The sequence below is a fragment of the Nocardioides sp. genome, assembly GCF_041393715.1.
Taxonomy (GTDB): domain Bacteria; phylum Actinomycetota; class Actinomycetes; order Propionibacteriales; family Nocardioidaceae; genus Nocardioides.
This window is the reverse complement of sequence record NZ_JAWKJQ010000002.1, coordinates 165,675-222,634: the sequence shown is the minus strand read 5'-3', so window position 1 is coordinate 222,634 and position 56,960 is coordinate 165,675. Positions and strand designations below refer to the sequence as shown.

The window sequence follows — 56,960 nt, the reverse complement described above, 5'->3', positions numbered from 1 at the left end:
TACGCCGGCCCCGCCCGGGCCGCGGGCCTCCTCGACTGAGGGGGCCGCCGAGCCCGGCCCCGCACCATCCCTGGTCAGCCGGGGAACGCCTGGTCCTTGCCGATGATGGTGAGCCCGTCCTCGACCACGAAGCCGCGGGCGAGGTCCTCCTCCGGGTCGACGCCGACCCGGGCGCCCGCCGGGATCACGACGTTCTTGTCGACGATCGCCCGCCGGACGACCGCCCCCCGGCCGACGTGGACGTCGTTGAGGAGGACCGAGTCGCTGACCTCCGCCTTGGAGTCGACGTAGACCGACGGGGACAGCACCGAGCGATAGACCTGCCCACCGGTCACGACGACGCCCGGCGACATCACCGCGTCCTCCGCGATCGGCAGCACGCCGTGCTCGCCGCGCACCAGCTTGGCGGGCGGCTGCGGACCGTAGGAGGTGTAGATCGGCCAGGAGAAGTTGTAGAGGTTGAAGACCGGCAGCGGCGCGACGGTGTCCATGTGGGCGGCGTAGTAGGAGGACAGCGTCCCGACGTCGCGCCAGTAGCCCCGGTCGCGGTCGGTCGCGCCCGGGACCTCGTTGTCGCGGAAGTCGTAGACGCCCGCGTCGCTGCGGTTGACGAAGGCGGGCACGATGTCGCCGCCCATGTCGTGCTTGGAGCCGCTCATCACCGCGTCGTCGGTGACCGCCTCGATCAGCGCGTCGGCGTCGAAGACGTAGTTGCCCATCGACGCCAGCACCTCCTCGGGGTTGTCGGGCAGACCGACCGGGTCGGTGGGCTTCTCGAGGAACTCGCGGATCTTGGCCGGGTCGGCCGGGTCGACGTCGATCACCCCGAACTGGTCGGCGAGCGAGATCGGCTGCCGGATCGCGGCCACGGTGCACGCCGCGCCGGAGTCGATGTGCTGGGTGACCATCTGGGCGAAGTCCATGCGATAGACGTGGTCGGCGCCGACCACCACCACGATGTCCGGCTTGTCGTCCTTGAGCAGGTTGAGCGACTGGAAGATCGCATCGGCGCTGCCGAGGTACCAGTGCTTGCCGACCCGCTGCTGGGCCGGGACCGGGGCGACGTAGTTGCCCAGCAGGTTGGACATCCGCCAGGTCGTCGTCACGTGGCGGTCCAGGCTGTGTGACTTGTACTGCGTGAGCACGACGATCTTCAGGTAGCCGGCGTTGACGACGTTGGACAGTGCGAAGTCGATCAGCCGGTAGATGCCCGCGAACGGCACCGCCGGCTTGGCCCGGTCGGCCGTCAACGGCATCAGGCGTTTGCCCTCGCCGCCGGCCAGCACGATGGCCAGCACCTTCCTGCGTCCGTGCGACCGGGATCCGACGCCATAGGTGCTCATGCCGCCACGCTAGCCCTGTCCGGTCATACGGCGGGAGGGGTAGTTTCGCGACATGACACAGGCGAGCGCTGGTCCGGGCTTCCGAGTCGACGTTCTCACCAAGGAGTACCCACCGGAGATCTACGGCGGCGCCGGCGTCCACGTGGCCGAGCTGGTCAGGGCCCTGCGAGCCAGGGACGACGTGGAGACCCACGTCCAGGCGTTCGGCGCGCCGCGCGACGAGCCCCTGACGTCGTCGTACGCCGACCTGACCGAGCTCGCGGAGGCCAACGGTGCCGTCAAGACGCTCGGCGTCGACCTGGCGATGGTCGGCGGCTGCGAGGGGACCGACCTGGTGCACTCGCACACGTGGTACGCCAACTTCGCCGGCCACCTGGCCGGGCTGCTGCACGACGTGCCGCACGTGATCTCGGCCCACTCGCTCGAGCCGCTGCGCCCCTGGAAGGCCGAGCAGCTCGGCGGCGGCTACGCCGTGTCGTCGTGGGTGGAACGGACCGCCTACCTCGCGGCCGACACCGTGATCGCGGTGTCCTCGGCGATGCGCGACGACGTGCTCCGGTCCTACCCCGACATCGACCCGGCCAGGGTGACCGTCATCCACAACGGCATCGACACCGGGGCCTGGGCACCGGCCGTGGATCCCGACCGGGTGCGCCAGCTGGGCGTCGACCCGGACCGTCCCTCGGTGGTGTTCGTGGGCCGGATCACCCGGCAGAAGGGGCTGCCGCTGTTCCTGCGCGCCGTCGCCGAGCTGCCGCCGGAGGTGCAGATCGTGCTCTGCGCGGGCGCCCCCGACACCCCCGAGATCGAGGCCGAGGTCGTCGGGCTGGTCGAGGGCCTGGCCGCGAGCCGCACCGGCGTGGTGTGGATCCGCGAGATGCTGCCGCGCGCCGACGTGATCCGGCTGCTCACCGCCGCGACGGCGTTCGCCTGCCCCTCGATCTACGAGCCGCTGGGCATCGTCAACCTCGAGGCGATGGCCTGCGAGACCGCCGTGGTCGCGACCGCGACCGGCGGCATCCCCGAGGTCGTGGTGCCCGACGACACCGGGCTGCTGGTGCCGATCGACCAGGCCACCGACGGCACCGGCACCCCGCTCGACCCCGACCGCTACGTCGCCGACTTCGCGGCGGCGCTCAACGAGGTCGTGGGCGCCCCGGAGCGGGCGGCCGAGATGGGCCGGGCCGGGCGCCAGCGGGCCATCGACTCCTTCTCCTGGACGGCCATCGCCGAGCGGACCGTCGAGGTCTACCGCTCCGTGCTGCGCTGACCCGCCGTCGGGCAGACTGGCCGTCGTGGCGACCCCCGACTACCTCGCGGTCAACCGCGCCAACTGGGACGAGCGGGCGCCCGCCCACGCCAGCAGCCCCGACTACCGCGTCGAGGAGCTGGTCGCCGACCCCACGGCGCTGAGCCAGGTGGTGGAGTTCGACCGGCCGCGGCTCGGCGACCTGAGCGGGCTGACCGGCCTCCACCTCCAGTGCCACATCGGCACCGACACGCTGTCCCTGGCGCGCCTCGGCGCGACGATGACCGGCCTGGACCTCTCCCCCGCCTCCCTGGACCAGGCGCGCGCGCTCGCCGAGCGCGCCGGCGTCCCGATCGACTACGTCGAGGCCGACGTCTACTCCGCCCCACGGGCGCTCGCGGGCCGCCGGTTCGACCTGGTGTTCACCGGCATCGGCGCCCTGTGCTGGCTGCCTGACATCGACCGTTGGGCCGCCGTCGTGGACGACCTGCTCGCGCCCGGCGGTCGGCTGTTCCTGCGCGAGGGGCACCCGATGCTCTGGGCGTTCGACGAGACCTCCCAGGGCGTGCTCGCGCTGGGCTACCCCTACTTCGAAACCGCGGAACCGATCCACGACGACGACGGCGGGACCTATGTCGCCACCGACACCGAGTTCGAGACCACCGAGACCCAGTCGTGGAACCACGGTCTCGGCGAGGTGGTCACCGCACTGCTCGACCGGGGCCTGGTGATCACCGAGCTGGTCGAGCATCGCAGCGTGCCGTGGGACGCGCTCCCGGGACGGATGACCCGCGGTGACGACGGGGAGTTCCGGTTGGACGAGCACCCCGAGCGGCTGCCGCTGACCTACACACTCCAGGCGCGCAAGGCGAGCTGACCGGTGACGCTGTGGCTGACCGACGGCTGGCCCGTCGCGCTGGTGTGGGTGTTCTTCTTCGCGGGCGCGATAGCTCGTGGGGGCGCGATCTACTGGGTCGGCCGGGGCCTGCGCGGGGCCGGGGACCGGCGCCGGCGACTCGCCGAGCACCCCGGGGTGGTCCGCGCCGAGGCGGTGGTGACCCGCTGGGGAGCACCGGCCGTCTCGCTGTCCTTCCTCACCGTCGGGGTCCAGTCGGCCGTCAACGCCGCCGCCGGCCTGCTGCGGATGCCGGCCCGGCGCTACCTGCCCGCGCTCGTGGTCGGCGCGGCGCTGTGGGCCACCGTCTACACGACCGTCGGCTTCGCCGTCCTGTACGCCGTCCTCGGCGGGGCCGGCTGGTGGTGGCTGGTCGTGGCGGCCCTCGTGGCCCTGGTCACGGTCGGCACCTGGCGGGCCCGACGCCGCGCGGCCACCCCGGACGAGGACGCGGACGACACTCCGGGCGACGCTCCCTCGTCCCAACTGGTGGAACGGCGTTCCGAAACCTGAGACGAGCCACCGCGCGGCATCGCCGTCGGCCAGAGTGGCGAGACACCCCTGGACGGCCGCCACGCGCCGCCCGAGTCCCTGTGCTGCACCCCGAGAGGACCGCCATGACCGACGCGCTCCACCCCGAGACCCTGGCCGTGCACGCCGGCCAGGAGGAGGCCGACTCCGCCACCAACGCCCGCGCGGTGCCGATCTATCAGACGACGTCCTACGTCTTCGACAGCACCGAGCACGCCGCCGACCTGTTCGCGCTCAAGGTGCCGGGCAACATCTACACCCGGATCATGAACCCCACGCAGTCGGTCTTCGAGACCCGGATGGCCGCCCTGGAGGGGGGCGTCGGGGCGCTGGCGACCGCGTCCGGATCGTCCGCCGTCACCTACGCCGTGCTCAACCTGACCTACGCCGGCGACAACATCGTCGCCCTCTCCACGCTCTACGGCGGCACCTACGCGCTGTTCGCGCACACGCTCCCCCAGTTCGGGATCGAGGTGCGCTTCGTCGACCCCGACAAGCCGGAGGAGCTCGCGCAGCACGTCGACGAGAAGACGAAGCTGGTCTTCGCCGAGACCGTCGGCAACCCGAGGATCAACGTCGTCGACATCCGCGCGTGGGCCGACGCGGCCCACGACCAGGGCCTGCCGCTGCTCGTCGACAACACCGCCCCGACGCCGTACCTGTGCCGGGTCCTCGACCAGGGCGCCGACGTGGCGATCCACTCGGCGACGAAGTACATCGGCGGCCACGGCACCTCGATCGGCGGCGTGATCGTCGACGCGGGCAGCTTCGACTGGACCGCCCACGCCGAGCGGTTCCCGGGGCTCACCCAGCCCGACGGGGCCTACCACGGCGTGGTGTGGACCGAGGCGGTCGGCAACCTCGCCTACATCATCCGGGCTCGCACGGTGCTGCTGCGCAACACCGGTGCCGCGGTCACGCCGATGAACTCCTGGCTGTTCCTGCAGGGCCTCGAGACCCTCCATCTGCGGATGGAGCGGCACAGCCAGAACGCCCAGAAGGTCGCGGAGCACCTCGCCGGGCACGACGCCGTCGCCTGGGTCAACTACCCCGGCCTCGCCGACTCGCCCGACAAGGCGGCGGCCGACAAGAACTTCACCGGCCGTGGGTACGGCGGCCTGGTCAGCTTCGGCATCAAGTCCGGGCGCGACGGCGGGAAACGGTTCATCGAGGCGCTCACGTTGTTCAGCCACCTGGCCAACATCGGCGACGCCAAGTCGCTGGCGATCCACAACGCCACCACCACGCACAGCCAGCTCACCCCCGACGAGCTCGCCGCCGCGGGCGTCCCGGAGGACATGGTCCGGCTGTCGATCGGCATCGAGCACGTCGACGACCTGATCGCCGACCTCGACCAGGCGCTGGCCGCCGCGGGCTGAGACCTCCCCCTGTCCCTCCCCATGACCCCGACGCCCGACCTCCGGCATCGGGTCGTGCTCTTCACCGAGGACGACCCGATGCTGCTCGACAGCGGCGGGCGGCTCGACCACGTCGAGGTGGCCTACGAGACCTGGGGCACCCTCGACGCCGACGGCACCAACGCCGTCTTCGTCTGTCACGCGCTGACCGGCGACTCGCACGCGACCGGCACCCCCGACTCGCCGGGTTGGTGGGAGACGATGATCGGCCCCGGGCGACCCGTCGACACCGACCGGTTCTTCGTCGTCTGCCCCAACCTGCTGGGCGGCTGCCGCGGCACCACCGGTCCCGCGTCCGTCGACCCGGCGACCGGGACGCCGTACGGACTGGACTTCCCGCTGCTGACCGTCCGCGACTTCGTCACAGTGCACCGCCGGCTGGCCCGGCACCTGGGCATCGACCGGGTGCTGGCGGCGATCGGTGGGTCGCTCGGCGGCATGCAGGCCCTGCAGTGGGCGCTCGACGCACCGACGGAGGTCGGCCGCGCCGTCGTCATCGCCGCGAGCAGTCGGCTGTCGGCGCAGAACATCGCGTTCTCCGCGGTCGCCCGGTCCGCGATCATGCGTGACCCGGAGTTCGCCGACGGGCGCTACCCCGAGGGCGGAGGGCCGCGCACCGGACTCGCCATCGCCCGGATGATGGCGCACATCACCTACCTGTCGGAGCAGGCGATGGCCGAGAAGTTCGGCCGCCGGTTCCAGGACTCGGAGGAGCCGCGGCACCGGTTCGGCGTGGACTTCGCGGTCGAGTCCTACCTCGAGCACCAGGGGCAGACCTTCCTCGACCGCTTCGACGCGCTCAGCTACCTCTACCTGACCCGGTCGCTCGACTACTTCGACTGCTTCGCCGACCCGACCGCCACCCACGCGTTGGCGCGCTCCGCCGACCCGACCCGGTTCCTGGTCGTCTCCTTCGACTCCGACTGGCGGTTCGCGACCACCCACTCCCGACGGATCGTGCGGGAGCTCGAGCGGGCGCGGGTGCCGGTCTCCTTCCGCGAGGTCGCCTCCCCGCACGGTCACGACTCGTTCCTGCTCGACAACGCCGACTACCTCGACACGGTCGCCGCCTTCCTCGACCAGGCCGCCGAGGGCATCGGCACCGCCGGAGGCCACGATGCGACCTGACCTCGAGGTGGTGGCGGCGCTGGTGCCCCTGGCCCCGGGTCCTCGACCTCGGCTGCGGCGACGGGGCGCTGCTGGCCGAGCTCACTGCGAGCCGCGGCTGCACCGGGACCGGCGTCGACCGCGACCCGGCCTCGCTGCGCGCGGCGATCCGACGTGGCGTCCCGGTCATCGAGCTCGACCTCGACGCGGGGCTGGGCGAGTTCGCCGACGGGTCCTACGACCTGGTGGTGGTCTCGCAGACGCTCCAGGCCAGCCGACATCCGGACCGGGTGCTCGACGAGGTGGTCCGGATCGCCGGGCGAGGGATCGTGTCGGTGCCCAACTTCGGCCTCTGGAAGCACCGGGCCGAGCTCGCGCTGCGTGGCCGGATGCCGGTCTCGGCCGAGCTCCCCCACCCGTGGTACGACACGCCCAACATCCACCTGGCCACCCTGGCGGACCTCGAGGACCTGTTCGCGGCCCGCGGGCTGTCCGTCGCCGAGCGCCGGCTCCTGGACGCATCCGGCCGGGCCGCGACCGGCTGGCGCTCCCGCGGGCCCGCCAACCTGATGGCCTCGGGCGCGGCCTACTCCGTCGTGGCCCCCTGAGCAGATCCGCTACGGCGTGCCGCTGGGCGAGACGCTGCCGCCGCTGGCACCCGAGCGGCCTCACCCCGATCGGCCGAACCAGCACACCGACGCGTAGGGCGGCCCGCTGAGCCGGACGGATTCGCCGAACGCCGGAGACTCCCGGCCCTAGGATGCATCCCTGGCGACCCTGCGGGGCGTCGTACGGTGTGGGCGAGGTGCGCCCGACCGCAACGGGGAGGATGTGAAGGGCCGTGACCGCGTTCCTGGTCGTGGGCGTCATCGGGATCGTCCTGCTGGTGCTGTCGCTGTTCTTCGGCGACCACACCGACGCCCTGCACGGGATGTTCGAGTTCGGCGGCGACTGGTTCTCCGGCGCCGCGCTGGCGGGCTTCCTGGGCGCGCTCGGCTTCGTCGGCGCCCTGGCGTACGACGCCACCGGCAGCACCACGGTCGGCATCGCCGTCGGCGTCGTCGCCGGCGTGGTGATCGGCGCCCTGGTCGGCTGGGCGATGGCCAAGCTGCGCGACGGCGACGATGACTCCACCGTCCGCTCCGCCGAGCTGGTGTGGAAGGAGGGCACCGTGGTCAGCGCGATCCCCGCGGAGGGCTACGGCGAGATCTCCGTGGTCGTTGCCGGCCATCTCACCAAGCTCAACGCACGGGCGCCCGAGCCGTTGCCCGCCGGGACCCCGGTGATCGTCACCGGCGTCCTCTCGCCGACCTCCGTCTCGGTCGAGTCCCGCTGACCGACCCCATCCGCCACCCGTTCCGAACAGGAGCCCGTCATGTTCTCGTCCGTCTCACCCACCCTGATGGCCATCGTCGGCCTGGTCGTGCTGCTGGTGCTGCTGGTGCTGCTGATCACCAGCCGCTACAAGGTCGCCGGCCCCAACGAGGCGTTCATCGTCACCGGCCGCAAGGGCCGGTCGGTCCGCAACGTCGAGACCGGCGTGCTGTCCACCGACCTCTCCGGCCAGAAGGTCGTGATGGGCGGGGGCGTGTTCGTGATCCCGTTCGTGCAGCGGCTGCACATCCTCGACCTGTCCTCGCGACGGATCTCGGTGCAGATCCGGGGCGCCGTCTCGGGGCAGGGCGTCAAGCTCAACCTCGACGGCGTCGCGATCGTCAAGGTCGGCGGCAACGAGGACTCCATCCGCGCGGCCGCGCAGCGCTTCCTCACCCAGCAGGAGGAGGTGGAGACGTTCACCCAGGAGACGCTCGCCGGCTCACTCCGGTCGATCGTGGGCTCGCTCTCGGTGGAGCAGATCATCCGGGACCGCGCGGCGTTCGCCCAGCGCGTGGCCGACGAGTCGGAGACGTCGCTGACCGGTCAGGGCCTGGTGCTGGACACGTTCCAGATCCAGGACATCACCGACGACGGCACCTACCTCGCCGACCTCGGTCGCCCGGAGGCCGCCAAGGTCGCCCAGGTCGCCGCGATCGCCGAGGCCGAGGCCCGGCAGGCCGCCGAGCAGGCGCGCATCCTGGCCGAGCAGGAGATCGCCATCTCCCAGCGGCAGCTGGCGCTGAAGACGGCGGAGATCAAGGCCGAGACCGACGCCGCCTCCGCGCAGGCGGCCGCCGCCGGTCCGCTGGCCCAGGCCGACCGCGACCAGGCCATCCTCACCGAGCAGGAGAAGGTCGCGGTCCGGCAGGCGGCCCTGAAGGAGCGCCAGCTCGACACCGAGGTCCGCAAGCCGGCCGACGCCGAGCGCTACAAGGTCGAGACCGAGGCCCAGGCTCGCCGCAACTCCGAGATCCTCGAGGCCGAGGCCCGCAAGGCGGCGTCCATCGCGGCCGCCGAGGCCGAGGCCGAGAAGGCCCGGCTCACCGGTGAGGGCGAGAAGTCGCGCCGATCGGCGCTGGCCGAGGCCGAGGCGATCGAGGGTGCCAAGCGCGGTGAGGCCGAGAAGGCCCGCCGCGTCGCGGAGGCCGACGCGGTCCGCGCCGAGGGTGACGCGCAGGCGGCAGCCACGCTGGCCACCGGCGAGGCCGAGGCCACGGCGATGAGCAAGCGCGCCGACGCCTTCGCGCAGTACAACGAGGCTGCCGTGCTGCAGATGCTCGTCGAGATCCTGCCCAAGGTCGCCCACGAGGTGGCAGCGCCGATGAGCGCCATCGACAAGCTGACGGTCATCTCCACCGACGGCGCCGGCAAGATCCCCAAGCAGGTCACGGACAACGTCGTGCAGACGCTGGAGATGCTGCGCAACACCACCGGGGTCGACCTGGAGGGGCTGGTCAGCAAGTACGCCGCCGGCGCGGGCGAGCCGGAGCTCGAGGGCGGCACCGCCGGCTGAGGTCGGGCGGGGAGGGGCCCACGGCGTGCTGACCCTCCCCGCCCGGCCGGGCCGAGTGCCGGGGCGCCGTCAGGAGGCCGGGGTCTCCTCGGCCTCGCCGGCGACGACCTCACCCTGGTCGGCCCGCTCGGTGGTGCTGATGGCGATCTTCTGTCCGGTCAGCTCGGCGTAGACCTCGGCGACCCGCACGGTCAGCACACCGGCGTCGTAGCCCGCCGTCACGGCCTCGGGGCGCACCGGTCGGCCCAGGCTGAAGGAGCGCCGGAAGGACCCGTAGCGGAACTCGCGGAGCAGGCGTCCCTCCGACTCCTCGGCGCGCTCGTCGCGACGCTCCCCACTGATCACGATCTCGCGACCGAGCACCTCGACGGTGACGTCGCGGGCGATGTCGAGGCCGGGGAGCTCGAGGCGGATCAGGGCGTCGTCGCCCTCTCGGTGGACCTCGGCCGCCGGGCTGAACGCGGCGTCGACCTCGTCCACGCCGACCGGGGCGAACGCCTGGCGGATGATCGACTCGAAGTCACGGAAGGGGTCACGGCGGACATAGAGGCTGTTGCGCATGGTGGTTCTCCTCGCTCAGTGGCTCGGGCCCGACGTCCGGACCCTCACCGGTCCTAACTTGAGTCGAGTCTACTCAATTCCCTTGAGCGACCCAATGCCAGGTTGAGGTCCCTCACTCACCCCTCCCACCGCTGGCTAGCCTCGACGCATGCTCCCCGCACGCTGGCTCGACACCGCACTCGACCGCACGGTCGCGCCCGGCTTCTCCGCCGTCGGCCACGCCGTGCGCAGCCGACTGCCCGGATGGCCGGCGGACCCCGCGCCCGACGCCCTGCGCGGGCAGCAGGCGCTGGTCACCGGGGCCTCCTCCGGCCTGGGGATCGCCACCGCGGCCGGGTTGGCGGCCCTGGGCGCCGAGGTCCACCTGGTGGTGCGCGACCTGGCCAAGGGACGCCGCGTGCTGGCCGACCTGCGCCGCGAGATCCCCGGTTCCTCGCTCCACCTGTGGCGGTGCGACCTCGCCGACCTCGACGATGTCGGCGACCTCGGGGACGAGCTGCTCGCCGCGGGGCATTCCCTCGACGTGGTGGTCCACAACGCCGGCGCACTCCCCGCCACCCGCCAGGAGTCGCCACAGGGGCACGAGCTCACCATGGCGCTGCATGTCCTGGCGCCCGTGGCCCTGACCGAGCGGCTGCTGCCGATCCTGCGGGAGGGAGCCCGCGTGGTCCTGGTGACCTCGGGCGGGATGTACGGCCAGCGGCTACGCGACGACGACCCCGACTATCGCAGCGGCGACTACTCCGGCACCACGGCCTACGCCCGCTCGAAGCGGGCCCAGGTCGAGCTGCTGCCGGTCCTGGAGAGCCGCTGGTCCCCCTCGGGTGTGCACGTCCATGCCACCCACCCCGGCTGGGCCGACACTCCTGGCGTGGCGGAGTCGCTGCCCACGTTCCGCAGGATCGTGGGTCCGTTCCTGCGCGACGCCGTGGCGGGCGCCGACACCACCGTGTGGCTGGCGGCGCAGTCACCGTCCCCGGCCGGTGGCGGGCTCTGGCACGACCGTCGCCGCCGCCCGACGCATCTGCTGCCCCGCACCGAGTCGAGTCCCGACCAGGTCGCGCGGCTGTGGTCCTGGGTCGAGACGGAGACCGCTCCGGGCCGGCGTGCCTGATCCCCTCGCACCGGCCCGTCCACGGGACCGGGATAGCCGCTCGCATCCACGCCGACCTGGGTAGACTGCCCGCCGGTCCCCGGGGAAGAAAGCGCTGCCCATGAGCTCTCCACGGTTCTGCCACGACTGTGGGAACCGACTGACCGACGAGTCCCTGCGCTTCTGCATCCAGTGCGGCGCGCGGGTCCCCCAGGTCGAGGCGGCCCCCGGCGCCCGCACCCCAGGGCATCGACGAGGCCGCCACCGTGCTCGGTCCGCCCCGGCCCCCGCCTCCGGCCTCGCCACCGGCCGTGCCGCCTGCCCCCTCGGGCCCGCGCACTCCGCTGCCGCAGCCTCCGCCCGTCGGCTGGCCACCCGGCCAGCCACCGACCCGGCCCGGCACCTACCCGGATGGACCGGCGCCGCGCAGTCGGCGCGGCCTGTTCGCGGCGCTCGCCGCCGCGCCGCCGTCCTGGCGGTGGTCGTCGTCGGCGGCGCCTACTATCTCGGCACCCGAGGCACCGACGACGCGGCGGCGGCCAGACGCGAGCCCGCGAGCCGACAGCAGCCCGTCGGAGGCGGCCTCCACCACCGCCCCTCCCTCGTCCGAGCCTGCCAGCTCGACACCGACCCCGACGACCGAGCCGGAGGTTCGCGACCCGCTGCGGCTGGGGATCGGCCTGCAGAACCAGGCGTGCTCCGGGAAGTACCTCATCCTGCTCCAGATCTCGGGCGACGCGACCAACCGGGGCGTCCTGCGCAAGACGGCCACGGCCGTCTCCGGTGCTCACTACCTCGAGAACGCCGCCTCCTGCAGGAGCTTCCGGGCCTACGACACGCGGACCTCCGACTCGATCTACACCGTCTACCAGGGCCCCTACCCGACCCTGGCCGCGGCCTGTGAGCAGCTCCACCGCACCGGCGTCAACTGGGCGCGGATCAAGCTCCTCGAGGGAGACGCCGGCGAGCGCGAGCTCTGCATGTGCGACGCCTCGGCAGACGAGCTCCCTGCGATCGGCGCCGCCGGCGTCGATGTGGAGTCCGAGGTCGCCGTCCGGTGGATCCAGGAGGTCCAGTGGGTGCTGATGCTGAAGGGCTACCTCGACCGGCACAGCGTGCACGGCAACTACGGCTCGGAGTTCGTCGACGCGCTCGCGGCGTTCCAGTCGGACGTCGGCCAGAGTCCCAGCGGTGTCGTCGAGCCGCGCACCTGGTCGACCCTGCAACAGACGTTCTGCGCCCCATGACCCGGGCCGACCGACGCGGCCGCGCTCGATCGCTGGCCGTCGTCCTCGTCGCTCTGCTGGCCACGGCATGCAGCGTGCTGTCGCCGTCAACCGGGCGCCCCGGGGAGCAGCCCGGGAGCGGGACCGCGTCCCCGTCGCCGACCGCGGCGGTCTCCTCCGCCACCGAGTCTGCGCTGGCCGGGACCCGCCCCAACGTGCTGGTCATCGAGACCGACGACATGCGGGTCGACGACCTCCGGTTCATGCCGCACGTACGCCGGCTGATCCAGCGTCGCGGCCTCTCCTTCGAGAACTCCTTCGCGCCGAACCCCCTGTGCTGCCCCTCGCGAGCAAGCTTCCTCAGCGGGCAGTACTCCCACAACCACGCGGTGTTGTCGCACCAGCGGCCCTACGGCTTCAGCGCCTTCGACGACTCCGACACGCTGGCGACCCGCCTCGAGGCCGCCGGCTACCAGACCGCGTTGATCGGGAAGTACCTCAACTACTACGGCGAGCGGCCGGTCCACGGCACGGGCGAGCCGTCCCTGCACTACGTCCCGCCGGGATGGACGCAGTGGTACGGCTCCACCGACCACGTGTTCCCGCGGTCGTCGCCGCTGCGCGGTGGCACCTACAACTACTTCCACCTGACCAGCAACGTCAACGGCAAGCTCCGCACGTGGCCGGGCCAGTACACCACCGTCGTGACGGCTGGGCAGGCCACCAGGCTGGCCGAGCGGTTCGCCGAGGACCCCGAGCAGCGGCCGTGGTTCGTGTGGTGGAACCCGGTCGCGCCGCATCATGGGTTCCCCTTCGAGGCCGACGACGTCGTGCGGCTGCGACAGACCAACGGCGTCGTCCGTCGTTGGCTGTCCCCGGTGCGCCCCGACTGGATCAAGGGCGCCTACGACGACCAGGTGCCGCGCGGAGCCGGCGTCCCGCCGACCGGCGACCCCGAACCCGACCGCACCGACAAGCCCGACTACCTCAGCCGCCTGCCACCGCTGAGCGCGGCCGAGCTGACGGCGGAGCAGAGCCTGACGCGACAGCGGGCCGAGGCGCTCGGGGTCCTGGACCGTCAGATCGGGAAGCTGCTGCACCGGCTCCGCGACGACGGGGCACTCGACGGCACCATCGTCGTCTTCACCTCCGACAACGGGTTCTACCTCGGCGAGCATGACAAGCGGTTCGGCAAGATCACCCCCCACGAGCCCTCGATCCGAGTGCCGCTGATGATCACCGGACCGGGCATCCCCCGCGGGCACCGATACGACCCCGTCGCCACGATCGACCTGGCACCCACCTTCGCCGCCTGGGCGGGCACGGACCTGAAGGACCCCGACGGCATCGACCTGTCCGCGACCATCGAGTCCGGGGACGTCGGATGGCAGCGGCCGATCCTGCTCGAGGGAGTCATGGAGGAGCCCGGCTACCCGGGCGCGCTCACCATCGCCGGCGAGCAGCGGCTCTCGATCGTCGGCGTCCGCCTGGGCCGCTGGAAGCTGATGCTCTACAGCACCGGGGAGACCGAGTGGTACGACCTGGAGAAGGACCCGCTGGAGATGGAGAGCATCCCTGCCGACCGGGTGCCCGCGGAGGTCGCCGACCAGCTCCGGACGCTGCTCGGAGACCAGGTGGCCTGTGCCGGCGACAGCTGCCGCGTGCCGCTGCCGGCCTCGCTCACCCTCGACCCGGACACCAACCGCGAGCTCACGAGGCGGCAGGCCCGGGCGACCCAGGCCTACTACCAGGTCGGGCGATGAGCCCCAGCACCTCCGGCAGGACCGAGCCGTGACGACCTCGCTCGCCCCGGGGTCGCGGTTCGGCGCCTACGGCGTGGGGCGACTCCTGGGCAGGGGCGCGATGGGGGTCGTCTACGAGGCCACGCATCTGGCGCTCGAGCGGCAGGTGGCCCTCAAGGTGCTCGCCCCCGACCTCGCCTCGGACCCCGACTTCCAGGAGCGGTTCCGCCGGGAGGCGGCGATCGTGGCCCGCCTGGACTCTCCCCACATCGTGACCGTCTACGACGCCGGCGAGGTCGACGGCCGGCTCTTCATCGCCAGTCGTCTCGTCCCGGGACAGGACCTGGGCCAGGTGCTCCGCGAGCGCGGCGGGCTGCCCCCCGCCGAGGCCCTCGATCTCGTCCGCCAGACGCTGGTGGCGCTGCGCAGCGCCCACGGAGCAGGGGTGGTCCATCGCGACGTGAAGCCCGGCAACGCGCTGGTCCATCGGCGGCCCGACGGCAGCACCCGGCTGCTGCTGTGCGACTTCGGCATCGCCCGGTCCCTGGAGGAGACCGGCCTCACCCGCGAGACCGCGGCGATCGGCACCTGGGAGTACCTCGCCCCCGAGCGACACGACGGGCGGCCGGCGGATGCCCGGACCGACCTCTATGCCTGCGGGTGCCTCCTGTGGGCGTGTCTCTCGGGCGCACCGCCCTGGCGCGGCACCGGCGTCCAGGTGGCGCTCGCGCACCGCGACGCTCCGGTCCCCCAGCTGAGCGACGGGGGCGTGCCGGCGCGGGTCGTCAACCAGATCCTGGCCATGGCGATGGCCAAGGACCCCGGCCACCGCTACCAGACAGCCGACGAGATGCTGGCCGAGGTGGAGTCCGCCCAGATCATCTGCGAGCGGTTCGCACCCTGACTCGCGCCCGTGGGCGCGGCGCTTCCGTGCCCTGCCCGAGCGCGACAACGGCGGGTCGATCGGGCGCTGTGGCACGATCGAGGTAGCCGGGCAGCCAGCGAAGGAGGTCCCGATGGCGCTGTGGGACCGGGTTCGCGGGCTGCCGCCCCCGACCGGGCACCACGACGCACTCCGGCAGGCGGAGCAGGGCGTCGCGATCTACTGGCGTCCCGGGTGCGGCTTCTGCGCGGCGCTCGGCGCCCGGGTGCGCCGCTACGCCGACCGCGCCGCCTGGGTGAACATCTGGGAGGACGACGAGGCGGCGGCCTACGTGCGCAGCGTCAACGGCGGCGCCGAGACCGTCCCCACGGTCGTGATCGACGGGGTCCCGCACACCAACCCCCCGCCACGCCTGGTGCGCAAGGCGCTGGCCCGCCACGGATGAGCACCGGCGAGGGCCTGCGACCGGCACCCGACGACGACGTCGAGGTGTTGGAGCAGACGCGACGACCAGCACGCTGGCCGGCGCGGCGGATCGCTCTGCTGCTCGTCTCGGTCGTCGTGCTCCTCGGGTCGCTGGGTGTCGTCGACCGGACCGCACGAGGCCGCGAACAGCGGGCGCTCGCCGGCTGTGAGGCGGCGGCCAACGCGACGGTCGACCAGGCCTGGGCTCCGGTCGTGGCGATGGCGGGCTACGTGCGACCCACGCTGAGCCAGGTGCCGGAGGGCCGGACCCGGCAGGAGATCTTCGACCTGGTGGCCGCCGAGGCCGAAGGCGGCGACCAGCCGGTGGCCGACGCCGCCGCCCGCTGCGCCTCGGTGCCGATCTGGTGGCACCACGCCGACCTGCGCCGCCAGCGCGACCTGTGCACCAGCGCGCTGGCCGCCGAGGTCGGTCGGCTGGCCGCCGTGGCGCGCAACGGACGAGCCGCGTTCGACAGGGCGACGCTGGCGCGCTGCGGTCCGGGCTGACGTAAGCCGCGGAAGGATGACCGCAGCACGCGACGCAGCTCGAGCCGGCGCCGGTCGTCGAGGTCACCGGGCGCGGTCAGCTCGTGGAAGGCCAGCTCGGCGTCCACGACCGGGAAGTCACGCACGGTCGGCGCCCAGATCGTGGGCAGCTGGGCGTCGAGGAACACCATCAGGCCGCGCACCGGCACGTCGTACGCCGCCAGCTCCCGGCGTACCGCCAGGTGCTGGAAGGCCAGGGCCTCGACCCGGTCGGACCGGTCCTTGCCCCGCACCATCAGCCGCTCGGTGCCCGGTCCGCCGGGGAAGACGACCTCGACCCGCTCGCCGGGCTCGTGCCACATCCCGACGACCCAGACACCCGACGGGGTCAGCGCGACGTGGTCCGCGCGAGCCGTCTCGGACGCGAGCCGGTGCAGCCACCAGGTGGTCTGGTCACCCAGCGCCTCCAGCGACTCGACCTCCGAGCGGGCCTCCTCGTCACGCTCGGCGTCACGGCGTGCGCGCTCGCGGACCAGGGTGGTGTCGAGGTCGGCCATCAGCCGGTCGACCGAGCCGGACGCGAGCGCGGCGAGATCCTCACCGGCGGCGTGAGCGCGGCGCTGGCGGAGTCGTTCGAAGGTGCTAGACGACAAGGTGGTCTCCCACATCCCGAGTCGGAGGTTTACGAGAGAGTTGTAACCCAGGGTTGCCCCCGCCGTCCGGCGATCGTCAAGCCGCGATGGCAAAACTTGCCACAGTGCGTGCGAACGGGGCGGCGCATGGCCCAGACGGGTGGGGAGCGCGACCGGCCCGTCTGGATCAGGTTCGACCATCCAGGAGACATCTGGGGCACCAGTGCGTAGTCTGGGCCGGAATTGACACAGACGACAGGGGGCAACAACGTGGGTTCTCGGGACAGCGCGACGATCGTGGCGTCAACCGACATGGGGCGACGGATCCGTGAGGCGCGCGTCGCACAGGGGATGACGCAGGGTGACCTGGCGGGGTCGGAGTACTCCGTCGGTTACGTCTCGCGCATCGAGTCGGGCGCGCGGCAGCCCAGCCGCCAGGCGCTCGCCACACTGGCCGCGAGGCTCGGGGTCTCCCCCGAGTTCCTCGAGACCGGCGCCGAGGCCGCGGACGCCCTGGCTCGACGTCATGACGTCGACCGGGCCGAGCTGGCCCTTGCGGGCGGCGACATCGACGAGGCGGTCGCCCTGACCGCCGACCTGCTCGAGCATGCCGACCTCACCCCGTGGCCCGACCTGCTCCGCCGGATCCGGCTGGTGCACGCCCTGTGCTACGAGGCGATGGGCGACCTGCACTCCGCGATCATCGCGCTCGAGGACCTCGACCGCGAGGCGGGCGACGACGCCGATCCCAACATCGGCATCGCGCCGTCGCGCTGCTACCGAGACGCAGGTGACTATCCGCTGGCGATCAGCGTCGGCGAGCGCATCCTGCGCTCGATGGAGACCAAGGGCTCGGCGGCACCACCGAGCACGTCCGCCTGTCCATGACCGTGTCAGGTGGCTACTTCGAGACCGGACAGCTCGGCGTTGCCACGCGGATGGCGCGGCGCGCGATCAAGGTGGCCGAGGCCAACGCCGCGCCCGAGGCCCAGGCTGCGGCCTACTGGAACGCGAGTGTCTACGAGCGTGCGGCCGGCAGGCTGCAGGCCGCGGTCGACCTCGCCTCACGCGCGCTGACGATCCTCGAGAACGGCAACAGCACCCGCAACCTCGCCAAGCTCCGGACCCAGCTCGCCCATACGCTGCTCAACGACCCGTCGGCCGAGACCCAGGAGATCCGGGATCAACTGGACCTGGCCGGTCGCGAGCTCGACTGGTCCTCGGCCAGCCCGGTCGACCGCGCGAGGCATTCGCTGGTGATGGCTCGGCTGCAGTTGCGCGAGGGCAATCCGACTGCTGCTCTCGACTCGCTGCAGTCCATCCCGGTCGAGGTGTGTCACCAAGATCCAGGGCTGACCGCCGAGGCCCACGTCACGAAGGTCCAGGCGCTGACCGTCATGAGCGAGCCGATCGACGTCGATCTCGAGCAGGCCGCCGACCTTCTCACCCTTCTCGAACCGATCTGGGCGTGGCTCAGCTCTGGTTCAGCCTCGCCGAGGCGGCCGAGGTCGCCGGCCGGACCGGTGCGGCCCTTGCAGCCTTCCGGCAGGCAGCCGTGTGCTTGGGAGCGGCGCGGATGAGGATGCCCTCGGTCGACCGTCCCGCCTTCCGGCTCCCGGCTGCGCAGTAGACCTCCGAACCCCTCGGAGTCAGCAGCAGAGACCGTTGCCGGTCTTGCTCACCCGGAAGCTGGCGGCGTCGGCGGGTCCGGCAGCGATGGTGGACAGGGTCAGGGTGCAGACGGCGGCGACGAAAGCGGCGACGATCCGAGACATGGGGGGCTCCTTAGGTAGGACTGCAGTGGTGGTCAGTTCGATGTGACAGCAGCCAGGCACAACTTGGCAAGTCCTTCAGGCAAACTGTCGGGCGCAACGGTGCACAATGATGCGATGCCGGGGCCCGATTGGGCTACTCCACCGTAGGTTTCGCGGACAGATTTTCTCAACCGTGACCGGCCGAGCGCCCGAAAGGGGCATATAGCCCTCCCCCATGGGGGTTACTTTCACCCTGAAGAAGCGTCGTGACGACCTTTCGCCCCCGTGACGAAACAGACGTCACGCGGTGGCAAATTCTTGCGAGGTACGGCGTCCCCACCACCACTCGGCCACCACGAGGTTGGGCACCCAGCACCACCACGCCACGGCCGGGTAGGCCACGTCGAGCCCGACGCCGGCGATCGCGGCCAGCGGCAGCTCGAGACGGAGCGTCACGGCCGCGAACGCCAGGGCGAAGGAGCGGACCGCCCAACGCCGGTGGGCCACCGGGTCCCCACCCCGGGCGGCCAGCACCGCCGCCACGGTCGAGACCGTCCACAGGACGCCGAGCACGCCGAAGCCGGTGCCGGCCACCGGGCCGGCCTGCGTCCCGACCGCTGCCGCTGTGCCGGAGACGCCGCCCGCGACGGCCGCGACGGCGTACCCCCGGCCGAGCCACCGATGCCACCGGACCCGCCGCCGGAGGGCCGGCCACAGCTGCCAGGGCAGCAGCAGGAGCGCGACGCCGGCGGTGGCGACATGGACCTTCAGGGCCAGCGGCAGGCCGTTGGCCGCCACGTCCGGCGGCAGCAGTCGGAAGCCCGACGCGGTGAGGGCCACGGCGTAGAGGCCCACGAACAGGCAGCCCGCGGTGGCGAGACCGAGACCGAGGCGAGCGCGGGGGAGGATCGACGAGACATGACCCGAGCCTGGCCGCGGACCCGGTCCGCGGGCACCGGGCATGGCCCGCAAGAGCCCTGGGTCACCCTGAGCCCAGGGTGGGGCAGCCCCTACCCTCGGCCGGTCACCCGCCGGCGAGGCGGCCGGTGTCGTAGGCCCACATCGCGATCTCCACCCGGTTGCGGGCGCCCAGCTTGGTGAGCAGCGAGGTGACATGGGTCTTCACGGTGGTGACGCCGATGAAGAGCTCGGCGGCGATCTCGGCGTTGGTGCGACCGCGCGCCACCAGCGTCAACACCTCCTCCTCGCGATCGGTGAGCGGCTCCAGGGGCTGCGCGGGAGCCTGGGCCGGCTGCTGGGCCGCCCAGGTCGCCAGCAGCCGCCGGGTCACGTTGGGCGCGACCAGCGCATCGCCTCGCGCCGCGGCGCGCACGGCCTGGAGCAGCAGCTCCGGGCCCGCGTCCTTGAGCAGGAAGCCCCGGGCCCCCGCACGCAGTGCGCCGTGGACGTACTCGTCGAGGTCGAAGGTGGTGATCACCACCACGGCGGTCGGGTCGGCCACGTCGGGCCCGGCGAGTCGGCGGGTCACCTCGACCCCGTCGAAGCCGGGCATCCGGATGTCCACCAGCAGCACGTCGGGTCGGAGCCGGCGTACGGCGTCGACCGCCGACGGCCCGTCGACGGCCTCGCCGACCACCTCGACCCCGTCCTGCGCGCCCAGGATCATCGCCAGGCCGGTGCGCACCAGCTCCTGGTCGTCGGCGATCACGACTCGGATCGGCTCGCTCATCCCACGTTCTCCCTCGGCAGCTCGGCCCGCACCACCCAGCCGCCCCGGGAGGAGGGGCCCGCGGTCAGCCTCCCCCCGAGCAGCTCGGCGCGCTCGCGCATCCCGACCAGCCCGAACCCACCCTCGGCGGCCACGGCGGCGAGGCGACCGTCGTCGGTCACCTGGAGCCGCACCGAGGCCGGGTCGCCGCTCACCTCGATCTCCACGGCGGTGGCTCCTCCGGCGTGCCGCAGGGCGTTGGTGAGCGACTCCTGGGCGATCCGGTAGATCGCCGTGTCGACCATCGGGGTCAGGTCGACGAGGTCTCCGCGGAGCCGGACCTCGACCCGAGGGCGAGCGTCCGGCCGAGCCAGCCGCAGCAGGTCGGCGACCCCCGGCTGCGGGGCGTACTCCGCGTCCTCACCATGCCGGAGCACCGACACCATCGCCCGCATCTCGGCCAGCGTGCGCGAGGCCTCCTGCTCGATGGTGGCCAGGGTCTGCAGCGCCGCCTCGGGCCGGGTGGCGGCCACCGCGCGGCCGGCCTGGGCCTGGACCGCGATCGCCGAGACGTGGTGCGCGACGGTGTCGTGCAGCTCCCGCGCCAGGCCGACCCGCTCCTCGCTCCGCGCCTCCGCCAGCTGGCGGTCCCACAGGTCGGCTCGGTAGCGGAACGCCGCGCCGTCCGCGATCGCCACCAGCAGCACGGCGATGCCGCCCACCAGGTCACCGGGACCGTTCGTGGTCGCCGAGAAGCCGTAGGCCGCCGCCACGGCCACGAAGGCGAGCCCGACCACGATCTCCCGGCCCGACCCCCACCGGACCAGGGAGTAGAGCAGGACCAGGACCACGATCATCGTGTAGAGGCCGAGGTCTGCCGTGCCGGCCACGAGCTGGGCCGTCGTCAGCGTCATCCCGAGGCCGAAGCCCGCGAGGAGGCACGCCAGCGGCCGCTCCCGACGCCACGGGAGCAGACCCACGACGACCAGCGCCACCACCGTGACCACCGGCCGCCAGGCCACGTCGGGACGCCAGATCGCCTCGCCGAGCGCGGTCACCGACAACACCGCGACCAGCGCCCAGTCCCGCGGGCCCCGCGGCGGGATGTGGGCGGGCCGGGACTCATGCCAGAGCGCACGCCAGAAGTCCACCCACCCAGCCTAGGGACCGCGACACCGCCGCGGCTCCACCGAAAGGAGGACTCGCCGACCCTCCCACGGGCCGAGCCAGGTCGGGCCTCGTTGCCGATCCGCCCGCCCCCTCCGCGACGCGAGCCTGGACCCGCCGGGAACGCCCCGGCATCACCGACGCGAGGAGAGGCACCATGTCGTCGCTGCTGTACCGCTGGGGTCGCTGGTCGGCCCGCCGCCCCTGGCCGGCGCTGGGCGCCTGGCTGCTCGTCTCCGTCCTGGTGGTCGCCGCCTCCGTCGGCGTCGGGCGCACCCTGGACGACACGATGGCCGCACCCGGCACCGACTCACAGGCGGCCGCCGACCTGCTGGCCGCGGACGGGACGGACCGCGGCGGGTTGACGGCGTACGTCGCCGCGACGCCGCGCGACCCGGCCGTCACGTTCGACGACGCGACCCCGGCCGCCGACCTGCGGGCGCTGCGCGACCGGGTGGCCGGTGCCGACGCGGTGGTGACCAGCACCGAGGTCGTCTCCCCCGATCGGCGGGTCGCCGTGGTCACCCTGAGCTATCCACCGATCGAGGAGCTCGGCCACGGCGACCTGGTGTCGCTGAAGGACGCCCTCGACGCCGCCCGCCCCGGCTCCTCGCTCCAGATCGAGGCCGGAGGGGACCTGTACTTCAGCTTCGAGGAGCCGACCACCAACGTCGGAGAGGTCCTCGGCCTGGTCGCCGCCCTGGTGATCCTGCTGCTGGCGTTCGGCTCGCTGCTCGCGGCCGGGCTGCCTCTCGCGGTGGCGTTGGTCGGCCTCCTCGTCGGCGCCAGCCTGCTGCCGCTCGTCGCGCACCTGGTCGCCATCCCGAGCTGGACGCCGGCGATGGCCGCGATGGTCGGGCTCGGCGTCGGCATCGACTACGCGCTGCTCCTGCTCACCCGGTTCCGGGAGCAGCGCGCCGCCGGGGCGCCCGTGACCGAGGCCGTCGGGCAGGCGCTCGCGACGGCCGGCCAGTCCGTGGTGGTGGCCGGCGGCATCGTGGTCGTGGCGATCCTGGGCCTGGCCTTCGCCGGTCTCCCGTTCGTCGCGGCGGGCGGTGTCGGGATCGCGGTCGTGGTGCTCGTGATGGTCCTCGCGGCGCTGACCCTGCTGCCGGCACTGCTGGGGCTGGCCGGTGACCGCCTCACCCGGCGGGGACCGCTGGCCCGGCTGCTGGACCGGCTGCCGGGTCGACGCGCGGCCGTGACCGGCACCGTGCGCCGCTGGGAGCGCTGGGGACGACACGTCACCCGGCACGCGGGTCCCTACGCCGTCGCGGGTGCGGTGGCCCTGGTGGCGCTCTCGGTGCCCGTGCTCGGCCTGCGACTGGGGCTGCCCGACCAGGGCAGCATGCCGGAGTCGCGCACCGAGCGGCGGGCCTATGACCTGGTCGCCGAGGGCTTCGGACCCGGCGCCACCGGCCCGCTGCTGGTGGCGATCGACTCCACGTCGCCGCGCGTCGTCGACGACGTGCTCACCGCGCTGGACGACGACCCCGGGGTCGCCGCGGCACTCGTGGTGCCCGGTGCGCCGGACGCCACGGTCACCGTGGTGTCCGCTCAGCCGACCACCGCGCCCCAGGACGAGGCCACGGTCACGACGATCGACCGGCTGCGCGAGGAGGTGCTGCCCGCCGCGCTCGAGGGCAGCGGCGCGCACGCCCACGTCGGGGGCTACAGCGCCAGCCTCGACGACCTCGGCCAGCGGGTCCAGCAGCGGCTGCCGATCCTGGTCGCCGCCGTGGTGCTGCTGTCGTTCCTGCTGCTGATGATGGTCTTCCGCTCCGTGCTGGTGCCGCTCAAGGCCGCGGTCCTGAACCTGCTCGGCGTCGGAGCGGCGTACGGCGTCCTCGTCATGGTGTTCCAGAAGGGCTGGGGGGCCTCGCTGATCGGCCTCGAGTCGACGGTGCCGATCATCTCATTCATCCCGCTGTTCATGTTCGCGATCCTGTTCGGGCTCTCGATGGACTACGAGGTCTTCCTGCTGTCGCGGATCCGCGAGGAGTACCTCCGCACCGGCGACTCCGACGAGGCCGTCGTCCACGGGCTGGCCACGACGGCACGCACCATCTCGTCCGCGGCGGCGATCATGGTCGCGGTGTTCGGCGGCTTCGTGCTCGGCGAGGACCCGATCCTGAAGATGCTCGGCCTGGGGCTCGCGACCGCCGTGCTCGTCGACGCCACCGTGGTCCGTCTGGTGCTGGTGCCCGCGATCATGAAGCTGATGGGACCCGCGAACTGGTGGCTCCCCGCATGGCTGGACCGGTTGCTGCCCCACCTCGACGTCGAGACCGGCGACCCGGGGCAGCCTGCCGCCGAGGAGCCCGCCGCGGTGCCCGTGGGGTGACCCCGCAGCAGGTCGGTGGATCGAGGCTTAGGGTGGGCCGGTGGTCTCCGTGCTCGTGGTCGACGCCGCCAACGTCGTGGGCGCCCGGCCGGACGGCTGGTGGAAGGACCGGCCCGGGGCGGCGGAGCGGCTGCATCGGTCGCTGCTCACCGCGGACGTGCCCGGCGACCGCGTGGTGCTGGTGCTGGAGGGGCACGCCAAGCAGGGTGTCCGGCCGGGGCGCGACGCCCACGTGGAGACCGTCCACGCGGCACGCGACGGCGACAGCGCGATCGTGGCCGCCGCCCGGGCCGCGGCCGAGCAGGGCGCCGAGGTCACCGTGGTCACCGCCGACCGGGCGCTGGCGGCCCGGGTGGCCGGGGTCGGCGCCTCCGTCCTGAGCCCGAGCTGGCTGCTCGACCGGCTCTGACGCCGGCCAGCCGATCACCCGGCCAACCGGTCACCTGGTCAACCGGCCGAGCAGGCCTGGGCTGGGGTCACGCTGGCCCGCCCGGTGGACCGCACCAGCGAGACCTCGACACAGGTGCGTCCGGGGGTCGCGGCCACCACCACCCGCAGCCCGGACACCTGCTCCGGCGGCGGTGCCGGCACGTCCTGCACCTGCACCAGGAAGGTGTCGCCGTCGCGCGGGTCGGGGTTGCGCCAGCGGACCACCGCGGTGCCGCCATTCGCACGCACCCGCACATCGGTGGGCGACGGCACCACCTCGCCGAGCGGGTCCTGGGGCTGCGCCGAGCGGGTCGGGTCAGGACTCTGCGACCCGGGGTCCGGTGGCTGCTCGGCGAGCCGCGGGATCGCCACGGCGGCCGCGGCGACCAGCGCGGCCACCGCGAGGGCCGCTGCGACCACCGCGCCGGGACGCCGGCCACCGCTCCCGGGCGGCTGGGGGTCACCCGCGACCCCCGCCTCGCCGGCCGGCCGGCGTACGACCGTGTCGCCGGCGTCGTGGACCCCCCAGGGGACGTCGTCCGAGCCGGGAGCCCGGCCGGTCGGAAGCGAGGCGCTGCCCGACGGCGCCGAGACCCGGTCGGTCGCCGAGCCGGCGCTGCCCCCGGTGCCCGTGCCGCCCCGGCCGGGACGCGGACGGTCGGGGTCGATGACCACGAAGCTGGACAGCCGGGTGCCGCCCTCGACGAGGTGCTCGGTCGTCGTCCGCTGCTCCTCGCGCACGTCGACGGGGGTGACCGACATCCGCTGCTGGGCCTGCACCTGCTGCAGCGCCCGGGCCAGCTCCATGGCGGTGGCGAAGCGCTGCTCGGGCCTCTTGCCCATCGCGGTGGCGAGCACCCTCTCCAGCTCGACGGGTACGTCGTCCCGGCCGGTGCGGGGCACCGGTTCGGTGCGGACGCGCTGCGCGACGGTGCCGTCGTCGTTGCGCTCGCCGCGCCGGATGAACGGGCCGTGGCCGGCCAGCGTGGCCCAGATCGTCGCCGCCAGGGAGTAGACGTCGGCCGAGGCGTCCATCGGCTGGTCGCCCTCGATCTGCTCGGGTGGCGCCCACGCCACCGACAACCCGTTGACCGCCGGCCCGGCGTCGTGGTGGAGGGTGACCGAGATCCCGAAGTCGGTCAGGGCCGGGCGCCCGAACTCCGTGAACAGGATGTTGACCGGCTTGATGTCGCGATGCAGCACGCCGATCCGGTGAGCGCTCTCGGCGGCGCCGGCGATCTGGACGCCGACCTCGAGCGCCTTGCTCACCGACAGCGGCTGCTGGCGCAGCCGGGCGGCCAGATGGGGGGGCGGGCAGTACTCCATCACCAGGAACGGGCGGCCGTCGGCCGCGGCCCCGGCCTGGTAGATCGAGACGATCGAGGGGTGGTTGGACAGCTGGGCCATCACGTTGGCCTCGGACTCGAAGAGCCGCTGGCTGTCGGGGGTGATCCCCTCGAGCATCACCTTGACCGCGACCCGGCGCCCCAGACCGAGCTGCTCGTAGGCGAAGACGTCGGCGAACCCGCCGCGCCCGAGCAGGTCGACCGCCCGGAAGCCGGGGATCTGCGGCGGGACCGACGCCCGCTGCGTCACGGCAGCCCCTCGACGGTCAGCTGGACGCCGTGGCCGAGGTCGAGGACGTCGCCGTCGACCAGCGGCGTGGGAGTCGAGGAGAGCCGCATGGTCGGTTCGCCGCGCCGCCGCAGGAAGGTGCCGTTGGTGGAGTCGAGGTCGGCGGCCAGCACCGCCCAGCCGTCGATCCGCAGCTCGACGTGCGAGCCCGACACGTGGGGCACGGCCACCGGCAGCAGCAACGGCTCCTCGGCGCCGCCGGGCTGACGTCGCGGCTTGCGACCGATCACCACCGGCCCGGTGAGCTCGAGCTCGACGCCGGCGCCGCGGACGACGCCGAGGGTCGGCCTGGCGACCCGGCGTGCCGGACCGGCCAGCGCCAGCAGGCAGGTGCGGCACACCGGCTGGGACGGCGGGTTGGGATGACCCTGCGGGCAGACCAGGGCGAGCACCGAGCGCGGGTCGCCCGGTGGGTGGCCGGCGCCGCCCGCCGGGCTGCTCGCCGGCGGCGGACCGGGGCGCGCGACGGTGAGGCCGTCGTGGTCGGGCGGGGGTTGGGCGCGGTCGCGGCCCGGGTCGACCGGAGGAGACGCGGGCGTCGGCGGTGGTGGCGGAGCGGCCGCCGGCGGCGCCGGTGGGCCGGCGTCCGCGGGGGCGGACGGGACCGGGCCCGGCGGGACGAAGCCGGGCGGGACGGGCGTGTCCGGCCGGATGGGCGAGCTGGGGCCGCGGGGCAGGTCGCGCGGCACGCCGGTGATCAGGCCGGACCGACCCGGCGGCGTGGCCGGGGGCCGCGCAGGGGGTCGGGCAGCAGGCCGAACGGGATCCGAGGGGCGGCTGGGGACCGCCGAGGGTGGGGCCGACGCAGCGGCGCTGCCGGGCACCCGCCACAGCAGCGAGTCGGCGGGGACCAGCCCCACCTCCAGGGGACGGGCGGCCGGGTCGATCGTCCCCGGCTCGTGCGAGGCGGGCAGCGCGTCGAGCACCAGCCGGACCCCGGCCACGCTGCCGAGCGGCTGCCGGGTCCAGCCGTCGGGGGTCCGCAGCGCCGCGGCCACGTCGCCCTCGGTGTGGACGGCGACCGCGGCGGGGACGGTCGGAGCGGCACCGTCGAGGCGGCGGCAGACGTCGTCGAGGTCACCGGGGCGGGCCACCAGCCCCTCGAGCAGCGCACCGAGCGTGGTCAGCGGCAGTGACCCGTGCAGCAGCGCGACGCCGCCCGGCCAGGCCAGGCCGTGATGCCGGCCGGCCGTCCAGCGCACCGCGATCGTCACCGCCGTCCTCCCCGTGGGTCCACACCGGCATTGTCGCCGCTCGGACGTCGGCGCGTGGCGGTCCGGCGAAACAGCCCTGCGACGTGGGTCGGGAGCCCACGCGCCCACCCCCCTCGTCCGGGCGTACGCCGGCCGCGCAGCGACCGCGTGGAGTAGCGCGCCCGCCAGCGCCTCGAACGGGTCAGCCCGGCACCCAGCTCCCCGCGCATCCGGTCGACCTCGCTCCACACCGCGTCCACCTCGTCGGGCGAGGGGTCCAGGCCACCGAACACCGAGCGGTCGACGCGGTCGGCCACCGCCACGGAGCCGGCGACCGGGTAGGTCTGCGCCAGCAGCCCGGCGGTCTCGTGGCGAGTGGCCACCGGTGACCGGGTGAAGCCGGCGTCGACGGCGTGGTCGACGACCTCGTCCCAGGCGCCCGAGACCCGGTCCGCGGGGCGCTCCGCCGCGAGCCTGCGGCGGCGACGGCGACGCTTGGCCCAGGCGACCAGCACCAGCGGGAGGGCGGCGAGCAGGAGCACGCCGAGCCCGCCGGCCACCCAGATCACCACGATCACCCAGGGGTGGGCCGCGTCGGGGTCGCGGTCGCGGTCGTCCTCGGCGGAGTCCAGCGGTGGAGCCGGGGGCTCCCGCGGCGGGTCGGGCGGGGGCAGCACCTCGGGCTGCGGGTCGTCCTGCGGTCGCGGCGCCTTGGTGTCGGGCGTCTTGTCGCGCTCGGGCGTCGGGTCAAACGGCACCCACCCGAGGCCGGCGAAGTCGACCTCGACCCAGACCCGGGCGTCCGCACCCGTGACCGGCAGCGGCCCGTCGAGGGCCTGCGAGGCCTCCGGGACGAAGCCCATCACCACCCGGGCCGGCAGGTGCAGGTGCCGGGCCATCAGCGCCATCGCCACGGCGTACTGCTCGTCGTCGCCGACCAGCTGGGTCCCGGACAGGAAGGTGGAGATCCGCTCGGTGGTGTGCCCGGGCCGGGAGCTGGTGCGCGACCCGTCGGAGAAGAAGCCCTGGGTGCGGAGCTGCTCGGCCAGCGCGGTCAGCTGGTCGTAGGGCGTCTCGGCCTTGCCCACCAGCTCGGGAGCCAGCTTGCCCACGACGTCGGGGACGCCGGTGGGCTCGGGGAGCACCACGTCGGCGACGGATGCCCGCTCCAGCGCCGCCTTGCCGGGCAGCTGCGGGAAGGCCACCTCGAGGTCGTAGGCCGACCCCGACCGCAGCCCGGCGGTGGTCAGCGCGTTGCCGGTGTCGGGGTTGTAGTAGAGCCCGTCGGCCAGCAGCGACGACTCCGGCCCGGTGAAGCGGACGCCGCGCAGGTCGCCGCTGCCGGGGAGCCAGACGCCGGCGTACTCGTCGATGTCGACGCTGAGCGAGGTCACCGGCAGGTCGCCGGGCTGCGAGGGCGCGATGCTGGTGCCGACCCGGCGGTAGCCCGCCGAGCCGTCGCCCACGCGGAAGACGTTGCCGTCGTAGGTGTCCAGGGCGGCCAGCCGGATGCGGGCGCCCTCGGGCAGCCCGTCGACCGTGAACAGCACCGCCTTCTTGCGGTCCCGCTCGAAGGAGCGGAACAGCGTCAGCGGCGTGGCGTAGTCGCGCAGGTCGAGCGGCGGGGTGACGTCCTCGCGCAGCACGTAGCGGTCCTGGTGGGGGGCGGCGGCGGCCACCCCGACGCCGCCGAGCGCCGCCAGCGCGAGCAGCACCGCGGCCAGCGCACCCTGCTGGAGGCGCGGCTGGGCGAGGGTCGGCTGCTGCAGGATCTCGGCCGAGTCGTCCTCGCGGCGGTGCCCCTGCCGCCAGGCTGCCCAGCCGAGGGCCACGACGGTGAACAGGCCGCCCAGCACCGCGGCCAGCGGCGCCTGCTTGACGCCCCACAGGATGCCGACCAGGAGCAGCGCGAGCGCCGGGAGCACCGCGAGCAGCGACCAGCGCCGCAGCCGCAGCGCCGCGGACACGGCGAGCACCGAGGCCAGCAGCCCGGACAGGAACGGGACGACGGCCGGCCCCGCGAAGGCGTCGGCAGGCGGCGCGACGGTCAGCAGGTCCCGCCACGACTGGAAGCTGAGCATCAGCAGCCGGTGCAGCGTCTCCGCCGACGGCAGCACCCCGGCCACCAGGGTGTCGGGCAGCGCGACCGGCCCGCCGGCGAGGAAGTACGCCGCCAGCACCAGCGCCGCGACCGCGAAGAAGCCCCACCGCCGCCAGGCCCCGAGCACGGCCGCCGCGCCGCCGAGCAGCACGCCGACGCCGGCCGCGAGGTAGCCCGCGCGGCCGTCGAACACCGGCCCGAAGGACAGCACCCCGACCCCGAGCAGCACCGCCATCGCCCCCAGGTCGACCAGCTGCCGGCGGCTCGGTGCCGGCGCGCTCATGCCGGTGGCACTCATCGCAGGCCCCGCATGCCGGCCGGCAGGTCCTCGACGGTGCCGACGTCGAGCACGGCGAGCGAGCCCACCCGGTTGCGGGTGAGCGCGCGGGTGCCGTCGCAGCGCACTGCGAAGGCGCGCACGTCCAGCGGCAGCTGCCGGGAGGCGGCGTGCAGCTCGCGGGCCTGGACGGCCGCGCCGGTGACCAGCGCGGCCACCGACGCGGCCGGCACGGCACCGACGGCCTGGCCGACCAGGTCGATCACCCCGTGCGCCCCGGGCAGCGCCTCGACGGCGGCCAGCCGGTCGAGCAGCCCCGGCCCGCTGCCGAACGAGAGCCGGCCGCGCTGGGTCACGACGCTCACCTCGCGCTCCTCCCGCAACGCGTGCAGGGCGAGGGAGCCGGCGACGGAGACGGCGGTCTCGAGGTCCTCGGGGTCGGCGTACTCCTCGGGGCGCAGCGAGAGCATCACCAGCAGGTGGGAGCGCCGCGTCTCCTCGAACTGGCGCACGATCAGCCGGCCCACCCGGGCGGTGGTCCTCCAGTGCACCGAGCGGCGGTCGTCGCCGGGCACGTAGTCGCGCAGCGCGTGGAAGGACACGTCGGAGGACGACAGGTCCTGCGTGGTGACTCCCTCGATGTCGCGGAGGAAGCCGCTGGTGTCGGCGTCGAGCGGCACGGTGCGGGGGTGGATGAACAGGTCGACGGGCTCGCTCCACGGCTGCTCGCGGCGCAGCAGCCCGAGCGGGTCGCCGTGCACGGCCACCACCGGGCCGAGGGTGACCACACCGCGGCGCCGCGCCGGCACCGAGAACACCTCGCGGTGCTCCTCGCCGCGCCCCAGACCGGACACCCGGAAGCTGGCCGAGGAGCTCCCCACGGGCAGCGACACGGTGGTCGGCAGGCTGGCCCTGCCCACCTCGTTGCGGACGACCACCGCGCCCCAGGCCCGCGAGCCGACGACCACCCGCTGGCTCTCCAGCTCGATGCTGGCGGCGTAGCGCACCCGGGCCAGGGTCCACCCGACCGCCACCACCGTGACGACGAGCCAGCCGGCCCCGAGCAGGGTCAGCTCGACCCACTGCCCGACGAGCCCGGCGACCAGGGCGGCCAGACCGACCAGCGCGACGGCGTACCCGAGCAGGGACGGTACGCCGAGCCACGGCGCGCGCTCCAGGGCGCGGTCGCGGGCCGCGCCGACCGCGTCGGCGAGGCGGTCGCGCAGCCGCCGCCGGGGCGACCCGACGGCGGCAACCGGGCTGCCGAGAGCCACCTCAGGCGCCTCGGGCCTGCGGCGGGGCCACGGTGTCGAGAGCCCGGGCGAGGACGGACGCCTGCGTGGTGCCGGCGAACTCGGCCTCGGGATCGAGCACGATCCGGTGCGACCAGACCGGCTGGGCGAGTGCCTTGACGTCGTCGGGCGTGACGTAGTTGCGGCCCTGCGCGGCGGCCCAGACCCGGGCCGCCCGCACCATCGCGATGCCGCCCCGGGTGGAGACCCCGAGGGTGGTGTCGGGATCGTCGCGGGTGGCCTGCGCGAGCTGCTGGACGTAGAGCAGCACCGCCTGGTCGACGTGGTTGTCGCGGACCAGGTCGGCCATCTCCGCCACGGCGTCGGTCGTGACCACCGGCTGCAGGTCCTGGGTGCGGTCGGGGCGGGCCGACCCGGCGAGCACCTGCAGCGACGCCTCGAGGTCGGGGTAGCCGACCGAGGTCTTCATCAGGAACCGGTCGAGCTGCGCCTCCGGCAGTCGATAGGTGCCGGCCTGCTCGATCGGGTTCTGGGTGGCGATCACCATGAAGGGCCGGCCGGTCTCGTGACGGGTGCCGTCGACGGTGACGTGCGACTCCTCCATCACCTCCAGCAGTGCGGACTGGGTCTTCGGCGAGGCCCGGTTGATCTCGTCGGCCAGCACGATAGAGGCGAAGATCGGGCCGCGGTGGAACTCCCAGCGGCCGCTGCCCTGGTCGTACATCGTCACGCCGGTGATGTCGGAGGGCAGCAGGTCGGGGGTGAACTGGATCCGGTTGTGGGTGCCCTGGACGGACGCGGCGATCGCCCGGGCCAGCGCCGTCTTGCCGGTGCCGGGAGCGTCCTCCAGCAGAAGGTGTCCCTCGGTGAGCATGCAGGTCAGCGCCAGCCGGATCACCGGCTCCTTGCCGAGCAGCGCCTGCCCGACGTTGTCGGTGATCGTGGCGAACGTCTCGGAGAACCAGGCGGCGTGGTCGGGCGTCAGGGTCATGCGCGGGCTTCCTCGTGGGGTCCGGGGCGCCTCGGCTCGGGACGCAGTCGTCCCGGGCGTCGGGGCTAGTTCTGGGTGCAGGTGATCGGTTCCGACGGCGGGACGTAGCCGTCCTGGATCTTGCCGGTGTTGGTCCAGTCACGGTTGCCGCCGCCGTCCACGCCGAGGTCGGCGTTGTAGTCGGCGGCGCCGTTGCCGGTCATGTGGCAGTGGACCGTGCTGTTGGGGCGGTAGTCGGTGAGCTTCACCTGGACGTACTTGCAGGTGCCCTGGATGGTGCCGGGACAGGCCACCGCCGCGCCTCGGCGCCACTGGTAGTCCGACGGCGGCCACGAGGTGCCGCTGGCGGACTTCGCCGTGCCCCACGCCGTGCCCGAGCTCATCGCCCGCACCGCGAGGGTGACGGTGCTGCCCTGGCCGGTGCTGACCGTCTGGGAGCCGCTGATCGGGGCCGACGACCAGCCGCCGCCGTTGACGGAGATCTGCACCGCGCTGACGGGCCGGCCGTTGGCGGCGCCGCTGGCGTTCCAGGTGAAGCCCACCGACTGGTAGCCACTGCTGGTGGTGATCGAGATGTTGCTGGTCGGTGGGCCGAAGGCGTTGACCGTGCCGGTCACCGCATCGCCGTCGACCACCTCGCCCTTGACGTTGCTCCGGGCCCACACCCGCACCGACTGGTTGGTGCCGTTGGGGAACGCCGCGGCGCTGGTGACCAGCTGTCCCGGGGTGACCTGTCCCTGGCTCGAGCCAGCCGACCAGTAGTAGGTGATCTCGGAGGGCAGTGCGCCGTTGCCGGCGGCCGCACCGAAGTCGAACCTCACCTGGTTGGAGACGCCGGTCGGGGTGAGCCGGAGGTTGCTGACCGTGCCGGGCTTCTTGAACGCCCGGATCGCGTTGGAGACCGGCGACCAGTCGCTCCAGCCGGCCTTGTTGTGGGCGCGGAACTCGAAGGTCTGGTCGGTGGTGGCGACCTGGAGGGTGACGTGGCAGCTGAGTGACGGCTGCTCGCCGCAGACGGTGCTGCCGCCGGTCTTGCGAACCTCGTAGGTCATCGACGGGTCGCCGTTCGGGTCGGGCTGGGACCACGAGATGGTCGCGCTCGGGTCGAGGTTGCTGGCCGGGTCCTTGGCGACCCGCGGCGCACCGAGGGCCTGCGGCGGTCCGGCGGGGACCTCCGGGGCGGACGTGTCGGACCAGTCCGAGGGCTCTCGGCCAGCGAGTGCGCCTGCACCCGGAAGGTGTAGGCCGTCCCGTTGCTGAGGCCGTTCCAGGTCAACGAGGTGCCGGTGGTCTCCGTTGGGTGACGCCGCCGACCGGCGGGCTCACCTCGAGGGTGTAGCTGGTGACCGGAGAGCCGTCGGTGTGCGGCTTGGTCCAGTGGACGGTGATCTGCCGGTCTCCGAACTCCGTGGTCGGCGGGGCCGGCTGATCCGGCTTGACGTCGGGCCGGACCTCGTTGGAGCGGGCCGAGGGGTCGCTGTCCCCGACCTCGTTGGCGGCCACCACGGTGAACGTGATCGTCTTGTTGTTGGGCAGCCCGTCGACCGTGCAGGTGGTGACCCGGCCGCAGTCGCGGCTGCCGCGGTCCTGGCCGGTCCAGCTGACGGCGTAGTTGGTGATCTCGGCGCCGTTGTTGGCGGGCGCCCGCCAGCTGACGGTCGCGGTGTGCGAGAGGTGGGTCTCGGCGACCACGGCGGTGGGCGCGTCGGGACGGTCGCGCACGGTGAGCCGGACCAGGCCCTGGACCTGCCGGCGACGGTCATGGGTGGCGTCGGCGACGGTGTACTGCGCCGTCATCTGGCCGTGGAACCCGGCCTGGGGGGTGATCGTCAGCGTGGTGCCGCTCTGGCTGACCGAGCCGTTGGCGGCCTGGACGCCGACCACCTCGATCGGCTTGCCCTCGGCGGCGAACGGGTTGGTGACGTAGGGCTTGACGTCGACCTTGCGGGGCTCGCCGGCGGTGGCGTCGTCGATGACGATCGGCGTGGTCGTCATCAGCGGCCTGGTGGAGGCGACCACCCGCAGCGGCAGCGAACCGGACACGGCGTCGGAGCGACCGTCGGTCAACGAGAGGTCGACGGTCCCGAGGGTGCCGGGAGTGACGTCGGCGGGTGCGCTGACGCGCAGCTGCTGGCCACGCACCGACACGTCGAAGGCCTTGCTGGCGCCGACGACCTTGAAGGTGACCCGGCCCTGGTCGCCGGGGTCGGGGTCGGTGACCATGGCGCCCAGGTCGACGGTGGTCGGCTGGTCGCCGGCCGCGACCGAGACCGTGGAGGGCTGGAAGGTCGGCGGGGTGTTGCGCGCCGAGGTCACCTGGATCGGCAGCGTCAGCACGGCGGTGAGGCCGTCGGGGTCGTCGAGGCTGGAGCCGTCGGTGACCTCGAAGGTCAGTGAGGTGAGTCCCGCGAAGTCGGGACGTGACCGGAACACCAGCGTCTTGTTGTCACGCGCCAGCGGGGAGCCATCGGCGCCGGGCCCGGCCTGCAGCTCCTCCTCGACCGACGCGAGCAGCGGCGAGCGCCCGGACCGGACGGTGACGTAGTCGGCCAGCGGCAGCACCAGCTCCTCGCCGGCCTCGACCTCGACGGGCACCTTGTCCTCGTCGAGCACCGGAGGCTGCTCGGCCGCGCCGGGTACGACGACCACGGCGCGCCCGACCAGGCCGTCCTGGTCGGTGACGTCGTAGAGCACCAGCCGCCGCTCGTCGGCGACCGGGATCACCAGGCTGCCGTCACCGGCGACCCGCACGCCGGCCTCCTCGGTGGAGACCACGAGCTCGGCGACGCTGCCGTCGGGGTCGTCGTCGTTGTCGAGCACCGGCACCCGCACGGAGTCCTGACCGACGACCGAGGCGACGCTGACGTAGTCGTCGCGGGCGATCGGCGCGAGCAGCGGCGCGTCGGGCGACACCGCCACGGTGAGGTTGCCGGTGGCCCGGCCGCCGCGGTGGTCGGTGACGTCGTAGGTGTACTGCAGCAGCGCCTCGGTGGGCGGCGTCGTCAGCGCCACCCGTCCGTCGGCCACCTCGGCCGGCGTGGTGGTGGTCTCGTCGACGGGCTCGACCGAGTCGGGCACCACGGCGACCGCGTCGCCGTCGGGGTCGAGGTCGTTGGCCGCCACGGCGATGGTGAGCGCCCGCTCGGGCCGCGCGCTCACCTCGTCGAGGATCGGGACCGGCGGCTGGTTGAGCCCGTCGCTGGGGGCGATGCCGACGCTGACGCTGCCGGTCGCGACCGCGCCGAAGCGGTCCTCGACGCGATAGCTGAACCGATCGGTGCCGCTGGCGTCCTCGGGCGCGGTGTAGCGCAGCGAGCCGTCCTCGACCACGGCGGTGCCGTACTCCGGTGCCTGGTCGAGACCGAGCAGCGACACCGAGTCGCCGTCGGGATCGATGCCGTCGAGAGGCACGTGCAGCGCGACCGACCTGCCCGCGATCACCCGGCCGACCAGCGGTTCGGGCGACGGCGGCGAGTTGCGGTCGCCGTCGAGCGCCCTGATGGTGAGCACCACCTCGGCGGAGGCGTAGTTCTGGTGGGTGTCGCGCACGGTGTAGGTGAGCCGGACCCGGCCGGGCTGGCTGCCGGCCCGGAACCGCACCGTGTTCTCCGACACCCACGCCTCCCCCGGCGGCTGGCCCGCGGGCACCTGCAGCTCCGGCTCGACCGTGAGCGGCGCGCCCGAGGGCGAGGTGTCGTTGTCGGTGACGGGCATGGTGATGACGTCGCCCGCGCGCACGGTGCCCTGGTCGTTGACCGGCACCGGCGGCTTGGTGGTGGGCACGGCGGGCAGCGGCACCACGGTGACCCGCGCCGAGGCCGTGTCATAGCCGTTGGAGATCGTGTAGCCCACCTCGGCCGGGGTCTCCAGACCGCTCGGCGCGCTGACCCGGAGCAGCTGGTTGTTGACCACCTGGACGGACAGGTCCGGGGCGGTGCCGGAGGTGTCGGTGGTGACGCCGGTGACCACCAGCACCCCACCGGTCGGGTCGTCGTCGTTGGCGAGCACGTCGACCAGCGTCGAGCCGCCGGCGGGGAGGGTGGCGATGTCGTTGTCGGCCACCGGCGCCTGGGAGCGACCGCGCTCGATCACGTCGACGCGCACCACCGCCGCGCTGACGGTCGGCCCGTCGGAGACCTGGTAGCCGACGTACGACGTGCCGGGGGTCTTCGCGTCGACCGTGAACGTGCTGGTCTCGGTGTCCATCCGGGTGCGCAGGCCGCCCTTGCCCGGGTCGACCTGGGTGAGCCGCAGCTCGTCGCCGTTGGGGTCGGAGTCGTTGGCGATCGGACGCACGACGGCCTGCTCCCCCGCGACGACCTGGACGTGGTCGCCGTTGGCGACCGGCGGCACGTTGTCCTTGCCGAGCACGTCGACCAGCAGGTCGCCGGTGGTCTCGGCGCGGCCGTCGGAGATGACCACGGGCAGGCTCTGCCGGCCCGGGTCGCCGGTGCCCAGGTGGCGCAGGTCGACCTCGCCGTCGGGGGTGAACTCGACCGCGATCGACTTGGTGCCGCCCACGGACTTGAGGAACACCGGGTCGCCGTCGGGGTCGACCCAGTCGGAGAGCAGGTTGTAGCGGGTCTCGGCGCGGGTGCCGAGCTCGACGACGCTGCGCCGACCCTCGAGCCGCTGCGGGGCGCCGTTGACGTTCCAGTCGTGGACCTCGACCCGGACCGTGGAGGTGGCCTCGCCGCCGCGACCGTCGGAGGCGGTGTAGGAGAAGGTGTCGGTGCCGGCCTCGACGCCCCTGTCGGGGGTCAGCTGCAGGGCGGCGCCGCCGCGCACCCGGGAGACGGTGCCGAGCGAGGAGCCCTTGGCGGAGGCGGTGAGGAAGTCGCCGTCGGCGTCGGTGTCGTTGGCGAGCACCGGCAGCGCGGTCGCGCGACCCGGGCGGACGCCGAAGGAGTCGGGATGCGCCTTCGGGTCGGTGTTCTTGTCGGTGCGCTTGGGCGCGGCCCGGGTCTTCTTCTTGTCCTTGGTCTTCTTGGTCTTCTCGTCCTCGGTGAGGCTCTGGGCGATGTCGTCCCAGTTGTCGACCAGCCGCATCCCGTCGTTGACCAGGAAGACGTTGCCGTTGGCGGTGTCGTTGAGCACCACCACGTCGCGGTTGACCCGGAACTGCGGCAGCTCGGTGTCGGCCAGCGCGTCGTAGGCCTCGTTGACGTCGTCGGCGTCGCCAGGGCAGTCGCGGACATAGCTGCCGGTGCCGCTCCACACGCCGTAGACGCAGCCGCCGACGACGGCCGGGGCCGCGGGGGCACCGCTGCCGAGGGTGGGACCGAGCCGGTCGAGGCCGCCCCCGTCGAGGCCCATCGAGACCAGGCCGTCGGGCGCGGCCAGGACGACGTCGTCGGCGCCCGGGCCGGGGAGCTGCAGCGCCGAACCGGCCGGTACGGCGTCGGCGGAGGCGCCGGTGGTGGTGTGCACGTGGCCCTCGTCGTCGAGGGCGACCACGGTCGAGCCGACCATGGTGAGGGTGAACCCGGCGTCGGGAGGGAGGTCGGCGACCCTGCCGCCGTCGGTGACCGTGAGGGTGCCGTGGGTGACGCCGGTGACCAGGTGGACGGTGCCGTCGGTCTCGACGGCGGCGACGGTGCCGGTGTCGGAGACCGCGACCTGCACGCCGTCGAGCTCGTCGAGCAGCGGGTCGGTGTCGGGGCTGAACAGGCCCAGCTCGGCCACCGGCACCGCCCAGACGCGACCCTTGCGGGCGTCGGCCACGGCGACGACGTCGCCGCCCTGCACGGCCGCGAGACCCGCCAGCGGGACCGGCGTCCCGATCTCGACGGTGGCGGTGTCGATGCTGCTGACGGTGCTCTGGCCCAGGTCGTGCAGGGCGATGTCGTTGGCCTGTTGGCTGACGTCGAAGTCACCCGACGGCGCGACGACCCCGCCGTCGAGCGTCCGCGAGGGGTAGTTGAGGTGGGCCGCCAGCCGCATCGAGCCGTTGGTCACCCAGACGCCGCCGTCGTTGAGGTGCACCTGCGCCATCGGGACGCCGTGGTAGGTCGCGGCCAGGCCGATGACGACGGCGTTGACCCCGAGGAAGGCAGCGATGCCCCGGGCGCGCTTCGGCAGCCCCCGCGGTCGCACCGTGTCCATCCCCTTCGTGTCCCCTGTCGCGGACGTCGCCGTCCACCGCGGTCATGCTAGGCCGAATCGGCCGCCCAGGGGGAACCGGTCCGCACCGGTCGCGCTCGTGGGAGCGGCTCGCGGGTCGCGGCCCACTCCCGCGGCCGGGGCGGCGGGACCGGAGCTCAGGTCAGGGCGAGGTGGTAGGTCTGCACGATGATCGAGCTCGCGATGCTCACGGCGATCATCAGGAAGCCGGTCAGCTGTCTGCCGCGGGCCATGGCCACGGCACCGAGCACGATGCCCAGCAGCGGCACCAGGGCGAGCACCAGCGCCAGGGGCTGGATCTCGTGGCCGTCCTCGGCCAGGGAGTCGCCGCCCGGAGTCGGCTCCGGGAACCATCCGGCTGGTGTGCTCATCTCGTGCTCCACGGGGTGTGGTCGACGCCGTGCGCGCCGCCTTGTCGCCGAGTCTGGCAGCGGCCGGCCCGCGCGTCCGGCGAACGCCGGAACTGGGGGCGGCGCCGGCCTCACGACGTGACCGAGCAGACATCCGCGGGGCGTGCGCGGCCCGCTAGCGTCGAGGTGAGGAGGTGACTCTCGTGGCCACCAAGAACGCGAACGCCCAGACGGGTAACGCGATCTATGCCCTCGGGATCTTCGGGGCGTGGGTCTACTTCTGGATGCAGGCGGACGGCTTCTGGCCGCATGTGCTGGCGGTGCTCGAAGGACTGGTCTGGCCCGCCTTCGTCGTCTACTACGGGCTCGAGGCGCTCGGCGCCTGAGGCCGGCGGCCCGGGCGGGGTCCGGACCCGAGGCGCCGGTCGATGTCGTGATCGGCGTCATGATCCGTGCCCGGCGCCGTCTCCTTGGTGAGTGCCCGCGCCCGATGGGGGGCGAGACACGAGCCTGTGGGGGGCCGTGCGCGGTCGCTCACCGCGTGGGGCCCGGTGGCCCGAACCCGAGACCGGGTCACCGGCCCCCGACGCGGCTCGCTCGGGGGATGTCTACTGGTGCGTACGACGCACCTGGTGCGTCGTACGCACCAGTAGACATCGCCGCGGCCGCCGGGGCTGCTCAACGTCGAGGCCACTCAGTCGGCGGCCGAGGCCAGCCACGCCTGCCAGGCCTCCTGGTGGGCGGCGGCCTGCTCCGCCGCCTGGTCGCCGTAGAGGTAGGCCCAGACCGAGACGGCCTGGCCCTCCGCAGCGACGAACGCCGTGCCGGGGGCAGGCTCGTCCAGGAGCAGCGTCAGCGTGGTCGGGCCCGCCTCGACGACGGTCCCGGCCAGCGGTGGTACGCCGGCACCCGAGGCCGCGACCCGCTCGCCCGGGCTGGACCGCAGCGGCAGGCCCGAGCCGGCCGCGAGGCGCGACCACGCCGCTTCCCCGGCCACCGGCCAGGACGCCATCGGGAGTGCGGCGACCGCCTGCCGCCCCGGGAAGAACGTGCGGTGCAGCCAGAGGTTGCGCAGGAACAGCCGCCAGCCGCCGACCATGTCGTCGTACTGGTCGTCCCAGGGCTGACCGTCACCGAACCCGCTGTTGACCAGGCGCACCACGCAGGTGCCGCCCTCGCGGGCCTCGACCAGCCACTCGAAGGCGAGCCCGTCCTCGAGCCGCTCGCCGCCGAAGACGATGCGGTGCGGCGGTTCCCAGGCGTGCACCCGTCCCTCGATCTGCATCTCGGGGCCGGGACCGAACGACGCGGTGGCGGTGCCGCCGGTGCGCTCCTCGACCGTGTGCGGGACGTACCACGAGGAGATGCCGGGCCCGGTGGCGATCGCGGCCCACACCTCCTCCGGGGTGCCCGGGACCTCGATCTCCAGCCGGATCGCGCGGCGCTGGGGGTCGGGGTCGAGGACGGGCTCGGGCAGCTGCGGGAGGTCAGTCACGAGGTGGCTCCTGTCGGGGTCGAGGATGGGCGGCCACCACCAGCCGGTTCCAGCGGCCGCCCGGGGCGGTCTCGTCGTGGTAGCGGGCCGCGAGGCCGGTGACGGCCTCGGTCAGCTCGCGGGTGAACGCCGCCCGGTCGGCGGCGCTCGCGAAGCGCAGGTCGGTGTCGATGGCCAGCGTCGGGAGGCTCCTGCCGGCCTCCTCGGCGCGCCGGGTGAGCGCCGCGACCTCCTGGACCAGGCGCGCGGCCAGCGCGATGAGGTAGCGCGACGACATCCGGTCGACGCCCTCGGGCCGGGCGGCGTCGCGGCCCAGGGCCGGCGGCGCGACGACGTAGCCCCGCGCCGTCGCGCGCACCACCCGCTCGGTGAGCCCGCGCCGCGGCCGCTCCTCGACGAGCTCGACCAGACCGTGCTGCTCGAGGGTGCGCAGGTGGTAGTTGACCTGCTGCCGGGGCAGCCCGAGCTCCGCCGCCACCGACGTGGCCGACCCCGGCTCAGCGAGCGCGGCCAGCACCCTGGCGCGGGTCGCGTCCAGCGCCACCACCGCCGTGGCGGGCTCGTCGATCACCTCGAGGTCGTGCACGTCGAGCATCCTGCTATTTGACAATTCAGATTGTCAATACGAGTGACGTTGCTCGTCCCGGGTCGCCACTCTCTGACGTTGATGTGGTAATGCTATGATGCTTCGGTGCGCACGACGCTCGAGCTCGACGACGCGGTCCTCGCCGCGGCCCGCTCGCTCGCGCGCTCGCGCGGGGTGAGCCTGGGTGCCGCCGTCTCCGAGCTGGCCCGGCGTGGGCTCGGGGTCGATCCGACCGGCCCGGGCGAGAGCGCGCGGATGGACGTCGGCTACGCGCCCTTCACGATCCTCTCCGGGGACCCCGAGCATCTGGTCACTCCCGATCTCGTCAACGCCCACCGCGACGACGAGTGACCATGCCCGAGCGCCTCACGGACGGCGAACCGGCATGGCTGTGTGACGTCAATGTGCTCGTTGCCCTGACGCTGTCGACCCACGTCCATCACCAGGCGGCCCACGCCGCCCTTCGCGGACACCCGGGACCCTGGGCCACCTCGTCCATGACCGAGGCCGCGTTGGTTCGCCTGCTGCTCAACCCCCGGGTCACGGGCCGGGCCTTCGGGGCCAGTGACGTCCTGGCGGTGCTCCAAGGACTCCGTCGGGACGGTCGGTGGCGGATGATCCCCGATGCGACCTCACTTGCCGACCCGGCCATCGACGTCTCGCTGCTGGTCGGACATCGACAGGTGACCGACCTCCACCTGGTCAACCTGGCCGCCTCGACCGGCGCCCTGCTCGTCACCTTCGATGCCGCGATCCCCTCGTCGCTGTCCCCGGCCGACCGTCGGCACGTGCTGGTGCTGCCTCAGTAGCAGGTCAGAGCGCCGCCCGACCGAGCCTGACGAGGTCCTCGCCATCGAGCCCCGGCCACCCGTGCACCGCGGCACGCCAGGCGGTCGGAATGGCGACGGCGCCGTACGCCGCGCCGAGAAGCGCGCCGGCGATCGCGGCGACGGTGTCGGTGTCATCGCCCACGCGGACCGCGGCGTGCAGCGCCTCGGTCAGGTGACCGGAGGGCGTGGTCGCCGCGGTCAGATGGATGGCCGCGACCGCGGCCTGCAGCGCGGTGACCGTGTAGCCGTTCGGAGCGAATCGAGCACCGGGCACGATCTCGTCGGCGGGCTGTCGTGCTGCGGCCAACCAGGTGCCCCACCCGCGGCGCCGCGACTCCGGGAGGAGGTCCACCCCGGCATCGACCCGGAGCTCGCCACTCTGGATCGCGACGCGAACGGCCTCCGACCAGAGCACGCAGGAGTCGCCTGCGAGCGGGTCGGCGTGGGTCAGTGACGCCACCAGTCGGGCCGCCTCGGCGCAGGACGCTCGCTCATGAAGATGCGGCCAGGCCACGGCGGCCGTCCGCATCAGGGCGCCATTGCCCGCCGAGTGCTGGTGGCTCAACGCGTAGATCCTCGCCTCTTCCTCATCACCCGCGCCGCGCCCACTTCTCCGGCGCTCAGCCGAGCGCGAGTGCCGGCGAGCACCACCCGAGTCTGGTTGCCGATGTCTGCGGGCGACCCGTCGAACCACGCGAGAAAGCCCTCCGCCACCAGGTCCAGCGCTTCGACCGTGCGAAGGTCGGGCACCGCGGCCGCCACCCGAGCGATCGCCACCGCCATCGAGGTGTCGTCGCTCCACTCCCCGGCGCGAAGTCACCCAGACCGCCGCCCCGCATCTCGGCGTACTCGCCCGGCCCGGGTGGGAGGTCGAACTCGTAGGGCACACCGAGCGCATTCGACCGCGGTGCCGAGGAGGGCACCAGCGGCGCGGTCTCCCACGGGATCGCTCATCAGGGCTCCTTCCCCACGAACTGCTCGCGCCCGGCGGGCCTGCTCCGCAGACGACGAAGCCCCGAGGTGGTCGACACCTCGGGGCTTCCTCGCGACGACTCAGCTGCAGCCGGAGGTGGACCCGCAGCCCTCGCAGACGTAGCAGGAGCCGGCGGGGCGCATCTTGGTGCCGCAGGTGAAGCACAGCGGGCTGTCGACGGCGTGGCCGGTGATCTGCTCCATCAGCTCCGCGGAGGTGTGCGCGGCCTTGGGCGCCTCGGCGACCGGGGCCTCGTCGACGACCTCGCCCTCGACCTCGTCGATCTCCACGGCGGTGGCGTGGTGCTCGGCCTTGAGGCTCTCGGCCTCGCTGATCTCGACCAGCGGCTCGTAGGAGCCGGTCTCGAGGTGCCGCTGGCGCTCCTCGGCGGAGTAGATGCCGAGCATCGAGCGGTCCTCGAAGGAGAGGTAGTCCAGGGCCAGGCGCCGGAAGATGTAGTCCATGATCGACTGCGCCATCCGCACGTCGGGGTCGTCGGTGAGGCCGGCCGGCTCGAAGCGCAGGTTGGTGAACTTCGAGACGTAGGTCTCCAGCGGGACGCCGTACTGCAGGCCGATGGAGACCGCGATCGAGAAGGCGTCCATCACGCCGGCCAGGGTCGAGCCCTGCTTGCCGAGCTTGAGGAACACCTCGCCGAGCTCGCCGTCGTCGTGGGCGCCGGAGGTCATGTAGCCCTCGGCGCCGCCGACGGTGAACGACGTGGTGCGCGAGGTGCGCGACTTGGGCAGCCGCTTGCGGGTCGGGCGGTACTCGACGACCTTCTCGACGGCCTTCTCCTCGGCCTTCGGCTCCTCGGCCTTCTTGGCCTTGGCGTCGGCCAGCGGCTGACCCACCTTGCAGTTGTCGCGGTAGACGGCGGTGGCCTTGAGCCCCAGCTTCCACGACTGCAGGTAGATGTCCTCGATCTCCTCGACGGTCGCCGTCTCCGGCAGGTTGACCGTCTTGGAGATGGCGCCGGACAGGAACGGCTGGCAGGCCGCCATCATCCGCACGTGGCCCATCGGGGCCAGCGCCCGGGCGCCCATCGCGGTGTCGAAGACCTCGTAGTGCTCCGGCTTGAGGCCGGGCGCGTCGATCACGTGACCGTGCTCGGCGATGTAGTCGACGATCGCCTCGACCTTCTCGGTGTCGTAGCCGAGCTTGGTCAGCGCCCGCGGGATCGTCTGGTTGACGATCTGCATCGAGCCGCCGCCGACCAGCTTCTTGAACTTCACCAGCGAGAAGTCCGGCTCGATGCCGGTGGTGTCGCAGTCCATCATGAAGCCGATGGTGCCGGTGGGCGCGAGCACCGAGGCCTGCGCGTTGCGGAACCCGTTGACCTTGCCGAGCTCGACCACGTCGGCCCAGGCCCGGGTGGCCAGCTGGTGCACCGCGCCGTCGACCGGGGTCAGCGTGCGGACCACGTCGTTGGCGGCCTGGTGCTTGCGCATCACCCGCTGGTGGGCCTCCGCGTTGCGGGCGTAGCCGGCGTAGGTGCCGACCACCGCGGCCAGCTCGGCGGAGCGCTTGTAGGAGGTGCCGGTCATCAGCGAGGTGATCGCCGCCGCCATCGACCGGCCGCCGTCGGAGTCGTAGCCGAGCCCCATCGCCATCAGCAGCGCACCGAGGTTGGCGTAGCCGATGCCGAGCTGGCGGTAGTCGCGGGTGGTCTCGCCGATCGACTCGGTCGGGAAGTCGGCGAAGCAGATCGAGATGTCCATCGCGGTGATGATCAGCTCGACCGCCTGCGCGAACCGGACGGCGTCGAAGGTGTCGTCGTCGGTGAGGAACTTCAGCAGGTTGAGCGAGGCCAGGTTGCAGGAGGAGTTGTCGAGCGACATGTACTCCGAGCAGGGGTTGGACGCGGTGATCCGACCGGTCTCGGGGTTGGTGTGCCAGTCGTTGATCGTGTCGTCGTACTGCAGGCCGGGGTCGGCGCACTCCCACGCGGCCTGGCTGATCTTCTTGAACAGCTCGCGGGCATCGATGGTCTCGATCACCTCGTGGGTCTGCCGGGCGCGCAGCCCGAACTCGCGGCCGTCCTCGACCGCGCGCATGAACTCGTCGGAGACGCGCACCGAGTTGTTGGCGTTCTGGTACTGGACCGAGGTGATGTCGGCACCGCCGAGGTCCATGTCGAACCCGGCGTCGCGCAGCGCGCGGATCTTGTCCTCCTCGCGCGCCTTGGTCGCCACGAACTCCTCGATGTCGGGGTGGTCGACGTCGAGCACGACCATCTTGGCCGCGCGGCGGGTGGCGCCGCCGGACTTGATGGTGCCCGCGGACGCGTCGGCGCCGCGCATGAACGAGACCGGGCCGGACGCGGTGCCGCCGGAGGACAGCAGCTCCTTCGACGAGCGGATCCGGGACAGGTTGAGACCGGCACCGGAGCCGCCCTTGAAGATGAAGCCCTCCTCCTTGTACCAGTTGAGGATCGAGTCCATCGAGTCGTCGACCGAGAGGATGAAGCAGGCCGAGACCTGCTGCGGCGACGGGGTGCCGACGTTGAACCAGACGGGGCTGTTGAACGAGAAGTACTGGTGCACCAGCAGCCAGGTGATCTCCTGCTCGAACACGTCGGCGTCGGCCGGCGTCGCGAAGTAGCCGTGCTCCTCACCGGCCGCGCGGTAGGTCTTCACCACCCGGTCGACCAGCTGACGCAGGCTCCACTCGCGGGCGTCGGTGCCGACCGCGCCACGGAAGTACTTCGTGGTGACGATCGTGGAGGCGTTGAGCGACCAGAAGTCGGGGAACTCCACACCCTTCTGCTCGAAGACCGTCTCCCCGGTCTTCCAGTTGGTCTGCACGACGTCGCGACGCTCCCAGGTGATCTCGTCGTAGGGGTGGGTCCCCTCGGTGGAGAACACCCGGGTGAGGCTGAGCCCCGTCCCGGTGTCAGCACCCGCGGCCTTGCGGGTGGAGGTGCCGGCGTTCGCCGTCTCGGTCATCTGGGTCCCCTTCGTCGTGCCTGGTTCGGTGCCGTGCTGAGCTTCGGTGCTGGTGCGGGTGGTACGCCGCGGCGTCGGGTGGACGGCGCGGAGGTGATGCGGAGGTGGTGCAGAGGTGGTGCGCCCGGCACGCAGCTTCCCCACTACGTGCCGGGCAGTCGGTGGTCAGCCCGTCGGGAGGGGCTGGGGTTCGGCCGCGGTCGCCTCATGCTCGGCGCCGTCGCTGTCGCCTGACTCGATCTCGCGGGCTGCGCGCTCCGCGCGCATCAGCGAGATCTCACTCTCGAAGTCGTCGGCCGACTCGAAGGCGCGGTAGACGCTCGCGAAGCGGAGGTAGGCCACCTCGTCGAGCTCGCGCAGCGGGCCGAGGATCGCCAGGCCCACCTCGTGGGCGGGCACCTCGGCCCAGCCGTCGGCGCGCAGGGCGTCCTCGACGGTCTGGCCGAGCACGGCGAGCTGGTCCTCGGTGACCGGACGGCCCTTGCACGCCTTGCGGACGCCCGAGACCGCCTTGTCGCGGTGGAACGGCTCGCTCACGCCGGCACGCTTGAGCACGGTGAGCTGCATCTGCTCCACGGTGGTGAACCGCTTGCCGCAGCCCCCGCCGTCGGTGGGGCAGGTGCGCCGCCGCCGGATCGAGCTCCCGTCGTCGGAGACCCGCGAGTCGAGCACCCGGGTGTCGGCGTGCCGGCAGTAGGGACAGTGCACAGCCGGCCTCCTTCGCGGTGGAAAAACGGGTCTCTTCTGTGAACAACTCGGGGACGCCTGTGCATCCCCGGCGGGAGCTCTTGTGGATGATCTCTCCGACTAGATGTGGAGAACTACATCGCTGTAATCCACTAGATGTTGTGGTTACCGTACGTCGACTCCCCTGCGTTGGCAAGGGGTTGCCCCGAACTGATCGACACCGATCGGGAGGGACCGCAAAACCGCAGGTCAGCGCCGCACCGCGGGCCCCGACGGCGCCCGCGGCCCGGCGTGTCGCGACGGCCGGCACGCCCCGCGGGGGCCCGGGGCCGGAGGTCAGCCGGTGTGCCGGATCCGGGTGATCTTGCCGTTCAGCCGGAGCACCAGCAGCGACCCGTTGGGGGCGACCTCGAGGTCGACCAGCTGGCGGGTGGGGAAGTCGGTGGCGAAGGCGCGGGCGGTGCCGCTGGCGACGTCGTAGCGCCGGATCCAGCCGCGGCACAGGTCGGCGAAGAAGTAGTCGCCGGCCATCCCCGAGGGGAACGCGCCGGCGGCGTCCGCGGGCGGGGTGTAGAACACCCCTCCGGTGATGGCGCACCCGCGCTTGTTGCCGGTGCCGTGCTGGTAGGCGAACACCGGTGGGGTGTAGGCCGGCACCGACTCGGGACCCTCCTTGGCCGGCCAGCCGTAGTGGCGGCCCTTGCGCACCTGGTCGATCTCCTCCCAGGCCTGCTCGCCCACGTCGTTGACGAACAGCCGGGTGCCGTCGCTGGACAGCTTGAACGGGTTGCGCAGCCCGCGCGCCCAGATCGCCCGCTTGCGCCCGCTCGCGCGGTCGTAGAACGGGTTGGACTTCGGGATCGACCCCTTGCGGTTGATGCGGAGCACCTTGCCGAGCAGGCTGGTCAGCTGCGGCGCGCTGGCGCCGTGCTGGCTGTCGCCCGAGGTGATGTAGAGCTTGCCGTCGGGGCCGAACTCCAGGGCCCCGCCGACGTGGTGGGTCGAGCGCTGCCGGTCGAGACGGAACAGTCGCTTCTCGCTGCCCGCGACCGCCTTGTTGCCCTGGGCGGTCACCCGGATCACCTCGTTGTGCGCGCCGACGGTGGCGGTGGCCTTGCGGGTGTAGTCGAGATAGACGTAGCCGTTGGTCTCGAACGACGGGTCCAGGGCGATCCCCGACAGTCCCCGCTCGTCGGTGTGGTCGACCCGGTTGCCCAGCGTCAGGAAGGTGACCAGCTTGCCGTCCTTGCGCAGCACTCGCACCCGGCCGGCCTGCTCGGCGACGAACACCCGGCCGTCGGGGGCCACCTCCAGGTCGATCGGTGCGACCAGGCCGGTGGCGATGGTGCTCTGCCGGAACCCGCTGGGCAGGTGCGCGGCGTGCGCCGGCGCCGGCAGCAGCGCGACGGACGCCGCCAGCACGGTCGCGGGCACGACGAGCCGACGGGCGGTGCGGCCTCGGGCGAGCGGCCGGAGGAGGGGGAGCCGGGGTGTCATGGGCCCACACCGTAGTGGCTGGGCGACAATGCCGGGGTGAGCGACGACGGAGCGGCGCGGCCCGGTCGGGCCGGTGCGCGGCGCGGCGAGCGGCCGCCGGTCCGCTGGCGTCGCGACGTCGCGGCCTACGCCGTGGCGATCCTCGCCTCCGCCGCCGTCTGGGGGTTGCTGGTCTTCCTGGCGATCCGCTGGGGGGCCGCGGCCCGGGCCGGCGAGGGACCCGGCTGGCTGGCGTTCGGCGCGGTCTCGCTGGGCGCGGTGCTGTGCCTGTTCGGTGGCCTGATGCTGGTCTCCCGGCTCAGCCGGACCGTCGGCCTGAGCGGCCCGGCACCGAGCCGGCACTCCTCGCCCGACTGAGGTCTGCGGCCGGTCAGCGGTCGACGAGCCGGCGCACCAGCTTGAGCCCCGACCAGTGCTCGTCGATCGCGGCGACCTTGACGTCGACCACGCCGAGCTCCAGCGCCAGGGCGCGGACGAGGTTCTCGTCGAGGTCGCAGCTCACCCCCAGCGAGCGCTCCACCTCGGCGCGGGCGGTCTTCTTGGGCCAGCAGACCCAGATCATGCCCGCGGCCGCCGTGCGCTCGATCAGGGCGGGCAGCCGGGCACGGAGCGGGGCCAGCCGGGTGTGGAAGGTGACGGTCAGGTCGAGGGGTCGGCGCGGCAGGCGGGTCACCACCTCGGCCGCACCCAGATCGCCGAGGTCGACCCCCGGCGGGAGGCCGTCCAGCAGCACCAGGTGATCGTCCTTGACCCCGAGCTTGCGGGGCAGCGGGGTGCCGGAGTAGCCGGCCATCAGCCGGCTCCCCCCACCGCGGCGAGCAGGGCGGCGTGTCGCTGGCGGACGACCTCGAGGTCGGCGGCCTGGGCCACCGCCTGCTGGGCGGCCTCCCACACCAGGTCACCCTGCCGGCGCAGCACGGTGAGCCGGTCGAGCCGGGTGGTGCGTCCCGCGATCGTGGTGAGCGCCTCCAGCAGGTGCAGGTGGACGACGACGTGCCCGCCGGCGGCCTGCCGCAGCTGGTCGAAGGCACCGCCCACCAGCCGCGCCCAGGTGAGCGGCCCCTCCTGGACCAGCCGGGCGACGCCGTCGCCGTCGGGATGCACGTCGGGAGGCATCGGCCGGTCCGCGACCCGGCTCAACCCGACGCTGAGCTGGTTGAGGCAGGCGGTGGCGGTCGTCGGGTCGTTGATCCCGGGGGACAGCGCGCGCAGACCGACCTCGACCAGCTGTCGGATCGGGAACTCGACGTCCTGGGCGATGCTGCGGCGGGGGCCGACGCTGACCAGGGCCGCCAGGTCGGCGCACTGCTCGTCGGTGGCGGCGCGGCCGTCGGCGGTCCAGGCCCGGGCCAGGGGGGAGCCGGCCACGACGAACCGGCCGGGACGCACCAGCAGTCGCAGCACCAGGTCGCGCTCCGCCGCCCGACGCACCAGCGCGGAGCGGTCGACGTACTGCACGTAGCCGCTGGAAGCCGCGTCAACGGCGTGGCCGGGGGGCGGCAGCTCGGGACGGGTCACCACGACGTCGGGCGACTCCCCTGCCTCGGGGACGGAGGAGTCCAGCCCGGCGCTCAGGTCGTCGGCGAGCAACTGGACCAGGTTCATCACCTGGATCGAGGTGGCGATGTGGTGGATGAAGTAGACCAGCACCATCAGCGCCGCGACGGCCAGCACGATGGCCAGGCTGACGGCGAGGTTGGGGACGCCGCCGGCTCGGTCGTGGACACCGCGCAGCACGATCAGGCTGTAGAGGAAGACGGCCAGGAACAGGCCGATCGTGAGCTGGTTGCCGCGGTCGCGCAGGAAGTTGGACAGCATCCGCGGCCCGAACTGGCTGCTCGCCAGGGTGAGCGCGACCATCGTGATCGAGAAGACGGTGGTGCCGACGGTCACCATCGAGCCGGCGATCGTGCCGAGGATGGTGCGGGCCCCCTGCGGGCCGCCGTTGAAGAGCAGCCCGCCCCAGGTGCCGTCGTGAGCGGCGTCGGCGAGCAGCGCTCCCCAGGCGAGCACCGTGGCGGCGAGCAGCAGCAGCGCAGGCAGGAACCAGAAGCTGACACGCAGCTGGTCGACCAGCCGGATCAGTCGCTGCCGCATCAGCCCTCCCCGCATCGACGCAGCCCCGCGGCCGCTCCTGCAACCTAACGGACCGCCCACCGCCCGCGGGACACCGCGAGGGGCGGGGTCCCCCCGGACCCCGCCCCTCGTCTTCCCCGGTGCGCACCGGCCGGGGTCGAGTCGGCCGGTGACAGCTCGTGAGTGCTCCAGCGCCTCGCCGTCACGGCGTGGCGATCGGCACCTGAAGTCGTTGGCCCGCCTGCACCATCGCGGAGTCGAGGGCGTTGAGCTGCTCGATGTGGTCGACCATCTGGCGCACCTCGCCGTCGGGCGCGATCTCGGCCGCGATCCCCCACAGCGTGTCGCCGGGGCCGACGACGACGGTGCGGGTCGGCTCGGGCGTGCCGGGGCGCTCGGTCGCGACCGATCCGGCACCGGCGAAGACCGCGGCCGCCAGCAGCACCAGCAGGGCCGCCACGACCACGACGATGCGCCCGCGACGGGTGAGCCGCAGCTCGCCCTGCGGTGCGCGACGGGTCTCGGCGGCGGGCCGCGGGACACGGGTCGGGCGGACCGCCCGGGTCGTCGGCGGTCGCAGCTCGGTGACGGTGAGGGTGCTCATCGGGACCTCCTGGGGAAGCGGCCGGCTCGTCGTCGGTCGGCCTGTCGGTGCCTGGTCAGACCGATGTCTATCGCCGGCCACCGACAGTCACCCGGACCGCGGTCTCGGGGAGCCCCGGAAGAGCCAGTCGATCAGACTTTCGATCGAACATGTGTACGACGTTAGAGCAGGTGTTCGAACGAATCAAGTACCTGGCCGAACAAATGTTCGACGGCGCGTCGGGGTCGGACCCGAGGGGGCTCAGTCGGCCCGGGCCGCGGCCCGTCGACCCCGACCGACGACCCTCGGCAGCGCCCGCGTGGCCGGCCCCGGCACCAGGCCGCTCCCCCGGACCATCGCGCCTCGCCAGGCGGGCAGCGACCGGACCACCCGCCGGCTGCCCAGCAGCCCGACGGCCACCCTGGCCACCTCCTCGGGGGTGAGCAGCCCGCGGCCGGAGTGCAGCAGCGCGTGGCCGGCACCCGCGGGGTTCATCGCCTCGAGCATCTCGGTGTCGACACCGTCGGGGCACAGCGCGTGGATCCGCACGCCCGGCGGCGTCTCGCCGTGCACCGAGGTGGCCAGCGAGATCAGCGCCGCCTGCGTGGCGGCGTAGGCCGAGAGGCCGGGGGCGGGACCGAGCCCGAACAGGGACGAGGTGATCACCACGTCGCCGCCCTGCGAGCCGAACGCCTGGAACGCCGCCCTGGTCCCCCACAGGGCACCCAGCAGGTTGACCTCCACGACCTCGCGCACCTGGGCGTCCGAGAGCGCCGCCAGGTCACCGTCGGGCGCGACCCCCGCGTTGTTGAACCAGGCGCGCACCCGGCCCAGCTCCCCGGCCGCCGCCGCCACGTCGTGGTGGGCCTGCGGGTCGCGCACGTCGAGCCGCAGCCCGGCCCGGGCCCCCAGCTGCGCGGCGGTACGCCGGGCCGCGGCCTCGTCGCGGTCGGTCAGCACCACCCGATGAGCACCACGCACGAGCCGTGCGGCGATCGCTCGGCCGATCCCCGACGCTCCTCCGGTGACCACGGCCACGCCCGGCTCGACCCCGCGCGCGCCTGCCCCCATGCCAGCCTCCTCCCGCCCCCGAGCAGGCCGATCACACCGATTCGTGGGCGCCAGGATAGGCCCTCCCGCCCGCGACACGCCGTTCGAACACCTGTTTGAAGTCGTCGGCGAGCCCGGCTAGCGTGGAGACTCCGGCTCGACCACCCGGGTCGAGCGAGCAGCACCCACACGAAGCACGCACGGATCGGCGCCCAGCGTCGGCCGGCGACCCCAGGAGGGGACATGGCCAGACGCGACACAGCGGGACGTGACAACGTCACCGAGCTGCCCGACGGCGCAGCGGACGCGACCGGGCTGACCCCTCGCCAGCAGCGCGTGCTCGCGACCATCAAGGACTCCATCGAGAAGCGCGGCTATCCCCCGTCGATGCGCGAGATCGGCGAGGCGGTGGGGCTGACCTCCTCCTCCTCGGTCTCCCACCAGCTGCGGGTCCTGGAGGAGAAGGGGTTCCTCAAGCGCGACCCCAACCGGCCGCGCGCACTGGAGGTGTTCCTGCCCGAGGTGCTGGCCGCACGCCGCTCGATCGGCGCCGCCGACGAGACCTCGATCGACGAGACCGGCATCGGCGACACCGTCACCCCGACCGCCTACGTCCCGATGGTCGGCCGGATCGCCGCCGGTGGGCCGATTCTGGCCGAGGAGCAGGTGGAGGACGTCTTCGCGCTCCCCAAGCAGCTGGTCGGCGACGGCACCCTGTTCCTGCTCGAGGTGCGTGGCGACTCGATGATCGACGCCGCCATCTGCGACGGCGACTACGTCGTGGTCAAGCAGCAGCAGCACGCCGACAACGGCGACATCGTGGCGGCCCTGCTCGACGGCGAGGCCACCGTGAAGACCTTCCAGCGCCGCGACGGCCAGGTCTGGCTGCTCCCCCACAACGAGCGCTACGACCCGATCGACGGCACGCACGCCTCGATCCTCGGCCGGGTCACCGCGGTGCTGCGGCGGGTCTGACGGGTCTGCCGATTCTCCGGCGCGGCCCCGGATGCGGGGCTAGGCTCGGCGTCATGACGGCCCCCGTTCTCTCGCCTGCGCGCGTTCGCCTGCTCACCTGGGCGTTCATCGGCGTGGCGCTGCTGGCCTTCATCCTCGTCGCTCGCTGACACCGGGCGTCCGCTCCTCGAGCGGCGTGCCCTGACGCCCGATCCAGGGTGCTCTCAGGGGAAACCCGGTGGCCGCGCCTTGAGTCCGGGCGGCAGGATGGAGGGGTGAGCCTCGCCCTGTCTTGGACATCCGTGGGCCGGCGCACTCGACGGGGGATCTACGAAGTCATGCTCCTGGGGGTGCTCTACGCCGGCTACTCGGCGACGCGCCTGCTGGCGGACGACTCCCTCACGATGGCCCGCGAGCGGGCGGTCGCGACGGAGTCGGTGGAGCGTGCGCTGGGTCTCGACCTCGAGGCGCCGCTCAACCAGCTCTTCCTCTCCTCGGAGACGCTTCGGCTGGTCGGCAGCTACTGGTACGCCACCCTGCACTACGTCGTCACGGCGGCGGTGCTCCTGTGGCTCTACCGGCGCGGCCGCGCGTCGTCGTACCTCCCCGCCCGGAGGGCGTTGGTGCTGGCCTCGGTCGCGGCGCTGGCGTGCTATCTGATGATGCCGCTGGCGCCGCCGCGGTTCATGCCCGGCTACGTCGACGTGCTGCACCTGACGGCCACCGACGGCTGGTGGGGGGCCGACGCCTCCGCTCCGCGGGGGCTGGGTGAGTACACCAACGAGCTGGCCGCCTTCCCGTCGCTGCACGCCGGCTGGGCGCTGTGGGTGGCGCTGGTGGTCAGCCGCGAGGTGTCCGCCCGGTGGGCCCGCGCCCTGGCCTGGGCCTATGCCGCCGGCACCGCGCTGGTCATCGTCGGCACCGGCAACCACTGGACCCTCGACGTGGTCGGCGGGTGGGCCGTGGTGCTGGCCGCCTGGCTGCTGGTCGGCAACCTGCCCGAGCAGGCCGGGCCCGCGCCCTCGGCCGCACTCGAGGACCGGCTGGCGTCGGTCCCGGATCAGCCCTGGGCCAGCCTGGCCAGCGCCTGTCGGACCACCGCCGGGTCGGATGTCGACCACATCGGAGGCAGCGAGGCGCGCAGGAAGGACCCGTAGCGGGCGGTGGCCAGCCGTGGGTCGAGCACCGCGACCACCCCACGGTCCTCCGTCGTCCGGATCAGCCGGCCCGCGCCCTGGGCCAGCAGCAGGGCCGCGTGCGTGGCGGCCACCTGCATGAAGCCGTTGCCGCCGGCCCGGTCGGCGGCCCGCTGGCGCGCCGACATCAGCGGGTCGTCGGGTCGGGGGAACGGGATGCGGTCGATGAGCACCAGCTGGCAGGTGTCGCCGGGCACGTCGAGGCCCTGCCACAGCGACAGCGTGCCGAACAGACAGGTGTGCGGGTCGTCGACGAACTGGCGCGCCAGCTCGGGCAGCTGCGCCTCGCCCTGGGCCAGCGTGGTGAGGTGGGGCAGCCGCTCCCGGACGACCTCGGCCGCGGCCTCGGCGGCCCGGCGCGAGGAGAACAGCCCGAGCGTGCGGCCCTGGGCCGCGTCGACGAGCTCGACGATCTCGTCGAGCTGGGCCTCCCCGAGGCCGTCGCGGCCCGGGGGCGGCAGGTGCCGGGCGACGTAGAGGATCGCCTGGCGGCCGTAGTCGAACGGCGACCCCACGTCGAGGCCACGCCACGGCACGACTCCCTCGCCGGGCTCGGCCGCCGGCTCCGACCGATCGGCGGCGCGCTGCTCGTCGGGCCGCAGCCCGACGGAGGTGGCGACCGCGGTGAAGTCGCCGCCCAGCATCAGCGTGGCCGAGGTGAACACGACGGCCTTGTCGGCCAGCAGCTTGTCGCGCATCGGGCCCCAGACCTGCAACGGCGCCACGTGCAGCCGCGGCGGCCTGCGGTCGCCGCCCTCCGCGAGCCACAGCACGTCGCCCTCGGCGTCGGCGGCCATCCGCTCGGCGACGGCGAACACCTCCTGCACCGCCCCCCGCGCCTGGGTGCGCCCGGCATCGACGTCGCCGCCCTCCTGGGCACCGCTCTCCTTGGGGTAGGCCGACACGCACGCCCGAGCGGCATCGCGCACCAGCACGAGGGCGTCGGACAGCTCGTCGGGCATCCGGTCGAAGCGCCCCGGGGGCAGGTCGGCGATCGCGTCGGCCAGCGCCCCGGCGGCGTCGTCGAGGTCGTCGGCCTGGTCGCCCTCGACGAACCGCTGCGAGCGCTTGGCCGCCCGCTCCACGTCGGCGACGGCCAGCTCGTCCGTGGCGGCCTGGGTCACCCGCGCGGTCACCTCGTGGGCCTCGTCGACGACGACGCAGTCGTAGTCGGGGATCATCGGCACCCCCTCGATCGCGTCGATCGACAGCAGCGAGTGGTTGGTCACGACCAGGTGCGACCGGTGGGCGCGGTCGCGCGCCTGCTCGGCGAAGCACTCGCCGCCGAACGGGCACTTCGCCGCGCCGAGGCACTCGCGGTGGGACACGCTGACCTGGCGCCAGACCCGGTCGGTGTGCCGGGGCGCGTGGTCGCGCTCGCCGGTGCCGCCCTGCTCGGCCTCCTCCTCGGCCCACGCACGCAGCGCCAGGACCTCGGCGCCCATCGTGCCCTCGGGCACCTGGACCAGCACCCCCTGGTCGTCGGGCACGCCCTCGCGGATGCGGTGCAGGCAGGCGTAGTTGGAGCGGCCCTTGAGCACGGCGTACGACGTGTCGAGGCCGGGCTCGGCGACCGCCTCGACCAGCCGCGGCAGGTCTCGCTCGACGAGCTGGTGCTGCAGGGCCAGCGTGGCCGTGGCGATCACCACCCGCCGGTCGTGGAGGAGCGCCGGCACGAGGTAGGCCAGCGACTTGCCGGTGCCGGTGCCGGCCTGGACGAGCAGGTGCTCGCCGGTCGCGAAGGTCTCGGCGACCGCCTCGGCCATCGCCACCTGGCCCGGCCGCTCGGTGCCGCCGAGCGCCTCGACCGCGCGCGCCAGCAGTCGCTCGACGTCGTTGCCGGCCATGGGCTGCTCCGAAGAGGAGGTCTCGGCGTCGGCAGGCACCACGGCACCCTATCCGCGGCGGCCGACGTGGACGCCGAGGCTCCACAGGGAGCAGACCGACGAGGCGGTCAGTCGCCGTCGCCGTGGGTGTGGAAGTCCGGTCGGCCGGCCACGCAGGCGATGGTGAGCTCGACCTCCTTGTCGGACTTCTCGCTGTGGAAGTGCACCTCGAAGACGCTGTCGGACTTCTTCTCGGGCTTCTCCGACTCCCATCCGTCGTTCGGGATCAGGGAGTTGATCGTCAGCTTCGCGCCGTTGCAGGTGGCCGTCAGCCGCCCGGGAGATTCGATCCAGGTGGCGGTGTGCTTGGTGGAACCCGGCGGCGGCTTCGGCGTCGACGGCGGCTTCGGCGGGCTGCTGGAGGCAGGCGGGCTGGTCGGCGTGGCCTCGTCGGTGGGCGCGGAGCTGGTGGGCGGCGTGCTCGGCGAGGTGGCCTTCGTGCTCGGCTTGCCCGACGGCTTGTGGGAGCGCTTCACGAGGGGGCCGCTCGGCGAGGTCGTCCTGGGCCCGGCGCTGGTGGCCGCCGAGCCGGCTCGCGCGAAGCCGTCTCCGGAGCTCAGCTCCTGGCCGGCGCGCGAGATCACGGCCCACACCACCGTGGCACCGACGAGCACCACGGCCAGCCACGCCGCGACGCCCGCCAGCAGGGCGCGACGCATCCTCATCGCGGCCTCCTCTCGCGCCGGGTCATCGGTCGGTCCCCGCCCTTGCCCATCTCAGGACCCACACAGCCGACTCCCGCTAGCGTTCTCCCATGACCAGCGTGCTGGTCGTCGAGGACGACGACGCGATCCGGGCCGCGGTCCGTCGTGGGCTCTCCGACCGAGGCTACGCCGTCGCGGTCGCTGCCACCGGCATGGCCGGGCTCGAGCACGTCATCGCCGAGCAGCCGCAGACGGTGCTGCTCGACCTCGGCCTGCCCGACGTCAGCGGGCTCACCCTGATCTCGATGATCCGGGCGGCCAGCGCCGTGCCGATCATCGTGATCACGGCCCAGGACGACGACCCGACGATGGTCAAGGCGCTCGACGCCGGCGCCGACGACTACGTCGTGAAGCCGTTCGGCACCGACCAGGTGGCGGCGCGGATCCGCGCGGTGCTCCGACGCGGCGGGCGCAGCAGCGACCCGTCCGAGCCGATCCGGGTCGGCGAGCTGGTCATCGACGAGCGCGCCCGCACCGCCTCGCTGGCCGGCGACCCGCTCGACCTGGCCCGCAAGGAGTTTGACCTCCTGTTGGCGCTGGCCAACCGGGCCGGCGAGGTGGTCACCAAGCGCGAGCTGCTGTCGGAGGTCTGGCAGCAGGCCTACGGCGGCGCCGACCGGACCGTCGACGTGCACCTGTCGTGGCTGCGCCGCAAGCTGGGCGAGACCGCCGCCCAGCCGAGGTACCTGATCAGCGTGCGCGGGGTCGGCGTACGCCTGGTCGACCCCGGCGCGGAGCAGGCGGGCGCCGAGGGTGACGCATGAGCTTGAGACGACGGTTGTCATGGCTGGTGATCGCCACCACCTCGACCGTGGTGGTCTCCTTCGTGATCCCGCTGTGTCTCCTGGTCCGCAACCTGGCCGAGGAGCGCGCGATCCGGATCACCGAGCAGGAGGCCCGCAACGTCGCCGTCGCGATCGCCGCCGACGGCGGCAACTTCAAGAAGGCCGCCGACCGGGTCACCGGTGTCGACCAGCTCGACCAACCGACCACCGGTGCGCTCCGCGAGGACGGCGCGACGCTGGGTGACGCCGAAGGGATGGCCCAGGACCCGGAGGTCATCAAGCGCCAGCAGAGCGCCGGGAGCGACACCTACGTCGACGGCCGGGGCGCCCGGGCCCTGGTGTCGTTCTTCGTGGCCCGCAAGGACGGCGAGCTGCAGATCGTGGTGGTGCGCAGCAGCGTGACGGCTGCCGACGTGCGCCACAACGTCTACCCGGTCTGGGCGGGCATCGTCGCCCTGGGACTGCTTCTCCTGGCGATGGCGCTGTGGCTGGCCGCCGGGCTCGGGCGACGCATCAGCCAGCCGCTGCTCGACGTGGCCGGGGTGGCGCACCGGCTCCGGGAGGGCGACCTCAGTGCGCGTGCGCGCGTGCGGGGCACCGAGGAGACCGAGGAGCTGGCCCGGGCCCTCAACGGGCTCGCCGACCGGACCGTGGAGCTGCTGGAGAAGGAGCGGGCCGCCGTCGGCGACCTGTCGCACCGGCTGCGGACGCCGGTGACGGCGCTGCGCCTGGACGCGGAGGGCGTCTCCGACCCGGTGCTGGCCGCGCGGCTGCAGGAGCACATCGCCACCCTGCAGGTGACCATCGACTCCATCGTGAGCGAGGCCCGCCGCCCGGTGCGCAGCGACCTCGCCGCGGTGTGTGACGCGGCCGAGACGGTCCGGGCCCGGGTGGCCTTCTGGG

At 73.3% G+C, this 56,960-nt stretch carries 52 protein-coding genes and 1 pseudogene (2 of these 53 cut by a window edge); 26 read left to right on the top strand and 27 right to left on the bottom strand.

All coding sequences use genetic code 11. The annotated features are described in order from the left end of the window. Positions 1–39 carry the 3' end of a mismatch-specific DNA-glycosylase gene (locus R2740_RS03990; protein WP_371301399.1) on the top strand. The gene continues 582 nt to the left of window position 1, outside the view, so the window shows 39 of its 621 coding nt (coding positions 583–621); its start codon lies beyond the left edge, outside the window; it ends in the stop codon at positions 37–39. Between the two features lie 35 nt (positions 40–74). Here the strand turns inward: R2740_RS03990 and glgC are convergent, their stop codons facing one another. Further along, positions 75–1,343 (bottom strand): glucose-1-phosphate adenylyltransferase, encoded by a 1,269-nt coding sequence (glgC, locus tag R2740_RS03985; protein ID WP_371301398.1) that lies wholly within the window; start codon positions 1,341–1,343, stop codon positions 75–77. 52 nt (positions 1,344–1,395) lie between these two features. Here glgC and glgA point away from each other — a divergent pair, with 52 nt between their 5' ends. The 8 genes from glgA to R2740_RS03945 all read left to right on the top strand — a co-directional run bounded on the left by glgA (position 1,396) and on the right by R2740_RS03945 (position 9,433). Continuing rightward, the gene (glgA, locus tag R2740_RS03980; RefSeq protein ID WP_371301397.1) at positions 1,396–2,613 is read left to right on the top strand and encodes a glycogen synthase; all 1,218 of its coding nucleotides are present in this window, start codon (positions 1,396–1,398) and stop codon (positions 2,611–2,613) included. A gap of 25 nt (positions 2,614–2,638) precedes the next feature. Continuing rightward, positions 2,639–3,469, top strand: a complete 831-nt coding sequence (locus tag R2740_RS03975) for a class I SAM-dependent methyltransferase (protein ID WP_371301396.1) — start codon at positions 2,639–2,641, stop codon at positions 3,467–3,469. 3 nt (positions 3,470–3,472) lie between these two features. Next, positions 3,473–4,000 (top strand): DedA family protein, encoded by a 528-nt coding sequence (locus tag R2740_RS03970; protein ID WP_371301395.1) that lies wholly within the window; start codon positions 3,473–3,475, stop codon positions 3,998–4,000. A gap of 104 nt (positions 4,001–4,104) precedes the next feature. Further along, complete coding sequence (locus R2740_RS03965) at positions 4,105–5,397, top strand: O-acetylhomoserine aminocarboxypropyltransferase/cysteine synthase family protein (protein ID WP_371301394.1); 1,293 nt, start codon at positions 4,105–4,107, stop codon at positions 5,395–5,397. A gap of 21 nt (positions 5,398–5,418) precedes the next feature. Further along, the gene (locus R2740_RS03960; protein ID WP_371301393.1) at positions 5,419–6,564 is read left to right on the top strand and encodes a homoserine O-acetyltransferase; all 1,146 of its coding nucleotides are present in this window, start codon (positions 5,419–5,421) and stop codon (positions 6,562–6,564) included. Next, on the top strand, positions 6,561–7,151 hold the full coding sequence (gene metW, locus R2740_RS03955) for a methionine biosynthesis protein MetW (protein WP_371301648.1): 591 nt from the start codon (positions 6,561–6,563) through the stop codon (positions 7,149–7,151). Before R2740_RS03960 ends, metW begins: the two co-directional genes overlap by 4 nt. A gap of 233 nt (positions 7,152–7,384) precedes the next feature. Continuing rightward, positions 7,385–7,879: a hypothetical protein gene (locus R2740_RS03950; RefSeq protein ID WP_371301392.1), complete on the top strand. Its 495-nt coding sequence runs from the start codon at positions 7,385–7,387 to the stop codon at positions 7,877–7,879. A gap of 39 nt (positions 7,880–7,918) precedes the next feature. Then, positions 7,919–9,433: a flotillin family protein gene (locus R2740_RS03945; protein WP_371301391.1), complete on the top strand. Its 1,515-nt coding sequence runs from the start codon at positions 7,919–7,921 to the stop codon at positions 9,431–9,433. 69 nt (positions 9,434–9,502) lie between these two features. On the opposite strand, the gene R2740_RS03940 is transcribed toward R2740_RS03945, so the two are convergent. Then, complete coding sequence (locus R2740_RS03940) at positions 9,503–9,994, bottom strand: Hsp20/alpha crystallin family protein (RefSeq protein WP_371301390.1); 492 nt, start codon at positions 9,992–9,994, stop codon at positions 9,503–9,505. A gap of 148 nt (positions 9,995–10,142) precedes the next feature. Between R2740_RS03940 and R2740_RS03935 the strand changes: the two genes are divergently transcribed. The 5 genes from R2740_RS03935 (at position 10,143) to R2740_RS03915 (ending at position 15,383) form a co-directional block, all read left to right on the top strand. After that, complete coding sequence (locus R2740_RS03935; protein ID WP_371301389.1) at positions 10,143–11,108, top strand: SDR family NAD(P)-dependent oxidoreductase; 966 nt, start codon at positions 10,143–10,145, stop codon at positions 11,106–11,108. 290 nt (positions 11,109–11,398) lie between these two features. Then, positions 11,399–12,334, top strand: a complete 936-nt coding sequence (locus tag R2740_RS03930; RefSeq protein ID WP_371301388.1) for a peptidoglycan-binding protein — start codon at positions 11,399–11,401, stop codon at positions 12,332–12,334. After that, positions 12,331–14,076 carry a sulfatase gene (locus R2740_RS03925; protein WP_371301387.1) on the top strand — a complete coding sequence of 582 codons (1,746 nt, stop codon included), beginning with the start codon at positions 12,331–12,333 and terminating at the stop codon, positions 14,074–14,076. Before R2740_RS03930 ends, R2740_RS03925 begins: the two co-directional genes overlap by 4 nt. A 28-nt stretch (positions 14,077–14,104) precedes the next feature. Further along, positions 14,105–14,959, top strand: coding sequence for a serine/threonine-protein kinase (locus R2740_RS03920; protein ID WP_371301386.1), 855 nt, complete (start codon positions 14,105–14,107; stop codon positions 14,957–14,959). A gap of 112 nt (positions 14,960–15,071) precedes the next feature. Next, positions 15,072–15,383, top strand: a complete 312-nt coding sequence (locus R2740_RS03915; protein WP_371301385.1) for a glutaredoxin domain-containing protein — start codon at positions 15,072–15,074, stop codon at positions 15,381–15,383. Positions 15,384–15,630: 247 nt separating this feature from the next. Here the strand turns inward: R2740_RS03915 and R2740_RS03910 are convergent, their stop codons facing one another. Next, positions 15,631–16,542 (bottom strand): hypothetical protein, encoded by a 912-nt coding sequence (locus tag R2740_RS03910; protein ID WP_371301384.1) that lies wholly within the window; start codon positions 16,540–16,542, stop codon positions 15,631–15,633. 291 nt (positions 16,543–16,833) lie between these two features. Here R2740_RS03910 and R2740_RS03905 point away from each other — a divergent pair, with 291 nt between their 5' ends. Beyond that, the gene (locus R2740_RS03905; RefSeq protein ID WP_371301647.1) at positions 16,834–17,409 is read left to right on the top strand and encodes a helix-turn-helix domain-containing protein; all 576 of its coding nucleotides are present in this window, start codon (positions 16,834–16,836) and stop codon (positions 17,407–17,409) included. A 50-nt stretch (positions 17,410–17,459) separates the two neighbouring features. After that, the gene (locus R2740_RS03900) at positions 17,460–18,101 is read left to right on the top strand and encodes a hypothetical protein (protein WP_371301383.1); all 642 of its coding nucleotides are present in this window, start codon (positions 17,460–17,462) and stop codon (positions 18,099–18,101) included. Between the two features lie 69 nt (positions 18,102–18,170). On the opposite strand, the gene R2740_RS03895 is transcribed toward R2740_RS03900, so the two are convergent. The 4 genes from R2740_RS03895 to R2740_RS03880 form a co-directional block, all read right to left on the bottom strand. Beyond that, positions 18,171–18,296, bottom strand: a complete 126-nt coding sequence (locus R2740_RS03895; protein ID WP_371301382.1) for a hypothetical protein — start codon at positions 18,294–18,296, stop codon at positions 18,171–18,173. Positions 18,297–18,575: 279 nt separating this feature from the next. Then, entirely contained in the window at positions 18,576–19,130 is a 555-nt protein-coding gene (locus R2740_RS03890) for a DUF2306 domain-containing protein (protein ID WP_371301381.1), read from the bottom strand. Between the two features lie 169 nt (positions 19,131–19,299). After that, the gene (locus tag R2740_RS03885; RefSeq protein WP_371301380.1) at positions 19,300–19,965 is read right to left on the bottom strand and encodes a response regulator; all 666 of its coding nucleotides are present in this window, start codon (positions 19,963–19,965) and stop codon (positions 19,300–19,302) included. Beyond that, complete coding sequence (locus R2740_RS03880; protein WP_371301379.1) at positions 19,962–21,095, bottom strand: sensor histidine kinase; 1,134 nt, start codon at positions 21,093–21,095, stop codon at positions 19,962–19,964. The genes R2740_RS03885 and R2740_RS03880 overlap by 4 nt, the downstream gene beginning before the upstream one ends. A 173-nt stretch (positions 21,096–21,268) precedes the next feature. Here R2740_RS03880 and R2740_RS03875 point away from each other — a divergent pair, with 173 nt between their 5' ends. Together R2740_RS03875 and R2740_RS03870 are read left to right on the top strand one after the other, a co-directional pair. After that, the gene (locus R2740_RS03875; protein WP_371301378.1) at positions 21,269–23,455 is read left to right on the top strand and encodes an MMPL family transporter; all 2,187 of its coding nucleotides are present in this window, start codon (positions 21,269–21,271) and stop codon (positions 23,453–23,455) included. 40 nt (positions 23,456–23,495) lie between these two features. Further along, on the top strand, positions 23,496–23,864 hold the full coding sequence (locus tag R2740_RS03870) for an NYN domain-containing protein (RefSeq protein ID WP_371301377.1): 369 nt from the start codon (positions 23,496–23,498) through the stop codon (positions 23,862–23,864). Positions 23,865–23,902: 38 nt separating this feature from the next. Here R2740_RS03870 and R2740_RS03865 read toward each other — a convergent pair whose 3' ends face one another. The 8 genes from R2740_RS03865 to R2740_RS03830 form a co-directional block, all read right to left on the bottom strand. Continuing rightward, positions 23,903–25,480, bottom strand: coding sequence for a serine/threonine-protein kinase (locus tag R2740_RS03865; RefSeq protein WP_371301376.1), 1,578 nt, complete (start codon positions 25,478–25,480; stop codon positions 23,903–23,905). Beyond that, a complete protein-coding gene (locus tag R2740_RS03860; protein ID WP_371301375.1) occupies positions 25,477–26,733 on the bottom strand; it encodes an FHA domain-containing protein in 1,257 nt (418 codons plus the stop codon). Before R2740_RS03860 ends, R2740_RS03865 begins: the two co-directional genes overlap by 4 nt. Beyond that, the gene (locus R2740_RS03855) at positions 26,730–29,111 is read right to left on the bottom strand and encodes a transglutaminaseTgpA domain-containing protein (protein WP_371301374.1); all 2,382 of its coding nucleotides are present in this window, start codon (positions 29,109–29,111) and stop codon (positions 26,730–26,732) included. The genes R2740_RS03860 and R2740_RS03855 overlap by 4 nt, the downstream gene beginning before the upstream one ends. Further along, complete coding sequence (locus R2740_RS03850; protein WP_371301373.1) at positions 29,108–30,364, bottom strand: DUF58 domain-containing protein; 1,257 nt, start codon at positions 30,362–30,364, stop codon at positions 29,108–29,110. Before R2740_RS03850 ends, R2740_RS03855 begins: the two co-directional genes overlap by 4 nt. 1 nt (position 30,365) lies before the next feature. Next, positions 30,366–31,334, bottom strand: coding sequence for an AAA family ATPase (locus R2740_RS03845; protein WP_371301372.1), 969 nt, complete (start codon positions 31,332–31,334; stop codon positions 30,366–30,368). A gap of 65 nt (positions 31,335–31,399) precedes the next feature. Beyond that, the gene (locus R2740_RS03840) at positions 31,400–32,386 is read right to left on the bottom strand and encodes a hypothetical protein (protein ID WP_371301371.1); all 987 of its coding nucleotides are present in this window, start codon (positions 32,384–32,386) and stop codon (positions 31,400–31,402) included. 220 nt (positions 32,387–32,606) lie between these two features. Then, positions 32,607–37,439, bottom strand: a complete 4,833-nt coding sequence (locus R2740_RS03835) for an Ig-like domain-containing protein (RefSeq protein ID WP_371301370.1) — start codon at positions 37,437–37,439, stop codon at positions 32,607–32,609. A 155-nt stretch (positions 37,440–37,594) separates the two neighbouring features. After that, a complete protein-coding gene (locus R2740_RS03830; protein WP_371301369.1) occupies positions 37,595–37,828 on the bottom strand; it encodes a hypothetical protein in 234 nt (77 codons plus the stop codon). Between the two features lie 173 nt (positions 37,829–38,001). Here R2740_RS03830 and R2740_RS03825 point away from each other — a divergent pair, with 173 nt between their 5' ends. Continuing rightward, positions 38,002–38,193, top strand: a complete 192-nt coding sequence (locus tag R2740_RS03825; RefSeq protein WP_371301368.1) for a hypothetical protein — start codon at positions 38,002–38,004, stop codon at positions 38,191–38,193. A gap of 308 nt (positions 38,194–38,501) precedes the next feature. On the opposite strand, the gene R2740_RS03820 is transcribed toward R2740_RS03825, so the two are convergent. Further along, positions 38,502–39,302, bottom strand: coding sequence for an SRPBCC domain-containing protein (locus R2740_RS03820; protein ID WP_371301367.1), 801 nt, complete (start codon positions 39,300–39,302; stop codon positions 38,502–38,504). Then, positions 39,295–39,897, bottom strand: coding sequence for an ArsR/SmtB family transcription factor (locus R2740_RS03815; RefSeq protein ID WP_371301366.1), 603 nt, complete (start codon positions 39,895–39,897; stop codon positions 39,295–39,297). The genes R2740_RS03820 and R2740_RS03815 overlap by 8 nt, the downstream gene beginning before the upstream one ends. A gap of 96 nt (positions 39,898–39,993) precedes the next feature. On the opposite strand from R2740_RS03815, the gene R2740_RS03810 reads away from it, so the two are divergent. After that, positions 39,994–40,239, top strand: coding sequence for a CopG family transcriptional regulator (locus tag R2740_RS03810; protein WP_371301365.1), 246 nt, complete (start codon positions 39,994–39,996; stop codon positions 40,237–40,239). A 2-nt stretch (positions 40,240–40,241) separates the two neighbouring features. Beyond that, positions 40,242–40,697 carry a TA system VapC family ribonuclease toxin gene (locus R2740_RS03805; RefSeq protein WP_371301364.1) on the top strand — a complete coding sequence of 152 codons (456 nt, stop codon included), beginning with the start codon at positions 40,242–40,244 and terminating at the stop codon, positions 40,695–40,697. 4 nt (positions 40,698–40,701) lie between these two features. Here R2740_RS03805 and R2740_RS03800 read toward each other — a convergent pair. The 4 genes and pseudogenes from R2740_RS03800 to R2740_RS03785 all read right to left on the bottom strand — a co-directional run bounded on the left by R2740_RS03800 (position 40,702) and on the right by R2740_RS03785 (position 46,823). After that, positions 40,702–41,501: pseudogene (locus R2740_RS03800) on the bottom strand (ADP-ribosylglycohydrolase family protein). 270 nt (positions 41,502–41,771) lie between these two features. Further along, positions 41,772–44,639 (bottom strand): vitamin B12-dependent ribonucleotide reductase, encoded by a 2,868-nt coding sequence (locus R2740_RS03795; protein ID WP_371301363.1) that lies wholly within the window; start codon positions 44,637–44,639, stop codon positions 41,772–41,774. A gap of 165 nt (positions 44,640–44,804) precedes the next feature. Further along, positions 44,805–45,347: a transcriptional regulator NrdR gene (nrdR, locus tag R2740_RS03790; RefSeq protein WP_371301362.1), complete on the bottom strand. Its 543-nt coding sequence runs from the start codon at positions 45,345–45,347 to the stop codon at positions 44,805–44,807. A gap of 315 nt (positions 45,348–45,662) precedes the next feature. Next, a complete protein-coding gene (locus R2740_RS03785) occupies positions 45,663–46,823 on the bottom strand; it encodes a sorbosone dehydrogenase family protein (protein ID WP_371301361.1) in 1,161 nt (386 codons plus the stop codon). Between the two features lie 36 nt (positions 46,824–46,859). On the opposite strand from R2740_RS03785, the gene R2740_RS03780 reads away from it, so the two are divergent. After that, the gene (locus R2740_RS03780) at positions 46,860–47,180 is read left to right on the top strand and encodes a hypothetical protein (RefSeq protein WP_371301360.1); all 321 of its coding nucleotides are present in this window, start codon (positions 46,860–46,862) and stop codon (positions 47,178–47,180) included. A 13-nt stretch (positions 47,181–47,193) separates the two neighbouring features. Here the strand turns inward: R2740_RS03780 and R2740_RS03775 are convergent, their stop codons facing one another. The 4 genes from R2740_RS03775 to R2740_RS03760 form a co-directional block, all read right to left on the bottom strand. After that, the gene (locus tag R2740_RS03775; RefSeq protein WP_371301359.1) at positions 47,194–47,616 is read right to left on the bottom strand and encodes a DUF3052 domain-containing protein; all 423 of its coding nucleotides are present in this window, start codon (positions 47,614–47,616) and stop codon (positions 47,194–47,196) included. Continuing rightward, positions 47,616–48,920, bottom strand: a complete 1,305-nt coding sequence (locus R2740_RS03770; protein WP_371301358.1) for a DUF2254 domain-containing protein — start codon at positions 48,918–48,920, stop codon at positions 47,616–47,618. The genes R2740_RS03775 and R2740_RS03770 overlap by 1 nt, the downstream gene beginning before the upstream one ends. Positions 48,921–49,101: 181 nt before the next feature. Further along, a complete protein-coding gene (locus R2740_RS03765) occupies positions 49,102–49,503 on the bottom strand; it encodes a LysM peptidoglycan-binding domain-containing protein (protein WP_371301357.1) in 402 nt (133 codons plus the stop codon). Between the two features lie 240 nt (positions 49,504–49,743). Next, positions 49,744–50,553, bottom strand: coding sequence for an SDR family NAD(P)-dependent oxidoreductase (locus tag R2740_RS03760; protein ID WP_371301356.1), 810 nt, complete (start codon positions 50,551–50,553; stop codon positions 49,744–49,746). A gap of 222 nt (positions 50,554–50,775) precedes the next feature. On the opposite strand from R2740_RS03760, the gene lexA reads away from it, so the two are divergent. Next, positions 50,776–51,507 (top strand): transcriptional repressor LexA, encoded by a 732-nt coding sequence (gene lexA, locus R2740_RS03755; RefSeq protein ID WP_371301355.1) that lies wholly within the window; start codon positions 50,776–50,778, stop codon positions 51,505–51,507. A gap of 317 nt (positions 51,508–51,824) precedes the next feature. After that, positions 51,825–52,643: a phosphatase PAP2 family protein gene (locus tag R2740_RS03750; RefSeq protein WP_371301354.1), complete on the top strand. Its 819-nt coding sequence runs from the start codon at positions 51,825–51,827 to the stop codon at positions 52,641–52,643. On the opposite strand, the gene R2740_RS03745 is transcribed toward R2740_RS03750, so the two are convergent. Together R2740_RS03745 and R2740_RS03740 are read right to left on the bottom strand one after the other, a co-directional pair. Beyond that, positions 52,547–54,529: an ATP-dependent DNA helicase gene (locus R2740_RS03745; protein ID WP_371301646.1), complete on the bottom strand. Its 1,983-nt coding sequence runs from the start codon at positions 54,527–54,529 to the stop codon at positions 52,547–52,549. The genes R2740_RS03750 and R2740_RS03745 overlap by 97 nt on opposite strands. A 107-nt stretch (positions 54,530–54,636) precedes the next feature. Then, on the bottom strand, positions 54,637–55,233 hold the full coding sequence (locus tag R2740_RS03740) for a hypothetical protein (protein ID WP_371301353.1): 597 nt from the start codon (positions 55,231–55,233) through the stop codon (positions 54,637–54,639). An 89-nt stretch (positions 55,234–55,322) separates the two neighbouring features. Here R2740_RS03740 and R2740_RS03735 point away from each other — a divergent pair, with 89 nt between their 5' ends. Then, complete coding sequence (locus R2740_RS03735; protein ID WP_371301352.1) at positions 55,323–56,036, top strand: response regulator transcription factor; 714 nt, start codon at positions 55,323–55,325, stop codon at positions 56,034–56,036. Beyond that, positions 56,033–56,960, top strand: the 5' portion of a protein-coding gene (locus R2740_RS03730; protein ID WP_371301351.1) for a HAMP domain-containing protein. The gene runs 392 nt beyond the window's last position; only the first 928 of its 1,320 coding nucleotides appear in the window; it begins with the start codon at positions 56,033–56,035; its stop codon lies off the right edge, out of view. The genes R2740_RS03735 and R2740_RS03730 overlap by 4 nt, the downstream gene beginning before the upstream one ends.

Bases quoted from the DNA above. Each gene is read 5' to 3' on its own strand.
- R2740_RS03815 (WP_371301366.1), bottom strand. From the start codon at position 39,897: ATGCTCGACGTGCACGACCTCGAGGTGATCGACGAGCCCGCCACGGCG.
- R2740_RS03900 (WP_371301383.1), top strand. From the start codon at position 17,460: ATGGCGCGGCGCGCGATCAAGGTGGCCGAGGCCAACGCCGCGCCCGAG.
- R2740_RS03785 (WP_371301361.1), bottom strand. From the start codon at position 46,823: ATGACACCCCGGCTCCCCCTCCTCCGGCCGCTCGCCCGAGGCCGCACC.
- R2740_RS03935 (WP_371301389.1), top strand. From the start codon at position 10,143: ATGCTCCCCGCACGCTGGCTCGACACCGCACTCGACCGCACGGTCGCG.
- R2740_RS03845 (WP_371301372.1), bottom strand. From the start codon at position 31,334: ATGACCCTGACGCCCGACCACGCCGCCTGGTTCTCCGAGACGTTCGCC.
- R2740_RS03795 (WP_371301363.1), bottom strand. From the start codon at position 44,639: ATGACCGAGACGGCGAACGCCGGCACCTCCACCCGCAAGGCCGCGGGT.
- R2740_RS03940 (WP_371301390.1), bottom strand. From the start codon at position 9,994: ATGCGCAACAGCCTCTATGTCCGCCGTGACCCCTTCCGTGACTTCGAG.
- R2740_RS03885 (WP_371301380.1), bottom strand. From the start codon at position 19,965: ATGAGCGAGCCGATCCGAGTCGTGATCGCCGACGACCAGGAGCTGGTG.
- R2740_RS03945 (WP_371301391.1), top strand. From the start codon at position 7,919: ATGTTCTCGTCCGTCTCACCCACCCTGATGGCCATCGTCGGCCTGGTC.
- lexA (WP_371301355.1), top strand. From the start codon at position 50,776: ATGGCCAGACGCGACACAGCGGGACGTGACAACGTCACCGAGCTGCCC.
- R2740_RS03835 (WP_371301370.1), bottom strand. From the start codon at position 37,439: ATGGACACGGTGCGACCGCGGGGGCTGCCGAAGCGCGCCCGGGGCATC.
- R2740_RS03770 (WP_371301358.1), bottom strand. From the start codon at position 48,920: ATGCGGCAGCGACTGATCCGGCTGGTCGACCAGCTGCGTGTCAGCTTC.
- R2740_RS03830 (WP_371301369.1), bottom strand. From the start codon at position 37,828: ATGAGCACACCAGCCGGATGGTTCCCGGAGCCGACTCCGGGCGGCGAC.
- R2740_RS03745 (WP_371301646.1), bottom strand. From the start codon at position 54,529: ATGGCCGGCAACGACGTCGAGCGACTGCTGGCGCGCGCGGTCGAGGCG.
- R2740_RS03875 (WP_371301378.1), top strand. From the start codon at position 21,269: ATGTCGTCGCTGCTGTACCGCTGGGGTCGCTGGTCGGCCCGCCGCCCC.
- R2740_RS03840 (WP_371301371.1), bottom strand. From the start codon at position 32,386: ATGACCTACGAGGTTCGCAAGACCGGCGGCAGCACCGTCTGCGGCGAG.
- R2740_RS03740 (WP_371301353.1), bottom strand. From the start codon at position 55,233: ATGAGGATGCGTCGCGCCCTGCTGGCGGGCGTCGCGGCGTGGCTGGCC.
- R2740_RS03760 (WP_371301356.1), bottom strand. From the start codon at position 50,553: ATGGGGGCAGGCGCGCGCGGGGTCGAGCCGGGCGTGGCCGTGGTCACC.
- R2740_RS03765 (WP_371301357.1), bottom strand. From the start codon at position 49,503: ATGAGCACCCTCACCGTCACCGAGCTGCGACCGCCGACGACCCGGGCG.
- R2740_RS03965 (WP_371301394.1), top strand. From the start codon at position 4,105: ATGACCGACGCGCTCCACCCCGAGACCCTGGCCGTGCACGCCGGCCAG.
- R2740_RS03805 (WP_371301364.1), top strand. From the start codon at position 40,242: ATGCCCGAGCGCCTCACGGACGGCGAACCGGCATGGCTGTGTGACGTC.
- R2740_RS03775 (WP_371301359.1), bottom strand. From the start codon at position 47,616: ATGGCCGGCTACTCCGGCACCCCGCTGCCCCGCAAGCTCGGGGTCAAG.
- R2740_RS03855 (WP_371301374.1), bottom strand. From the start codon at position 29,111: ATGAGTGCCACCGGCATGAGCGCGCCGGCACCGAGCCGCCGGCAGCTG.
- R2740_RS03750 (WP_371301354.1), top strand. From the start codon at position 51,825: ATGCTCCTGGGGGTGCTCTACGCCGGCTACTCGGCGACGCGCCTGCTG.
- R2740_RS03915 (WP_371301385.1), top strand. From the start codon at position 15,072: ATGGCGCTGTGGGACCGGGTTCGCGGGCTGCCGCCCCCGACCGGGCAC.
- glgC (WP_371301398.1), bottom strand. From the start codon at position 1,343: ATGAGCACCTATGGCGTCGGATCCCGGTCGCACGGACGCAGGAAGGTG.
- R2740_RS03925 (WP_371301387.1), top strand. From the start codon at position 12,331: ATGACCCGGGCCGACCGACGCGGCCGCGCTCGATCGCTGGCCGTCGTC.
- R2740_RS03960 (WP_371301393.1), top strand. From the start codon at position 5,419: ATGACCCCGACGCCCGACCTCCGGCATCGGGTCGTGCTCTTCACCGAG.
- R2740_RS03895 (WP_371301382.1), bottom strand. From the start codon at position 18,296: ATGTCTCGGATCGTCGCCGCTTTCGTCGCCGCCGTCTGCACCCTGACC.
- R2740_RS03905 (WP_371301647.1), top strand. From the start codon at position 16,834: ATGGGGCGACGGATCCGTGAGGCGCGCGTCGCACAGGGGATGACGCAG.
- R2740_RS03735 (WP_371301352.1), top strand. From the start codon at position 55,323: ATGACCAGCGTGCTGGTCGTCGAGGACGACGACGCGATCCGGGCCGCG.
- glgA (WP_371301397.1), top strand. From the start codon at position 1,396: ATGACACAGGCGAGCGCTGGTCCGGGCTTCCGAGTCGACGTTCTCACC.